The sequence below is a fragment of the Anaerostipes faecis genome, from assembly GCF_910574135.1.
Lineage (GTDB): Bacteria > Bacillota > Clostridia > Lachnospirales > Lachnospiraceae > Anaerostipes > Anaerostipes hominis.
This window is the reverse complement of sequence record NZ_CAJSYK010000010.1, coordinates 1-56,446: the sequence shown is the minus strand read 5'-3', so window position 1 is coordinate 56,446 and position 56,446 is coordinate 1. Positions and strand designations below refer to the sequence as shown.

The window sequence follows — 56,446 nt, the reverse complement described above, 5'->3', positions numbered from 1 at the left end:
GTCAATGATATTCGTGATGTTTTCCTTCGTCAGCGGTTTAAACAGGATCATCTCATCCAGGCGGTTTAAGAATTCCGGCCTGAAATGGTTCTTTAAGTCTGCCATAACCATATCTTCTGCCTCTTTTGTAATATTACCGGATTGATCGATGCCTTCCAGCAAATAGGTGGAACCGATATTGGAAGTCATGATAAGGATCGTATTTTTAAAGTCTACGGTCCTTCCCTTAGAATCTGTAATCCTTCCGTCATCCAGCACTTGCAGCAGGATATTAAACACATCAGGATGAGCTTTCTCCACCTCATCAAACAATACAACAGAATAAGGTTTTCTTCTGACTGCTTCCGTCAGCTGTCCACCCTCCTCATATCCTACATATCCCGGAGGCGCCCCGATGAGACGGGCTACGGAGTGTTTCTCCATATATTCACTCATATCGATGCGGACAATATTCTGTTCATTGTCAAATAAACTCTCTGCCAGTGCCTTGGCAAGCTCCGTCTTTCCTACACCTGTAGGTCCAAGAAACAGGAAAGAGCCGATCGGTTTGCCCGGGTCTTTGATCCCCGCCTTGGAACGGATGATAGAGTCCGTCACAAGCTGCACTGCATTGTCCTGCCCCACAACTCTTTTGTGTAAGATCTCATCCAGATGAAGTGTCTTATTTCTCTCACTCTCCGTAAGTTTAGCCACAGGGATACCGGTCCAGCGGGAAATGATCTTGGCGATCTCTTCGTCTGTTACACTTTCCCTGACCATGGATCTGTCTTCTTTTCTGACCTTTTCTTCTTCCTCCTCCAACTGTTTTTTCAGCTCAGGGAGGCGTCCATACTGAAGTTCCGCAGCCTTATTTAAATCATAGTTTCTCTGTGCAATCTGTATTTCGTTGTTTACAGATTCAATCTCTTCTCTCAGTTTGGAAACCCTCTCCACGGAAGACTTTTCATTCTCCCATGTGGCTTTCTTGGCATTAAAATCTTCTCTCATCTCTGCCAATTCTCTCTGAAGTTCCAAGAGACGTTCTCTGCTCAGGTTATCATCTTCTTTCTTGAGCGCAGCTTCCTCGATTTCCAGCTGCATGATCTTCCTCTGGACCTCATCCAGCTCTGAAGGCAGGGAGTTCATCTCTGTCTTGATCATGGCACATGCCTCATCCACCAGGTCAATAGCTTTATCTGGAAGGAAACGGTCCGTAATATAGCGGTTTGACAGGGTCGCAGCAGCCACCAAAGATCCATCTGTGATCTTTACCCCGTGGAAAACCTCGTAGCGCTCTTTAATTCCTCTCAAAATAGAAATCGTATCTTCAACGGTAGGCTCATCCACCATGACCGGCTGGAACCTTCTCTCCAGAGCCGCGTCTTTTTCAATATACTGACGGTACTCATCCAGAGTAGTCGCTCCGATACAGTGGAGTTCTCCTCTGGCCAGCATCGGTTTCAGCATATTGCCCGCATCCATGGAGCCCTCTGTCTTTCCTGCTCCCACGATCGTGTGCAGCTCATCGATGAACAGGATGATCTGTCCCTCGCTCTTTTTCACTTCTTCAAGAACCGCTTTCAGACGTTCTTCAAATTCTCCTCTGTACTTGGCACCTGCCACAAGAGATCCCATGTCCAGAGAGAAAATCGTCTTGTCCTTTAACTGTTCCGGTACATCCCCTCGGACGATCCTTTGGGCAAGTCCTTCTACTACCGCAGTCTTACCGACGCCGGGCTCTCCGATGAGCACCGGGTTATTCTTGCTTTTTCTTGACAGGATGCGGACAACATTCCGGATCTCGCTGTCTCTCCCGATCACGGGGTCCAGTTTCTGCTCTCTGGCGCGCTTCACCAAATCGTATCCATATTTCTCCAACGTATCATACGTTGCCTCGGGATTATCAGTGGTTATCTTTTTGTCTCCTCTTACTTTGGACAAAACCTCCAGGAAACGGTCTCTGGTGATTCCATAACCTCTGAACAGTTCTTTCACCGCATTGTTTGGCTTTTTGATCATGGCAAGAAACAGATGCTCCACAGATACATATTCGTCTCCCATGGCTTTCATCTCGTCTTCCCCTGCCAGCAGTACCTGATTCAGCGCCTGGCTCATGTATACCTGTCCGCCGGAAACCTTCGGTTTCTTCTGGAGCAGCTGCTGTACCTGGGCCAAAAAGGAATCTTTATTGACATTCATCTTCTCCAAAAGACTTAAGATTAAACTGTCTTCTATGGTCAGCAGGCTATATAATAAATGTTCCTGGTCAATTTCCTGGTTTTGGCAGTCATAAGCAATCTTTTCACACTGATTTACTGCTTCGACCGACTTTTGAGTAAACTTATTAATATTCATTTTCACTCCTCCAATCTTATTTGTTCTATATTTAGTATAACACCTAGCATATAAAAAGCAAGTATTATTTTTTCATTTCTTGACATTCTTCCATGTATCTGCTATTTTATATACATACCAATAGTATGTATATAAGAAAGGATGTTATTCCATGGCAAGAAATAAATATCCCGAGATTACAGAGCAGAGGATCTTGGACGCATCGCTGAAATTATTTCTGGAAAAAGGCTACGAGCACACAACCATTCAGGATATCATCGACGAACTGGGGGATTTGACGAAAGGCGCCATATATCATCACTTTAAATCCAAAAGTGAGATTATAGAAGCCGTCATGGACCAGCTCTACGGCGGGCAGGAGAAGGACTACGAAGATATTTTGAATGAATCCGGTACAGGACTTGAAAAATTAAAAAAGCTGATGATCGTATCAATAAACAATCCAGGCAATCAGCTGATCATCAAGGCCGCTCCTAATATCATGAAAAATCCGCGCTTCCTCATGAAACAGCTTTTTGACAGTCTGAATGATACGGCACCCCGGCTGATTCTGCCGTTAGTGGAACAAGGAGTCAGGGATGGTTCCATAAAAACAGAATATCCAAAAGAACTTTCAGAAGCCATGCTCATCTTGTTCAATCTCTGGATGAATCCATTTATCATCCAAAATACAGAAGAAGAACTCATTCACAAAATACAGTTTATGAAAGATCTGCTGGAACGGCTCGGAATACCTCTGCTGGATGACGAAGCACTCCTTGTGCTTGAATCTTACCGAAAACAGCTCGAAGAAAAAAGCTGACTCATCCATCCGTCCTCAGACTGGACTCATACAGTCCGGTCTTGGTGACTGGTGAAAACACTAATTTTTTTGTCATTTTACATACCAACCGAATGTATGAAAGGAGTTTTTATGAACGATAAACTATTCACACGGGATTTTTCCCTCGTAGTGATCGGACAGATCATTTCTCTGTTCGGCAATTCCATCCTGAGGTTTGCACTTCCTCTGTACCTTTTGAATGAAACCGGATCTGCATCCCTGTTCGGCGTAGTCACCGCCTGCTCATTTATTCCTATGATCCTTCTGTCACCCGCAGGGGGAATCGTTGCGGACCGGGTCAACAAAAGAAATATCATGGTGATTCTTGATTACGCGACCAGCGCACTGATCCTGCTGTTTACGGCAGCTCTGGGTCATGTTTCCCTGGTACTGCTTCTGATCATCACCCTGATGCTCCTCTACGGCATTCAGGGAGCATACCAGCCGGCAGTCCAGGCAAGCCTTCCTGTTCTTATAAGCCCGGACCGTCTGCTTTCCGGAAATGCAGTCATCAATCAGGTCAATGCTCTGGCCAATCTGATCGGTCCGGTGGCAGGCGGAGCCTTATACGGATTTTACGGAATCTGCCCGATATTATATGTGAGCATCGTCTGCTTTTTATTTTCTGCCACAATGGAACTGTTTATCCATATCCCGTTTAAAAAGCCGAAAAAGGGAACCAGTGTGTTTGCGGTAGTAAAACAGGATCTTTCAGATAGTTTCCGCTTCATCCGTACAGAACAGCCTGTCATAGGGAAAGGAATCCTGATTGTCTGCGCATTTAACTTATTTTTAAGTGCCCTGATCATCGTAGGCCTGCCTGTGATCATCACGCAGTTTCTCCATATGTCCAGCCAGCTTTATGGATATGCTCAGGGAGCCTTAGCCCTCGGAGGCCTTTTGGGCGGCATTCTCACCGGAGTCTTTGCAAAACGGCTGAATATCCAGGGTGTCCATGTTCTGCTTTTGCTCAGCGGAGCAGCCCTCCTCCCGATCGGACTCGTGCTGAATCTGGATATTCTTCCAATGGCAGCCTACATTGTGATCACCCTGTGCAGTTTCTTTATGATGGTCTGCTCCACAATGTTTACCGTACAGATGCTCTCATTTGTACAGATTCTGACACCGCACCATCTGATCGGCAAAGTCATCTCCTGTATTATGGCACTGTCCATGTGTTCCCAGCCTCTGGGGCAGGCCGTATATGGAGTCCTGTTTGACGTTTTAAAGGGCCAGTCTTATTTTGCGGTCTACGGCGCTTGTCTGATCTGCTGTCTGATCTCCTGGAAATCCAGAAAAATATTCCGGACAATTTCCCTGGCAGAACCAGCTGCTGAATAAAAAACTTGATATAATAAGAGGAGGCAGCAACAAAATTGTCTGCTTCCTCTTCCTGATCCGGTGGTCTGTTTACAGAATCACCGGGATTTTTTTATCGATTTCCATTGTGTCTTTTGTTACAAGGCAGTCCAATGCAAGTACCTGTACTCCAGAATCCGCTGCTCTCCTCAGAGTATCCCCAAATGCCCTGTGGGTGCGGTCGTTGGGCCTGAAACAATGCACTCCTTTCATCTGAATGACAAAGATGATATATGCCTCATACCCCTCCTTTGCACAGTGTATGAGCTCCTCTATATGCTTGACTCCCCGTTCCGTAGGGGCATCCGGAAACCATGCTGTTCCATCCTCTTCCAGGGTCACTCCTTTTACTTCGGCAAAGACCTCTCTGGTTTCCGTCATGAGTTCTCCTCCTCTGATAAAGAAATCAAATCTGGAATTTCCATACTTCCTTTCCGCCTTGATCTCTTTTATATAAGGAAAGATTCCTCCCTTTCTCAGCCATTCTTCCACAGCTTTATTAGGAGCCTGTGAATCCATATTGATCATCAGACTTCCTTTGTTCACACCGATCAGTGAATATTTTGTTTTTCGCTTCGGGTCGTTATGCCGCTGAAGATAAACCCTGGCTCCTGGTATCAGCAGTTCCCTGCATCTTCCCGTATTCTTTACGTGTGCCTCTTCCTCCTGTCCTCCGATGAGGACAATGGCTATAAACCGGTTGGGGCGTTTTAAGAATGTACCTGAAATGATATGATCATAATGCATGTTGTTATCTCCTTATCCGCCCATAATGATAACTTTTGGAAGATTTGATGTCAAGGACACAGTGGGCAAGCCCACTTCAACTCCCCAAACCCTCAATCTTTGAGAGCCTTGGCTTTGTGTCACTGCCTTTCGACAGTTTTACCGATGAATATGAAATTGTCCGAGACAAACCACTTTCGTCTACACTTTAATTATTGTCTGCTGTTCTCTCTTATATCAAGGATTAATATCACCTTTTTTCTTTCCAGCATAATCTATACTATAATCCCCCAAGAAAGGAGATATAAGAATGACCACTGCCCTTTCCTTAGAGCAGGTTTCCTACTCTTACCATAATCTGAAGCAAGAAACTACGGCTCTTTCCTCAGTCACTTTTGATGTATTAAGCGGTGAATTCGTTGCGGTAGTAGGCCCGAGCGGATGCGGAAAATCTACTATGCTGCATTTAATTGCAAAGCTTCTTCCCCTGTCCGGCGGCACCATCAAGATCAACGGCACGCCGATCGAGGAGTCCACCGACCATATCGGATATATGCTCCAGAAGGATCAGCTTCTCCCCTGGCGCACTATTTATGAAAATGTTACTCTGGGACTCAAGATACAAAATATCAAAGATCCGGAGGCATTTGATAAAGTTGACCGGCTGTTGGAACTTTACGGACTCAAAGACTTTAAGAATTCTTATCCCAGCCAGCTTTCCGGAGGTATGCGCCAGAGGGCTGCTCTGATCCGTACTCTCGCCCTGTCCCCGGATATACTTCTCCTGGATGAACCATTTTCTGCATTGGACTACCAGACAAGACTCCAGGTATCCGATGATATAGGCACCATCATAAAAGAAAAGAAAAAAACAGCTCTCCTCGTTACCCATGATCTTTCTGAGGCGATCAGTATGGCCGACCGTGTCATTGTGCTGTCCAAACGTCCGGGAACTGTCAAGACCATTGTGCCTATTCACCTTACCTGTGGAAAAAAAACACCGCAGGCTGCAAGAAATGCAGTGGAGTTCAAAGATTATTTTAATCAATTATGGAGGGAAATCAATGACTGATCCAATTTCTAAAGAACAGTCCGAGTATTTAAACCAAATACAACGGAAAAAATATTGGATCCGGGTTGCCCAGGTCCTTCTGCTTCTCCTTCTTTTATTTGCCTGGGAAACTGCGGTTTCAAAGAATATACTGAACGGATTTATTTTCAGCAGTCCAAGCAGGATCATCCGGTGTTTTTACGGCATGGTAATAGACCATTCCATCTTTCTTCATATCGGGGTGACTCTGGCCGAAACGCTCGTAAGCTTTGCGCTGATCACTTTATTTTCAGTGCTGATCGCAACCATATTATGGTGGTTCCCCACGGCTGCCAGGATCATTGACCCATACCTTGTAGTCTTAAACAGTCTCCCGAAATCAGCTCTTGCTCCGATCCTGATCGTCTGGCTCGGAAACAATATGAAAACCATCATTATCACCGCGATCTCCATTGCGGTTTTCGGAAGCATCCTGAATTTATACAGTGGATTTCTCCACGTAGATAAGGAGCGTCTGACTCTCATCCGGACTCTCGGAGGAACCAAAAAAGACTGCCTGACCATGGCAGTCATACCAAGCTGTATTCCGCTGCTTTTGAGCATTATGAACGTAAATATCGGACTTTCTCTTGTAGGTGTGATCATCGGAGAATTTTTGGCCGCGCGCTCCGGCCTTGGATACCTGATCATCTACGGAAGCCAGGTATTTAAAATGGATTGGGTACTAATGTCTATCGTTATCTTATGCATCATCGCTATGCTTCTGTACGCCCTGACCGGATTTATAAAGAAAATGTATCAGAGAAAAATCTGATCCTAAAACAAATGAGACCAAAGGAAATCAAACGATCTTTGCCCGTTGATTTCCGATGATCTCATATCATTATTGTTCATACTCAGTCCTTCCAGATTGTTCACCAATACCTGCTTGTCATAGTCATAGATGATATCTGTTCTTCCGATCTTTTGGCTCACTTCCTTGATCACAGTATGTCGTCCGAATACCTCAAAATATTTTCTGAAAATGAAAGCGTATCTCGCTTCGCAAAGCCGTCCATAGGTTGGATCATCCGCAAAATTCTTGACAAACTTTTTTAAAAGATTCTCATTTCCCATAAATCTTCCGATGATTACCGGATAATCTTCGTCTCTTCCTCTATAAAAATCTTCTAAATTCATATCGATAGCCCCCTTTTTCTGCCTGATCAGTCTTTTATTTTATAAGTATTTCTGTTAAATCTGCTTATCTTCATGATATAATATAATCAGCCAAATTACTAGGAGGAATTTAAAAATGAAAGCAGATCTTCATTCACATACTGTGCTGTCCGACGGCGCTTTAAACGTCGACCAGCTGATCTCCCAGGCGAAACGCGTCGGCCTGGATTATATCGCCGTAACAGACCACAATTCCACCCACTCTATTCCCGCTGTGCTTGCTCTCGGAGAAGAACTTGGGATCAATGTCATCCCCGGAGTCGAGATCAACTCTGTCCACGAGGCTTCAGATACAAAACCTCACCTTCTCTGCTACTATCCCGCCGATGTAAAGAAACTTCAGAGAAAACTTGACCGGTATCTGGAATATCAGCGGCAGACGAAGCTTGCCATGTACGAAAAAATCATGGAAGATTATCCGATCACAAAAGAACAGCTCTTTGAGGCCGCCCGTGAAAGTACCACCCTGTACGAAGTACATATGATGCAGGTCCTGGCTTCTTTGGGATATACAGGAACCCCTATTGGAGAACTCCACAGAGAGCTTTTTTCATCCGGTTCTAAATACAAGCTGCCCCAGAAAGATATGACAACCCATGAAGCAGTAAGTCTGATCCGTTCCTGCGGCGGCATTGTCGTTCTGGCTCATCCGGGAGAATACAAAAATCCCATGCTCATGGAAATGCTCATTGAAGAAAAACTCATTGACGGTATCGAACTGAATCATCCGAGAAATGATGAGCGGACCATGGATCATATCAGATCCCTGGCCAAAGAACATGACTTATTTATGACCGGCGGCACGGATTTCCACGGCATATATACAAAGACACCTTATCCGATCGGTTCTTTCCTTTGCTCGGAAGAAGGACTGGAACGTCTGACAGCAGCGGGCAAGGCTGCCAATGAAGCATACCTTCATTCTTCCTGCCGGAAAGAAACCGAAGAATCTGAAGAAGCAGAAGCAGGTACCCCACAATAGAGGGACCTGCTTTTTTTGTTTTCAAAATATCATTCTTCATTGTCTAATAATTTTTGCAGATCTTCTGCTGAAGCATCCATCTTCACTGAAATCTCTTCCATAGTCAGCCCCGAATTCAGGAATCGGGTGATCACCATCTTCATTGACTCTCCCACCTCGATGAGATGCCCGTCCAGATCATAAAACCTGACGACACGCTGTCCCCAGCCATGCTCAATCACATCCCCCAAACACTCAATATCCGTGAAAGTTTTCAGCCTTTTCAAGAATCCATCAAAATCCTCTTCTTCAAAACAGATTTCAATGTTATTTGTTTTTTTCTGAACTCTCTCTTTTGGAATGTTCACCAGCCAGTCAAAGTTCTGCTGCAGTGAAAGACCGCAGGTGAAGGATATATTGATACCGTAATCCTGATAAAGCTCCAATCCGAATAAATCCTCATAAAACTTTCTGGATTTATTAATATCTGATACGGATAAGACTGTACATATATATTTCATATAAAAACTCCCTTCGTCTTTAAAATACTCCTGGCAACGCTGAGTCCGTTAGCCGATGCCTGCTGAAGGCCTCTTGTAACGGAGGCTCCATCACCGATCGCCCGAAGGCCTTTGATGTTGGTTTCAAACGACTGGTCTGTGACGACTTTATTGGAATAAAATTTTACTTCCACTCCATAGAGCAGCGTTTCATCGCTGGCCATCCCCGGCGTCACCTGATCCAGTGCATAGATCATCTCTTCAATCGCTTTCATGATTCTGTAAGGAAATACCAATGACAGATCCCCGGGCACCGCGTCTTTTAAAGTCGGCGTAATGTTATTTCTGAGAAGGCGTTCCTCCGTCGTCCTGCGTCCTCTGACAAAATCCCCGAACCTCTGGACAAGAATCTTTCCGTCACAGAGCATATTGCTCAGCTGTGCGATGTGTTTCCCGTACTGGATAGGCTCTTTAAACGGCTTCGTGAAATTTTTCGATACAAGAATTGCAAAATTTGTATTCTTCGTCTTATATTTTTCTGCCTTATATGCATGGCCATTTACCACAGCGAGTCCGTCCTCATAATATTCTGTAGCCACTTCCCCTGAAGGATTGGTACAGAACACACGAACCTTGTCGTCAAAGGTCGGCGTATAATATACCAGCTTTGCCTCGTACAGGCTCTTGTTCAGTTCTTCCATGATTTCATCCCGGACTTCCACTCTGACGCCTACATCTACCGTTCCCACCTCAGTCTCAATCTCGTGTTCCCTGCACAGGTTGCTGAGCCATTCAGATCCTTCCCTGCCCACGGCGGCTACAATTTCCTCTGCATAGAAAGTATCTCCTTTATCGGTGACAACACCCTGCACCCGTCCTTCTGCAGTCATGATATTTTCAACCATGGTGTTAAATTCTATCCTGACTCCGGCACCAAGCAGGTGTTCCTGAAGCCTTTGGTATATCTTATACCCCTCTTCCGTGCCCAGATGCCGGATCGGACACTCGATTAATTTCAGATTGGCTTTAATTGCCTTTTTTCTGATCCTGGCAATTTCTTTTTCTTCATTCAGTCCGTACACTTTTGTGTCCGCCCCAAATTTCAAATAGATCTGATCAGATTCTTTCAACAGCTGTTCTGTCTTTTCGTAGCCAAGGATCTGCGGCAGATTTCCGCCCACATCAGGAGACAGGGAAAGCTTTCCGTCAGAAAACGCGCCTGCACCTGCAAATCCGGTAGTAATGGAACATGGCTTACAGCCCACACACACTTTTGTTTTTCTTTTGGGACAGGACCGGTCTTCAATCCTTCTTCCCTTCTCTATCATTAATATCCTTAAATCCGGTTTCTTTTGTGAAAGCTCATACGCGCAGAAAATCCCGGAAGGTCCTGCTCCTATGATAATGACATCAAATGTATAATCCACAATATACACACCCTTTCCTGTATTTTTTCCACTGCTGCTAAACATAAAATACAGACTTATTGTAACATAAGATCAGGATAAATAACAAACAAAGCTGTGTCCCGGATGAAGGGAAACACAGCTTTTCTGCTAAAAATGTCTTTATTATTTTATCAGTCGTCTGGCTTTCAGAGCTTCATAAGGAAGACCATGTTCCAGGCACCTCTGCGCTGTCCCAGTAAGCCTGTCTCCGCTGAAAAGTTTTCTTATCGGATCAAATGCTGCTCTGTAAATAGAATCCGGAATCTCTCCCGTCAGCGTCGGAAGGTTTTCCAGATTATCCAGCTCTTCTTTTGTACTATCATATTCTTCTCAGGCAACCCCAGAAAGCGGTGATGCATGAGGGCCATTGATTGCAAACACTTTTAAATCCTTTAAAGTTTCTATAATTTCCGGGATCATAATCACATCCGTATTGTCATATTTGTTATTACTCCATATTTGCATGTCTTGCAAACAGATCGTCATCTGACTGATTTGTGAGCCTCATCAGATCCATAACCATACAGTCATATGTAATCCAGCTTAACTGCTCGAATCCGGAACCGGCAGCCTGAACAGTTCCCGCTCCTTCATGATTGTCACACTTCTTTGTGACTCCTGGAAGTGTGATCACCGCATCCGCCATAGATCCGATTGTGTTCTCAGGGAACATTGTAATTGTCGCCACCTTTGCACCCTGGCTCTTTGCCTTCTTGGCATTAGACACAAGGCTTGCGGTATTTCCGGAACCGGAGCCGACAATCAGCAGATCTCCTGCCTGAATAGACGGTGTGGTCGGCTCACCGACAAAGAATACGGTATACCCAAGATGCATCAGGCGGTTGGAAAATCCTCTGGCAGCAAATCCGGAGCGTCCCGCACCGCTTACAAAAATTCTTTTTGCCTCTGTGATCAGTTTTTCCACTTCCTCTATCTGTTCATTATCTACTTCTTTTGCGTTGTCGGTTAATTCTCCGAGAATCGCCATCATATTTTTACATTCTGTCATAATCTTTACCTCCAGTCTCAAAGTGTGATTTAAAGCATCGCGTCTTTGATCGCCTTTGCTTCCGCAACCGGATCTTCTGCGTGTCCGATCGCAGATCCTACAATAATAATCTCCGGTTTTAAGGCAACATATTTATCGATGGTCTTGCTGTTGATACCTCCGGCAACAGCGATCTGAGCCTTCTTTGCATGTTCTGTCATGACCTGAAGATCCTGGATCGGCTCTCTGCCTGCTGCCTGCTGGTCAGCCCCTGTATGAACTGCCAGGATGTCAACTCCGATTTCTTCCATCTTCGTGATTCTGGCCGGAAGATCTTCCACACAGATCATATCCACAACGAGTTTTCTGTCATAATCTCTTGCAGCCTTTAAAGCACCTTCAATGGTCAGATTATCAGAAACACCAAGGATTGTCGCATAAGCGGCACCCGCCTCATAGGCATAGCTTGCTTCCAGATATCCGCCGTCCATGATCTTTAAATCGGCCAGGATCTCTTTGTCCGGGAAGAAACGGTGAAATTCACGCACACCCCTCATTCCTTCGTCCATAACAAAAGGAGTTCCCACTTCGATGATGTCAACGTGCTCCGCAACCTTGTCAGCGAAACGAAGTGCATCTACAAGGTTCATCTCATCTAATGCTAACTGTAATTTCATTTTATTTTCCTTCCTTTAATTCGTTGTAATCTTTGACAATCTCATCAAACATTCTGGTTCCCGCTTTAATGCCTGTAAAATGAGTCACTGCATCTTCAATGCCGTTATCAGCCACATACTGAAGCAGTTCAACTGACTGCTCATCTTCTTTGACATCAAACAGGAATGTTGCTGCGATACCTCTCAAGAGAAGTGTATTTTTAAGGTTTCTTTCCTCACATTGTACAGCTGGTCCCACCAGACGGTCATTCGGTGCAAGCTTTCTGATCGGTGCTCTGGAAATACGTGTGATCGTGTCTTTGATGCCAGGAGTACAGAAACGGTTTAATGCGAATGTAATGTAGTCTTCCATTTCCTTCTCGGTAAATCCATGTTTTGCAACCATCAGGGCCGCAACTTCTCTCATGACTTCTCTTGTCATTTCTATATTTTCCGGCACCGCGAAGTAATCCTGGATAATCTCATATCCCATCAGTTTTCCGATATAACCGGACCATGCGTGTCCGCAGTTGATCGTATAAAGTTTTCTCTCCAGGAATTTCTGAAGATTATCGGTATATTCTGCTCCGGTAATCGGAAGTTTCTCAGGGTCTACCAGCTTGTTCACTTCCACTGCCAGCTCGTGATCTTTTCCGATGTCAATTCCGTCTCTGCCGTCTTTGTCGGTACCGAATACCATACGGTCTACTGCCGTATTCGGGAATGCCGCTGCTTTTAAGAAGTCATCCTCAGAAGCAATTCCAGTTCTGACAAGTTCCTTTAAAAGCAGATCTCCGTTGAACAATGCGTTCTCACAGGGGATCACATTGACTCTTTCTTTGCCTGCTCCTAATCTGGCCTTCAGCCCTTTTGCAAGAGTGCCTGCAATTTTAGGGAAATTGTCTGCCAGCACTGCCGTAGTGACTACGTCTGCTTCCACGATCGCTTCCACGACTTTATCTTCTTCTGTAATCGGTGAAAGTGCAGAAACCTTGTCGATTTCTTTTCTCCTGTAATCCTCCTCGATCACATACAAGTAGTAGTTATGGTATTTGTTCAGTTCCGCGTTGACTTTCTCGTTTACGTCCACGAATACGATTTCATATCCTGTATCATGCAATAAATCTGCAATGAATCCGCGGCCGATCTTGCCAGCCCCAAAGTGTACTGCTTTCATTTTCTTCCCTCCGTCAATTCTAGCGGACCACATCTTTAAATACGTTCAGTATTTCTTCTTTGGTCTTTGCATTTCTAAGTTTTTCTACGTTGTCAAGATCTGAGCATGCCACTGCGATATCTCCTAAAATCTCAATATGCTCATTGTTCTTACCTGCAATTCCGATGATGACATTTGCAGTTTTTCCTTCATAGTTTACGCCCTCAGGAACCTGGATAAAAGAAATTCCTGAAGCCATAATCCTTTCTTCGGATTTTACGATGCCGTGCGGAATCGCAATGTGATTGCCGATGTAGGTAGAGACCACTTCTTCCCTCTTCAGCATGTCATCTATATATTCTTCTTTTACATAACCATTGTCTGCAAGGATCTGCCCCGCAGCCCGGATAGCTTCTTCCTTCGTAGCAAAAGCTGCGTTCAATCTGATGTTGTCTTCGTTAAAAATACTCTTCCTATCTGCCATAATGAAACCTCCTAAATTGATTCTCCTATATAATGTCTGAACCTGTGTCCAAAGCATTGCCTGATTTCTTCTTCGTCGCCCTTCTCTATTAACTTCATGACATCCCGGTCTTCGATGATCAATTCAGTAATATAGCGCAGAAACATCTGCTGTACTTCATCCATTTCCGTTGGATAGAAGAAAAATATAATGTTACTGATCGCATCCCCCTCCTGAGGATCTACCATTCGTTTTTCTTTTAAATGGTAAACGAAAAAAAGCGGTTTTTTTATTTTCTCTAAATAACATTCAAAGTAACTGATTTCCGTCGTTGGTATTGTAAAACGGCATTCATTTGCATGCCGGATCACATAATTTTTAATCTCCTGTTCACCGATGAAGATCCCGGCTTCCCAGATCGTATGTTCCAGATTTGAGAATAAGTGGTTTTCATCCTTCAGGTTATTAATTTCATACACATGGAATTCAGTCAATAAGTCTACTGCCCACGTAGTTAATTGTTTTAACTGTTTTAAAGATACGATGCTGTTGCTGCTTTCTAACTCCGCCGCCTTTCTTTCCTGTTCCTCAATCTTCCTTAAAGTCTGATGCTTGTGCCTTCTTATTTTTTCTTTTACAATCTCCAGCTCATTGTCATTCAGGAGCGGAGAAACTTTCAGATACTCCCTGTCTTTTAAATACAGCGGGATGGTTGACAGGATCAAGTCATAATCGTTTAAGTCTTCTTCTCCCAATCCTACCAAAGATACAATCTTTCTTACATAAATCTCGGGTATCTCCCTCTCCAGACGGCTGGCCAGCATCTTGGAAGATCCCATGCCGCTGGAACATACCACCAGCACCCGGAATGTCTTCTTTGTAATGTTGTCCAATGATACCGCAAAATATAATACCAGATACCCTATCTCATCATCCGGAAAATAATCATCCGGGAAGACTTTTCTGACCGTATCTTTTATAATGGAAAACAGCTGCGAATAATCTTTTTCAATGTCGCGGATGATCGGATTCGAGATACTCATTCCGCTCCTTGTCCGCACCAGGGCTTTATCGATATGTGTCAACAGTCCGTCCATAAGCTTTGTATCCTGGCTCAGGTTAATGCCCATACGCCTTTCTACCAGCTCCACAAACTCTTCAATCTTTGGCCTGAGCACAAAATTTTTGACAAACACATTTTCATTGTTCCGTTTTCCGACACTGATATCCATAACCCACAGAAGATATTCTTTCTCTGCCTCGCCCAGGGAAATAGAATATTTCTTTTCCAACATCCGGATCAATGCGGCAACAAGTTTTTTCAGATTCTTGTCCACATGTTCCACGGTAAAATCTGTACTGTATTTCCGATTACCGATTTTGTGTCTGCGAATCAGCAGCGACACCAACATGACTAATTCAGCATAATTCTGATCAAGTATCTGATAGTTTTTCTGAATCAGTTTATGGCTGATATCTTTTAATATTTTTTCACAGGTCTGAAACAGATCCATGTATCCGTATTCATCCAACTTCTGCATAAATGGATGAAACTGTCTGACATTCCCCGCAAGCCAGTGTACGATCACATCCATATCTGTGTTTTTCATTATGATATTGACCATCAGATGATCTCTCGCCACCTGCTCACCGCCCAGGCAGATTCCGTCTCCCTTTTTTGAGATTAATTTAATATTGTACTCCGGAAGAATCTTTTCAATCTTTTTCAGATCATTCCTGATTGTCGGAAGAGATGTGCCCATATCGATTGCCAATGCTTCTGTCTTCATGAAGTCATCCTGATGAAGCAGCTCTAAGAGAACAAAATACATTCGTTCCTTAGGGTCCACTACCTGGAGTTTTTTATGTTCTCCTAATTCTGTCTGGAGTTTCTGAATGTGTTCAGGCAGACCGACAGCCCGGATTCCTTTTTTGCTCACCGTTTTCAATGTAATCTGATACTGCCTTAACACTTCAGTCACCTCGGGGATTTCCCGGTACACGGTCCTCTCTGAGACATTCATTTTATTGGCAATAGCTTTCATGGTTACGAAACCACGGCTGCTTAAGACAATCTGTATGATATCTTTTACACGATTAGACATCAGCATAATTTTGCAGCTCCTTTACTTATAAGGCGCCATAATCATTCAATTATGGCGCCGCAGCCTGACTATTCAGACATGTCTTTAATCTTCTTTGCGATTGCTGCCTGTTCTGCCGCATCCAGGAAGTTTTCGATCGCTATGACCGGAACTCCTGCAGGAGCTGAATTTTTTGCAGCTTCATATAAGTTTTCGTTCGTTACGATAACATCTATGTCTGCTGGAATTTGATGAATGGATACATGGCTGACATCAATGAACATTCCAATCTTGTTCAGCTGTGTCTTCAGCATAGAAGCACCCATTGCGCTGGACCCCATTCCAGCATCACATGCAAATGCAACTTTTTTAACTTCTTTTTTCGGAAGAGTTGTATCTGTTGCTGCTGCTTTTTTCTCTTCTCCAGGAGCGCTGTGGCTTTCCACAAACTGGCTCATGTCGATTCCAGCAACTTCCTGTTCATCCTCTGGTGTTTTATCCCTCATTAAGAAGAATGCTGTCACCGCAAAGGATACCACGGTTGCTATCAAGTAAGCCATCAAGTTGACAAATAGTTTGCCCTTTGGTGACATAACGATTAACATGATCAAAGAACCAGGAGATACGGCTGCTACAGCACCACCGTCCATGATCTGAAGCCAGAATACTGCTGCGATACCACCGAGCATAGGCCCTAAGAGTGTGATCGGTTTGATCAGTGCATATGGGAAAGAAACTTCTCCAATACCACCGATGATTTGAATGATTGCCGCACCTGGTGCAGATTTTTTAGCCATTCCTTTACCGAATACACAGAATGCTAATACAAGACCTGCCCACATACCACCATTTGCTTCGATTAAGTACAAAATAGATTTCCCTGTTTCTGCTGCCTGCTCGATCGCCAACGGTGTAAAGATACCATGGTTGATCGCGTTGTTCAGGAACAGTACCTGTCCAGGAACTACAAAGATTTCTGTCAATGGGATTAAGCTGTGGCTTACAAGGAAATCAACGGCAACTGTTAACACACCTGTGATTGCTGAGAAGATCGGTGTTACGATCATGTAGCCAAGTATCATCATGATTGCTCCCACGATACCAAGTGAAAAGTTATCTACTAACATTTCCAGACCTGGTTTTATGTGACCGTCAAAGATTTTATCAACCTGTTTGATGATCCACGCACCGAGAGGTCCCATTACCATACCACCGATCATCATCGTTACGTCAGATCCAACGATAACACCGATTGTTGCTACGGTACCTGCTACAGCACCACGTCTTCCGTAAACAGTATGCCCCCCAGTGTAAGCAAATAACAATGGAATTAAGAACTTAAGTGTAGGCTCAATTACTTCGGCCAGTTTTGCATTTGGAAAATATCCAGTCTTCAGGAACAAAGATGTGAAAATACCCCAGGCAATCAATGCTCCAATGTTCGGCATGACCATTCCTGACAGGAAGCCGCCCATTTTTTGGACTTTAGCTTTGAAACCATTTGCCATAACAATCCTCCTTTTTTGTCCTCTTTTTTGGTATAATTTATTTCTGCGGTTAATGGTATTAACTTGATAAACGTTTATCTATAATTCCATTATATTGATTGTATTTTTATACGTCCACTATTGCCAGTGGTAAATTTTGCAGAAGAATTTTTGACAAAGTTTTCTTACATATTTTCCCTTATTTATCCCTTACAAACTGCATAAAAACGTGGTTTTACTGATCCTCCTAACACAAAAAAGGGAGAATAATTTTCATCATTTTTCTCCCCTTTTTTCGAAAATAAAATTTTAACTCATTATCGGTGGCCAGATAAAGACCAAGTCAGTCCCCGGTCTTCATCCTGCACACCTTTACCTTCATTCCCTGTTTTTCAAGTTCCTTTTTGTCAGCACTTCCAATCCCATCATCTGTGATCAGATACTGAAAATCACAGAGCCTCGCAAACCGGCAAAAGGTTTTGCGTCCAATCTTCGTACTGTCGCACAGCATGTATGCTTCCGTAGCGGTTCTCATCATCGCACGCTTCATCGCTGCCGTCTCCTCATTTGGCGTGGTCAGCCCTTTGGACACAGATAAAGCATTCGGTGATAAAAACAGTTTATCCACAGAAATCCTCTCAAGGAATTCGATCCCCAGAGAACCAAAGGTGCATTCAAACTGGTTCCTTACAGTTCCTCCGATCAGTATCACCTGGATCGAAGGCTTTTTTTGCAGTTCAAGAGCGATGTTCAGATCGTTTGTCACAACCTTCAAGTCGTTGAAGTCCGTCAGAACCTTTGCAAACTCCAGCATGGTGGAACCGCTGTCGATCAAGATGATATCACCCTCACTGACATATTCCTTTGCCCCCTCGGCGATGATCCTTTTTTTATCCGGGTTTAAATTCCACCGGGAGGCAAGAAATGCCTCCTTAGTAACTTCATCTTCCTTTAACAGTGCACCGCCGTGGGTCCGAATCAAGTGTCCCTCTTTCTCCAATTCACTCAAGTCGGACCTTATGGTGGCGCCGGTCACATGGAATTCTTCCGATAATTCATGGATGCCAGCCTTTTTATGTATTCTCATGTAGGCGAGCAATTCTTCTTTCCGCTCTCTTGCAAACATATATTATACTCCGAAATGATCTAATAAAATCTCTTCTGCTTCTTTATTCCATAATCCCTGATTCTTATCGCAGGCATCCGCGAGTTTCGCAAACAGAGGATCCGTCTCACCCAGTTTTCTGAAATCATCAATGGCAGTTAACGGCATTTCAAACTGTGTATAAGTAAGCTTCTTTCCTCCCGGTATCTCAGGTAAATGAAGGGTTGTGTCAACGATTGCATCGATGCCTCCGACATGAGTGATCATAACGGCCGGATTTACCTCTTTCTTCGCGATCAGATCGAGCGCTTCCAGAAGGTCTGCTTTAATGCCCCCTGAAGATCCCAGAAGCTTAGTATTTCTGTAATGGCAGTCATACAGGTTCATGTCTGCGGAAAATCCACTGTCGGCAGGTCCTGCAAAAAGGTTCATGCATCCGTCAAACGCAAGGATCTTGTTTCCTGTCTCCGCGATGGCTTTTACCGGAGCGTATACAAACACATCATGATATCCCTCTCCTCCGGTGAGATCCATCAGTTCTTTGACTTCATCGTCCATCTTTGCTGTATTTACATAATGAAGCTCAACGCCCCTCGCCTTGGCATCCTCTTCTGAGATTACTTCTCTTGCCCTGTTAATTCGGTCGTCATTAATCTCTGTGACTACAACCATTTTAGGTTTATTTTCCATAGCGAGCGCATAGCTGATAGCGCCCAGCCCCATCGGTCCGCATCCTCCAAGAATTGCGATATTTCCGCCCTCTTTTGCCCCGATAAAATGTTCATGGGTCTCCGGTTTGGTGTGGTAGTTGGCCATATAACCGCCGATGATGCAGTACATAGGCTCTGACACAGAAACCTCATAGAAAGCATCACCGTCATAGTGGAGCAGGCAGCCTTTTTCAATGACATCGTTTGGAACGATGCAGTAAGTTACCGCGCCTCCGAAGTGCTCATAGGAATAACCCGGTGCCCCCATCTGATCCGGGATACCCGGCAGCACAACAAACCGTTCTCCAGCTTTGTACTCATCTGCCCATTTAGATCCCACCTTTTCGATCACTCCGGAAAACTCATGTCCGATGATGACTGGATGGTCTGCGATATCGTCAGGTACGCGGATATGACCGCTTCCCAGTTTTACTTCCTTCCATGTAGACATACAGATGCTGTCGCTCATGACCTTCAAAAGCACCTCATCTTTTTTGATCTCCGGCAGTTCAAACTCTTCCAGCCGGATATCTTTTGCCCCATACATTCTCACACCTTTAGCCTTCATAATGCCCCTCCTGGCTTTGCAAAAATTTTTAATTATTTTTAAAAATTTATATTTTTTTTCATTTCACAAATATCATACCACGCCTTCTTTTGTTTGGCAACAGTCAATTTGATTGAATCCTCGCTCAGCGGCGTGATATAATAGGCAGATCAATTCAATCGGCAAGGAGGGTAAAATGAATGGAGACATATGAATTCAACGGTGAAAAGTATAAAAAAGCTTCAAGGCATCAAAAGGAATGGGGTACTCGGTTAATTTTAGAATTGAATCTAACGGGAAAGGAATCCATTCTGGACTTAGGCTGCGGGGACGGGGTTCTGACAGAACAGTTATCCCTTCTGGCCCCTGAAGGAAAAGTTGTGGGGATCGATGCCTCTGAAGGAATGATTAAGACGGCAAGACAGCTTGAGAAGTATAATTTACAGTTTTATCATATGGACATGGCTGATATGGCGTTTAAAGAAGAGTTTGACGTGATCTTCTCCAACGCTGCACTGCACTGGGTAAAGGACCACTCCCTTCTTTTAAGGCACTCTCACGCCGCGTTAAAACCTGGCGGAAGGATCTTATGGAATTTTGCCGGACAGGGAAACTGTTCTGATTTCTTTGGATCCATCCGCAGGATTATGGAAACTGACCCATTTAAACCATACTTCACCTTCTTTGAATGGCCATGGTTTATGCCTTCCAAAAACGAATATGAAGCTTTCATGAAGCAGTCTGGATTTACCTCTGCAGAGATCATAGAAGAAAATGCGGACCGGTATTTTTCAAACCCTGATGAAATGATCCGGTGGATCGACCAGCCCAGCATCGTACCTTTTATCAAATGTGTCCCTGAGGCTCAAAAAGAGGCCTTCCGGCATGAAGTCATAGAAGCCTCCCTGCAGACAGCTCTTCAGCCTGACGGAACATGTTTTCAGCCATTCCGCAGACTTAGAGTCAGCGCTTACAAATAACAAAGAGGAACCGCTCTTATGAAATGGAACGGTTCCTCTTTGTTGTCTTACAGGCCTGTTTTTTCTTTTATATAGTTTCTGGCTTTCATAGCATATTCCAAAGGATTCGCCACTGCGGGGTCCTGTTCGGCCTCCACGACCACATAACCTTCATACCCCCTTGATCCGATCAAGTCAAAGATAGGTTCAAAGTCTACATCCCCGTCCCCAGGCACTGTGAAGGTTCCGTTCCTGACTCCTTTTAAGAAACTCCACTTCTCTTCTTTTGCCCGTTTTACAACATCGGTGCGCAGATCCTTCAAATGAATATGTTTTGTTCTGCCGATATATTTTTCAAGGATCTTTACGGGTGAGATCCCAGCGAAGGAACAGTGACCGCTGTCAAACAGTAAGAATACCAGCTCCGGATCCACCGAATCCATAAAACGGTCAATCTCTTCCTCTGTCTGTATCACCGTTCCCATATGGTGATGATACGTCAATGTGATACCGATCTCCCTGGCTGCCTTCCCGAGCCTGTTCAGCCCATCCGTCAGTCTCTTCCACTCTTTCTCATTCATCACATATTTTCCTTCAAAGACCGGGACATCCTTCCCCTGGATGCTGTAACTCTGTTCGGAGACACCGATCACCTTCGCACCCATATCTTTCAGAAACCGTGCCTGGTCTATGAACTCTTTTTCAACCTCCCCGTAAGGTTTGGTAAGCAGAAATGCAGAGAACCAGCAGTTACAGATCTCGATGCCTCTGAGGCTTAATGCCTTCTTTAAGATCCCCTGGTCCTTCGGGTATCTGCCGCCGATCTCAGATCCCGTAAAACCAGCCAGTGCCATTTCACTTATACATTGCTCAAATGTATTTTCCTTCCCAAGATCCGGCATGTCATCGTTTGTCCAGCCGATGGGCGCAATGCCCAGCTTCACTTTATTTTTGTCCAACATTTCTTATTCCTTTCTATGCCTCGTTCAGTTCTCTCTCCTCCAGTTCTTTGGAGATGGACGGATACTCCTTGTCAAGCTTATAGATCAGCAGAAGAATGATCGCTGCCACCCATATGATGACCGGACCAAATTTATAGATATTTCCAATCGTATTCACTGCGGAAGCCGGCTGTACCACATTTCCGCTGGTGGAGCTGATATAGCCGCTGGCTGTCATCAGTCCAGTCATCAATGCACTGGCGATACCAGTCCCCACCTTAAATCCAAGGCTTGCTCCTCCGAAGATCAGGCTTTCCTGACGGAAGCCGTTTTTCCAGTAGCCGTATTCCACTACGTCACCCAGCATGCCGAAGATCGTGGCGGAAAGCTGGGATACACCAACAGAACGAATCAGGGTCACAACAAAGAACCACTGGAAACTGAATGGATTTACCAGGATCAGAAGATGGGACACCACGGCTAAGATACTTCCAGCAAGGGTCACATTCCGTTTTCCCCACCTTTTGATCAGGAACGGACAAGCCATAGCCCCCAGTATCATGACCGCTGTCTCAAGAAAATACAGGGCGCTGTACATCCACGAATCATTTTTGAATACATATTTACAGTAATAAGGAAGATCAGTCCCTACGATGGTCTGATGAATGACCTGGATGGACCAGAGCCCCAGCACGCACCAGAAATATTTGTTGGTGAGAAGTGCTTTCAGATTCTTCTTTACAGAGACCTTCTTTTCTTTTTTTACGTCCACTTTCACTGTCTCTTCACACTTAAAAAAGCAGAACAGCAGGAGCGCAACGGCAATGGCAACCCACAGAAACATGGTCTTGACCCATGCTGACTGGTCATCCCCGAACAGCTTTACCAACGGCATGGTAAATGTGACAGATATGATCCTTCCCACCGGAGATAAAATCATGCGGAAAATGGAAAGCAGATCCTGCTGGTATGAATCCCTAGTCATCATGGTTGAGAGCGATCCGTATGGAACATTGATCGCCGTGTAGATAACCGTCGTTGTCAGGTTATAGGTTACAAATATGTAGATGCCTTTTACAAACTCTGTGGAATGAGGCACAGTAAACATTAAGATTGCGGCAATCGCATAAGGGGCCGTCATCCACAGCAGCCACGGCCTGGATTTTCCCCACCTGGATTTTGTCCTGTCCACAAGGAATCCCATGATCAGATCTGAGCTACCGTCAAAAACCCTTGAGATTAACATGACCATACCGATGGTGATGGGAGAGACACCCGCGTAGTCTGTGTAAAACAGGGTGAGCAGGGTGGAGATCATGCCGTAGACGATGTTACATGCCGTATCGCCGCACCCGTAGGCGACTCTCGTTCCAAATGATATTTTCTTCATAATTTATACCCATCCTTTTTCCTGCGCATTAACATTCTTCCATGATTGCCTTAACTGCAGCTTTTGTATCGGTGAGAGGAAACAATTCATATCCCACGTAACCCTCATATCCGCATTCCTCAAGATGTCTGATCACCTTTTTATAATTGATCTCACCAGTACCCGGTTCATGTCTTCCCGGTGCGTCTGCCACATGGATATGTCCGAACTGCCCGCTGTAATTACTAATTGTGTCACAGATGCAGCCTTCATTGATCTGCATATGATAAACATCATACAATAGTTTCAGTCTCGGGGAACCGATGAGACTGCATATTTCTGCACCCATCTGAGTATATTTCAGGAAGTTCCCCTCATGGTCTGTTGTAATGTTCAGCGCTTCCAGATTGACATTGATATCTTCTTTTTCGGCAAGCTTGGCACATTCCAAGAGTGTGTCGTACATCGCGCAGAGCTTTACTGTATCCGACAGGTGATCATAATGGTTTACAACAACTCCGCCGTCCCCCAAAGCGTTGGAATGGATCGTGACACTGAGCGCTCCTACTTTTTTAGCCGCTCCGATGGATTTTTTTAACTCAGTCAGATACTTCTCCTTATGCTCAGGGTCCACCAGGGAATAATCAGCATCACCGTTAAACCCGCTGATCTGGATTCCTGCATTTTTTGCGGCCTTCGCTGTTTCCTCAAGATCCCGGATTCTCCAGTCCCAGAATTCCACAGCTTCAAACCCGTCATCCTTGGCTGCCTGGAAACGTTCGTTCCAGGGCAGCTCTGTGTATAAAGTATCGATACATGCACATTTTCTTAAACCCATTTTATTCTACCTCCGCGATTTTGACCGGTCTTCCTTCTTTCAGGGATTTTGTCGCCGCTGCAGCCATGAGCACCGGATACAGGCCGTCTTCTCCGCCCACTGGTGTCTCGGTATCATTCAACACTGCATCTGCGAATGCCTGGATCTCGGAGACGAAAGCTCCTGTGTAGCGGTCCCACATGATCTTATATGTATTTTCATAGCTCGTCCGGTCTTCATCAGATACCACAACTGTGTTTGGTACGTCATTTTCATTTCTTACACAGCCTTTGGAACCGAATACCTCTACTCTCTGATCATATCCGTACACAGCCTTTCTGCTGTTGTCTATGACTGCGATGGCTCCGTTTTCAAACTTTAAGGTAACCACGGCAGTATCCACATCCCCCGCTTTCCCGATCTCCGGGTCAACAAGCACAGAACCTGCCGCATGGACTTCTGTTACCTCTGAGCCGGCCAGGAATCTTGCCATGTCAAAATCGTGAATCATCATATCGTAAAAAATTCCTCCGGATACTTTTACATAGTCAATGGCCGGCGGCTCCGGATCCCTGGAGCTGATCCTGATCATATGTACATCCCCGATCCTGCCGGATTTCACCACGTCGTACACTCCCCTGTGGTTGTGGTCAAACCTGCGGCAAAATCCGATCTGAAGCTTTACTCCGGCATCACAAGCCGCCTTGACAGCCTCATGAACCTTATCTAAATCGTAGTCAACCGGTTTTTCGCAGAAGATATGTTTCCCTGCCCTGGCGGACTCTATGATGTATTTTGAGTGAGTGTCTGTGGAAGAACATATCAGAACAGCCTCGATTTCCCTGTCATTTAAAATATCCCGGGCTTCTTTTGTCACTTCCCGGACCCCTAAGTTTTTTAGATAGCTTTCTGTTTCTGCGTTCATAAACGGATCCGCAACTGTCTTGATCTCAACCTCCGGCACAAACATAGAGATATTTTTTGCATGTACCTTTCCGATTCTCCCTGCTCCAATGATTCCTACTTTCATTTGATGAACCTCACTTTCTGATGATTTTGATTTAATTGTGTTTTTGTATCATTCATGTGCTTTTGCACTTATAATTATAGGTCCACCCAGCAGCAAAGTCAATGTAATCAATTGGTTTTCTGTATTTTTGTGCATTATACGTTATATGTGCTTTTGCACATTACGTGTTTATCAGGCTTCTGCGCCTGGTCCTTTGTGAAAAATGACCAACCCAAAGCATTGCAGCATGTTTCCTGATATGATAGAATGCAAATGCACACAAGAAAGCAGAGAAAGAAGGCATTCCAATGAAAAAGAAACCTACGATACAGATGGTCGCGGAGCTGGCCGGAGTTTCCAGGGGCACCGTAGACCGGGTATTAAACAACCGTTCCCATGTCAGCCCAGACGTCCATGACAGGGTCATGAAAGCGATCCAGGAAACAGGCTATCTGTCACCGAGACAGGCATACCAGACCAAGCTGTCCGAAGTTTCCTATTCTCATATAAAACTGGGAGTACTCCTGCCCAACTGGACAGGCCATTTTAAAACTGAAATTTTACGGGGCATCGATGCGGCCCGGTCTGAGCTGGAGGATTTTCACGTAGAGATTATTCTGAAAGAATGCAAGACAGATATTCCCGGCGAGGTAATCGAATTGCTGGATGAACTGCTGGATGAAGAAGTCCAGGGCATCGCCCTGTGCGCCCTCAACAATCCTTCCATTGAAACTCACGTCTCTGCGCTGAACGACAACAATATCCCCGTCATCACATTGAATTCGGATCTTCCGGAAAGCCGGCGGCTCTGTTTCATCGGACAGGACTATCATAAGAGCGGGCGCATTGCCGCTGAGCTTCTGAGCAAGTGTATCCCCGTTTCAGGCAGCATCCTGGCTGCTGTGGGAAACTTGGAATTTGACGGTCACCGGACCCGCCTGGAAGGTTTTCTGGACAGGATGGAAGAAATCGGTTTTAGAAAAGACCAGATACAGGTCATTGAGACATACAATGACTATCAGACAACCTTCCGGAAAGTTACGGAGGCTCTTGAACAGACCTCCGGTATCTGCGGTATATATATGGCCAACCGCAGTGTGGCCGGATGTACCGAGGCCGTAAACACACTGGGCATGAAGGATTCTCTTAAGATCATCTGCCATGATATATCAGAGAGCACAAAACGGCTTCTACAAAATGGAAGTATTGATTTTACAATTTCCCAGGATATTTTCAGACAGGGCTATCTGCCTATGATCTACCTGCGGGACTATCTGCAGAAAGGGAAACTCCCGGAATCAGAAGAGACGAATACCAACATCTCCATCATCTGCTCCCAGAACCTGGAGAACTCATAAAACTTAAAAATCCGGTGAAAGGATCATCTCTGATCCCTCTCCGGATTTTTAGCGTACATAAAATGTTTATCTTAACTTTTAAAAGTAAACATAAAAGCAGTCATTAAGGTCAGGCCAGGGAAAAACCGCCCAGGATCTTTTCCCGCGGAGCCGCTGTCACCGTACGGTTTCCTAGTCTTTTTAAGCCGTGCGGCCGTCTTAAAACAGAACCAGCCAAGGGCTGTTCCTAAAACATTTGCGATCAGGTCACTGCTGTCTGTTGCCCTGTACAGTGTAAACATTTGGCTTATCTCAATGGCCAGCGAAAACCACAGCCCAAATAGAACCGTCTTTTTCATCCGTCCATAGCTCTTGCTTATAACCGGGCAAAGCAGCCCCAGGGGGATAAAACAAAGAATGTTCAGGATAAAATCCATTCCGATACCGCCAGCCAGCGGAATCAGACTGATATTCGGATTAAAAACCGCCTCCCCGATCCCAGCTCTCCAGACTAAATCTTTTACTGTCGGGACCCCGACAATACTCTTTAAAACAATACACAGGTAATAGTACATCAGGCAGGAACCGCACAATACCTTTAAGTTAAGCCGTGTCTTATCTGCCCTGGACACCAGGTACAACAGCATAACATCTCCGCTTTAAGAATCCCTTCCAGGGTTCTTACTTTTTTCTGACTTTATAAAAGGAACTTATTTATAAACTCTGAAAGAAACCATTTTTTGTTATTTGTCATATGTTAAGTACTCCTCAAAACAAAAGCTTCTGCAAGACAGTCCTTACTCCGGCCTGCCCTGCAAAAGCTCTCATTTTCATTTTATTTCAGCATATCCAAAACATCCTGGACATTGCCCGCTGTTTGTAATTTGTCAAGATTATCCTGACTGTCGATCACCTGTGTGATCTTTCCAAGCAGTTTCAGATGTTCATTGCCGATTCCTGCGATTCCGAACACTAGGTAAGCTTTTTCGTCACCGAAATCCACACCGTCCGGATACTGGACAAGGACAATACCGGTTTTCTTGACTTTATTTTTCGCGTCTCCGGTTCCGTGAGGGATCGCAACTCCCATACCAAGATAGGTGGTGACTGTGCGTTCTCTCTCCTGCATGGCTTCAATATATTCTTTTTCTACATAACCCAGCTCATAAAGTAAGTTTCCTGCTGCCGCTATGGCTTCTTCTTTGGAAACACTCTTTTGTCCGAGCTTAATCCCTTCCTTCACCATGACCATCGGTTTTGCCTCTGTCTCAGAAGACGCCTGTTCTACCTGCTCTTCTACAGGAACAGCTCCTTCTTTCTGGCCCTGAGCCAGCTTATTGTACAAACCGTCAATGGCCTCATCCTGGAGAAAGTTCTTGATCGTTACCAGCTGTGCATTTGGCGCACTTTTGGCCGCACGGTCTGCTAAAACCTCCTGACATACAACCACATCCGTATCGGCAGGCACCGTATCAACAGAGGAATTGATCACTGTAATGCCAAGCCCCAAAGGCTTAATCCTGTTTCTGAATTTGGTTGCTCCCATGGCGCTGGAGCCCATACCTGCGTCACAGGCGAATACGATCTTCTTGATCTCTCCTGCCTTTTTTGCAATACCTTTGCTGGCGGCCTTCATATTCTGAACACTGTCTGAGGCCTCTTCCAGACTCTTTCCGTTGGACATCTTGATGATCGGTGCCGCTACGAGGAAAGATACAACCGCAGCGATCACAACTCCGAGCAGTACGGCAAGCGTTGATCCTTTCGGCGCCATTGTTAAAAAGGCGATGATGGATCCAGGCGATGCCGGTCCGGTAAGTCCGATGTTAAACAAAGAGTAATAGAATACTGCACAGGCAGAACCTGCGATGGATGCAATGATAACAACAGGATTCATCAGTACATAAGGGAAATAGATCTCATGGATTCCACCAAAAAAGTGGATGATGATCGCACCCGGTGCGGAATCCTTTGTTCTTTTGTCTTTGGAAAATGCCCAGTATGCGGACAGAACTCCAAGGCCTGCGCCTGGGTTCGCCTCGATCATGTACATGATTGATTTCCCGGCTGCCTGTACCTGCTCTCCTCCGATCGGAGTAAAGATACCATGGTTGATAGCATTGTTAAGGAACAGTACCTTTGCAGGTTCCACGAATACAGATACCAGCGGCAGCAGGCTGTGTCCGATCAGGAAATCAACTCCTGCCGTGAGCACGGTGAGGATTGCTGTCATAACCGGTCCGATCAGATAGTATCCGATGATCGCCAGGATCATTCCGATGATACCGACAGAGAAATTGTTGACCAGCATTTCAAATCCGGCCGGAATACGCCCCTCTGCCGCTTTGTCAAACTTCTTGATGACCCATCCGGCAAAAGGACCCATAGCCATTGCTCCCATGAACATGACCTCATCACTTCCGCAGATCACACCCAGGATGGCGATGACTGCGATGACCCCGCCCCGGTCTCCGGCTACGAGTTTACCTCCCTGATAACCGATCAGGACCGGAAGTATGTACTTCAGCATCGGATCGACCATAGTTGCAAGTTTTGCGTTCGGGAACCAGCCCTTTTCAATAAACAGGGCCGTGATTAATCCCCATGCAATAAATGCGCCGATATTCGGCATGACCATTGCGCTCAAAAACTTTCCAAATCTTTGTACTGCGTTTTTCATATATTCATCTCCTTCATTCCCATGCAAACGTTCCCCCCTCATTTGCATATCTTTACTTCAAGTCCCTGTTCTTCTATTGCGTTTTTGTCTAATTTGGAAATTCCGGAATCTGTGAGCATCAGTTTAAATTCGCTCAGTCTGGCAAACCTGCAGAAAGCTCTCTGTCCTATCTTTGAGCTGTCACAGAGCATGTAAATCTCGCCTGCCGCTTCCATCATGGCCCGCTTGATCACTTTCATCTCTTCATTGCTCGTGGTCGCTCCGCCGAAAACCGACAGGGCATTGGGAGACAGAAATACTTTATTGACTGCAATACTTTTAATAAAGTCAGTGCCGATAGCTCCCTGAGTCAGGCGAAAATTATTTCTCACTTTCCCCCCGACAATATAGAGTTCAATCCACGGATTTTCCTGTAGTTCCAACGCAATCTGAAGATCGTTGGTAATAACTTTGATGTTTTTCGCGTCTTTTAACAGCAGTGCAAGCTCCAGTGTGGTGCTTCCGCTGTCCAAGATAACCGCGTCTCCCTCCTGCACATAAGCTCTGGCGATTCTGGCAATGGCTTTCTTTTCTTCTTCGTGCCCTCTTCTGAGTGATAAGAATTCTTCTTTCTGCAAAACATCTTCTTTGAGCAGCGCGCCCCCATGGGTTCGGACAATGGAACCCTCTTCTTCCATCGCCCGCAGATCAGCCCGCAGGGTCGCCCCGGTGACCTGAAACTCTTCGATAAGCTCTTTCACCTCAGCCCGCTTATGCTTCTTAAGATATAATAGAATCTGTTCTCTTCTTTCCTCTGCAAACATTGGCACCCCTCTTTATCTTATGCCCCAAAGTGCTCAAATAAAATCTTTTCTGCTTCTGCATTCCACAGGCCGTTGTGTTTGTCACATGCATCTGCAAGTTTTGCAAACAGAGGATCTTTCTCCCCTAATTTTCTGAAATCATCGATGGCAGTGAGCGGCATATCGAACTGCATGTAAGTAAGTTTCTTTCCTCCCGGAATATCCGGAAGATTTTTGGTTGTCTCTGCAACTGCGTCAATTCCTCCGATATGTGTGATCATAACAGCCGGTTTAATTTCTTTGGATGCCGCCTTGTTGATCGCTTCTTTCATATCATCAATGGTTCCCCCGGTGCTTCCCAGAATTTTGGTCCTGGAGTAATGGCAGTCATACAGGTTCATATTTGCTGAGAACTTTGGATCTGTCGGTCCTGCAAACAGGTTCATGCAGCCGTCGTAAGCGAGCAGCTTATTTCCAAGTTCTGCAACGCCAGTGATCGGAACATATACGAATACATCATCATATCCATGTCCTTCTGTGATGTCCATAAGTTCTTTTTCCTGGTCTTTCATAGCCGCAGTATTCACATAGTGAAGTTCTACGCCTGCCGCTTTTGCATCTTCAATGGAGATCACCTGTTTTGCCCGTTCTACACGGTCATCGCTGATATCTGTGACTACAACACGTTTTGGTTTATTCTCGAAAGCCAGCGCATAACTTACAGCACCCAGTCCCATAGGTCCGCATCCGCCCAGGATCAGGATATTTCCGCCTTCTTTTGTCCCCATGACATGCTCATAGCTTCCCGGAACCGTATGGTAATTTGTATGATAACCGCTGATGACACAGCACATCGGTTCTGCCACAGAGGCATCAAAGTAGCTGTCGCCTTCAAAAGTCCATACACATCCCTTTTCAATAATGTCATTCGGGAAGATACAGTAGGTTGCTGCACCACCGCAGTACTGATAAGAATATCCCGGAGATTCCATCTGTCCCGGAATTGCCGGCTGCTGGGCAAACTTTTGTCCAGGTTTGAACTTATCCTGCCACTTCTTTCCTACTTTCACGATGTCTCCGGCAAATTCATGTCCAACTAATACCGGGTTCTCTGCCACGTCATTGGGCACTCTTTTGTGACCAGCGCCCTGTTTCACAGTTTTCCATGTTGACATACAGATACTGTCGCTTACAACTTTTACCAATATCTCATCATCTTTGATCTCCGGCAGTTCAAATTCTTCTAATCTGATGTCATCCACTCCGTACAATCTTACACCTTTTACCTGCATAATGCCCTCCTTGAGATTTTCATGTGTTTTCATGTATTTTCATTTATTTTTATTATGAAAATATCATACCACTTTTATTTTCATTTGGCAATATGAATATTAAATATTCTTAAATTTTTCCATTTGTGAGTATCCTGCCCGGTGGGCTTTTTTTGTTGCCTGGCACGCTATTACATAACAAAAAAAGAACCGCCCTGGTAGGTTGTTTCGGGCAGTTCTTTTGTCTTATATGTGCTGTAATCAGCTGCCGGAAGGTATCAGCGATGCAATCCTTCCAGCAAAATCATTGAAATTCTGTGTCTGTAATATGATCTTTCCCGGTCCGGTAAGCTTAGTGAGAAATAATCCCTCTCCCCCGAAAAAAATATTTTTAACACCTTTGATCCGCTCGATCTCATAACTTATGCCGTCTTCAAAGGCCACCACATTTCCGGTATCTACGAGTATGGTCTCTCCCGGAGCCAGTTCCTTAGTCACCGCATCCCCGTCGACCTCCAAAAATGCCATGCCGTCTCCGGAAAGTCTCTGCAGTATGAAGCCCTCTCCTCCGAAAGCTCCTGCTGACAGCTTCTTCGTAAATATAGTCTCCAGAGAAACGCTCCTCTGAGCGCACAGAAAAGCCTTTTTCTGACAGATCATTCCTCCGGTCCCCTGGAACTGAAGTGGAAGGATCGTCCCGGGAACAGTTGATGCAAAAGCAATCTTCGCCCCATCTTTTACAGAAGAATAAGTCACCATGAAGAGTGACTCTCCGGCAATCTTCCTTCCGATCCCTTTTAAAAATCCGCCCTCCATCTTGGACTCCCCTTTGATCGAAGAGTCCATCCATGCCATAGCTCCTGACTGGGTAAACATTGCTTCTCCCTTGTCAAGTTCCACTTCTACTGCCGGTACTGTCTTTCCGATGATTTCATGCTTCATACTGCCTCACCCCTTTCTCAGATCATTCCTCCGCTTTTTAAAGACGCTTCAATAAATCCCTTAAACAGCGGATGTGCTTTGTTTGGTCTTGATTTAAATTCGGGATGTGCCTGTGTTGCTAAAAAGAACGGATGAGACGGTATCTCAATCATCTCTACGATACGCCCGTCCGGTGAGCATCCTGAGAGCATCATGCCGTTTTCCTGAAGTACATCCCTATACTTGTTATTTACCTCGTAGCGGTGGCGGTGGCGCTCTGAAATCTCTTTAGTTCCGTAAAGTTCTTCGGCTTTGGAACCTTCTGCCAATACGCACGGATAAGATCCGAGTCTCAGTGTACCTCCGATATTGGTCACTCCGTCCTGATCTGCCATGATATGAATCATCGGATGTTCCGTATTTTCATTAAACTCTTTGCTGTGGGCATCTGCGTAGCCAAGGACGTTTCTCGCAAACTCCACAATGGTAAGCTGCATGCCAAGGCACAGTCCCAGATAAGGAATCTTGTGTTCCCTTGCGTACTGGATGGAGCAGATCATGCCCTCAATACCCCTGTCTCCAAATCCTCCGGGAACGATAATACCCTGAACGCCGCCCAGCATCTCGTCCACATTGTAAGAGCTGACACGCTCGGAGTCCACCCATCGGATGCACACGTCTGCCGAGTTGGCCACACCCGCATGCTCCAGAGATTCTACCACACTGATATAGGCATCGTGAAGTGACACATACTTTCCGACCAGAGCCACTTCGACTTTATGCTTTGGATGCTTCCAGTTGCCGATCATCTTGCGCCACTCTGAAAGGTCCGGCTCCGGACACGGAAGATGAAGACAGGCACACGCTTCATGTGCCAGGTGTTCATTTTCCATCATGAGCGGAACTTCATATAAAACTTCTGCATCCAGGTTCTGGATGACACGCTCTTTTTCCACGTTGCAGAACTGTGCAATTTTCCTCTTAATACCGTCATCCAGCGGATAGTCTGATCTGCACACAAGGATATCCGGCTGGATTCCCATACCCTGGAGATCCTTGACGCTGGCCTGGGTCGGTTTCGTCTTTAACTCGCCTGAGCTCTTTAAATACGGGATCAGCGTCACATGGATCAGGATACAGTTTTCATGTCCCACTTCATGCTGGAACTGTCTGAGCGCCTCTAAAAATGGCTGGCTCTCAATATCTCCCACAGTACCGCCGATCTCTATGATCGCCACTTCCTGTTCCGTTGCCTCTTCATTTCTATAAAAACGGCTCTTGATCTCGTTGGTCACATGCGGGATCACCTGAACCGTATTGCCGCCGTAATCTCCGCGCCGTTCCTTCTGTAAAATATTCCAGTAAACCTTTCCTGTCGTCACGTTTGATTTTTTGTTCAGGCCTTCATCGATGAATCGCTCATAGTGTCCCAGGTCAAGATCTGTCTCCGCCCCGTCATCCGTCACAAAAACTTCTCCGTGCTGGATCGGGTTCATGGTTCCCGGGTCAATATTGATATATGGATCAAACTTCTGGCTGGTTACGTGATAACCTCTCGCTTTCAGTAATCGTCCCAGAGACGCTGCAGTGATTCCTTTTCCAAGGCCTGAAACAACACCGCCGGTGACAAATACGTATTTTACTGGCATGATTTTTCCTCCTAAGTTCTAATAATTACAAAATGTTATAATATCATATTTAAACAAAGTGGGCAAGCCCACCTCAGCTCCCCTAACAAACAAAATTTTGAAAATGGATTTTTACTCAGATATAAATATTATACCACAAAAAGAAAGCACCAGGTACAGTATTCCTCTTCTCTTGATGAAAAATAAATAAGGAATCGTTGCTTTCTTAACTGACTGTTGGTTCTTAAGTTCTATCACTGGGGTATGATTGGCGAACGCCAAAGGAAATATGAAATAGATCTTACTGAATGAGGTTCAGAAAAGAGGCACTGTGTGGTGCTTTCTACGGTAATAATATAACATACATAATTTTACATGTCAACTTTAAAATTACAAAAAGCTGTGATAAATTTCCTCACAGCTTTTTACTCACTTTGTTTCCTTTTTTTGTTTGGATGGACAGGCCTTGGAACAGCCCTCACATCCGCAGCCACACCCTGTCTCTCCCCGCCGGACGCGTGAGATGAATCTCCATATCACAAAGAGAACGATCCCCGCCGCCAAAATCAGGATAATGCCGTCTGTCAGACTCATTGGCTTCCTCCATTATTGATAATTAATCTCATTCTACTAACCATAGCATGAAGATATCCTCAAGTCAATTCTTCTTATCATAAGTTTTAACTATCATTTAAAAACATATAAAAACTTCCATTTTTCTTTTTTCTTGGCGAATACAACTAAATCTGCTACAGATGAATCTTTTTCATATCCCTCTAAGATTACTATGTTATCCAAAGAATATTTTTCTACATCTCCATCTGCCGTATGTTTCTCTATAAATTCCTGCCATGAATCATCTCCTATTTTTTTATAATATTCAGGTTCAAATTCTACCTTTTGAAAATTATAATTATAATCATGTAGTTTTAGCTCTCTTTTTGCCTTTTTTTTCATGGCCGACAATTCCTTCTTTGAAATCTTTGGAATTTTATCTTTTTTACTGATTTCCGTTGTAGACTCTGGTTTATTTATTTCCTTTTTCTTGCATCCTGTATTAGCAATCAACAACACACTGATTAATAAAAGAATCGTAATTTTTTGTTTCATATTAATCTCCAGTCGTTTAAAGCATGATAGAATTTAGTTCTGAACCGGAATTTACTCATTCAATTCAGCATCTCGTTTTAACTCTTATTTAAAAACGTATAAAAACTTCCATTTTCCTTCTTCCTTAGCAAAAACAACTAAGACTCCTGCTGATGAATTCTTTTGATATGCCTCTAAGATTACAATTTTATCTAAGGAATATTTTTTAACGTCTCCGTCTGCCGTATTCTTTTTTATGAATTCATTCCATGAATCATACCCTATTTTTTTATAATATTCAGGTTCAAATTCTATCTTTTGCACATCATAGTCTAGTTTCTTCAGCTCTTTTTCCGCCTTTTGTCTCATAACGGATAACTCCTTTTTTGAAATCTTTGGAATTTTATCTTCTTTGCTGATTTCTGTTGTAGTCTCTGATTTTTTTATTTCTTTTTTCTGACATCCTGTGTTAACAATCAACAACATACTAATCAAGAAAAAAACAGGAATCATTCGTTTCATATTAATCTCCATTCTGGCCGCCCTGAATGACAGCATAATTAATGATAAAAGTGTTTGCAGTCTCATTTTCCAAACCTTTTATATTATTTCACAAACTTTGCATTGGAAAAACGTATCCCCCGAATATAACAATGATTCACTCCACCATTAGCCCTGATCCAGTCGGTAACTGCTCTTGATTTTAGATTATGTTGTGTGACAAATGTCTGCCTGTCCTTAATCTGTGTGACATATGTGCTGTGCTTATAAACATTTTTCTTCCCATCTTCTCTACTCTGCAGTACATCTCCTACCTGTATATTAGTTAAAGATTTTACAAGTTTGTTGTTATTATAGCCTTTTCCTTTGGGACCATAAGTTTTAGCCTTATTTACATAGGTGTAAAAAGGATTTACACTCTCCCATGCAGATGAACCTCCTCCTGTACCTCCATACCAAACACCCTTTACCATTCGGAATTTACTGCTTATATTCTTTTTCGTTTTAGCATCACTGCTTTTATTATATCCACCATAGGCAGCCCAGACGCATTGTGAAATAAAATTGGTGCAGTCATTTTGATTTGGAACAATATAAAAAAATCGCTTAGCTTTAGCAAATCTCTTGGCATATGCAATGCCATTCGCCCATGAATATCCCTTACTCACTGACAATGTTGAAATTCCGCTTGAATTTAAATTTTTCAACTCTTTATTTTGTGTTTTTGACTCTTCAACTAACTGATTACAAATATCTGTGACTTTGTCTCGGTAATTTTTCATTGAGTAAGCTGCCCGAGTAACCTTAAAGTCACTTACTTCACTCTTAAAATAGTTATAATTCTCGTTTGTCGTATTAATATTGTCAATCTTCCAATTCCCATTCATCTTTTTTAAAGTAAACTGGTACTGTGTATCATATAGCCCTGAATCAATATCACTGAATCCTTTATAATGATAATCAATATTTCTCATTACTGATACTTTCGCTGTACTTCCATTGATATCCATTCCAGAATATTTTAAATCTAGTTTATAATCTTCATACCCTGTCCCTATATTTTTACTGCTTAAAATATCATATTCGTATAACTTTTTTCACCATTATTTTATCTGACTTATCTAAAGTTTTCCCTTTTACCTTTGCCGTCCCAAGTATTCCTATGCAAAACATCAGAATGAGTACAATAGAAAAGATTTGTTTTATGTGCCAGCATTTATGTTTCATAGCTTCACCCGCATAATATCATTATGCTATTCCCTTCTCTGTCTTTTACACTTTGCTTCACTATACAGTATCTTTCTTCATTTCCTGGTTCTATAAAATAAAATTGTAATCATATTAACTAGCCCTATACCACCCCTCATTCTAATCTCCTAATTTATCTACTAAATCTTTAAGTTCTTCCGCTTCCTCCTGTGAAATGGTTTCCGTAAAAGCACATATCATATCCGATAAAGAATCATCAAACCAAAATTCCTTCATATTTTCCAATTGTTTTTTCTGATATGCCTTTTCTTTTACAAGAGAACTTATGTAACTGTAACGGCCTTCCCATTTCAAACGTATAAAACCTTTTTTTTCGAGTTTCGTCAAATATGTTCTGATCGTTGCCCGGCTGTACTTTTTTTCATAATTTTCCTTCAGACTTTGGATTATGTCATAAACTGTTATCCTTTTTTCCGTTTTTTCTAATCTCCAAATAGATTTCATAATTATATTTTCCATGCCGCTGAGCATATCTTTGTGTTCCAATCTTCTTTTCCTCATTTCTGTTTATCACTATAAACAATATTTTAGCACATATCGTGTTTATTTTCAAGTAACTATATAAAACATTATAAAATATCTTTCTGAACAAAGTGGGCAAGCCCACTTCAACGCCCAACCCCTCACTCTGAGGGGCTTGACAACTTTGCGTGCCAGATGCAATTTGCCGCAGGCAAATAATTTCCTTACGCATCTGTGCACAACCCGCGGAGCGTTTTTATTTCATAGGGAAGGTCGTAGAACTTTCCTATGAAAGAACAAAAAAATGAACCGCCCCCAGCCATTAGATTTTTGATCTAACTTTGGGGGACAGTTCATAATTCGGTGCATTTTTCTTTTTATGACTTTCACAAAAACAAGTCACATTATTCCTGAATTCTGATTTAGTTCAGCAGTTCTTTTGCTCCATTCCCAATCGCCGTGATAATAAAATAACAGCTTGTAGCTCCCGCATCCAGAACACCTCTGGAACGCTCTCCAAGACGGCTTGCACGTCCGATCTTTGCAACCAGGTCTTTGGTGGATTCCCATCCTTTTTTTGCAGCCTCGTTCATGGCATCCAGACATTCTGCAAAATCCTTGCCTGCATCCTTGGCTTCCATAAAAGCTTCCTTTGCCGGGATCAAAGTATCCAAAAGGGTCTTGTCACCAACCTTGGCCGGACTGATCTCCTGAATCCCCTCCACGGCTCCGCTGATCATCTCTCCAAATACTTCAGCATCGATCACTTCTTTATTTTCACTGGCAGCAGAAAATTCATCAAATAACAGTCCATACAATGGCCCCATAGAACCTCCGATGTCCTCCAAAAGAGTCTCTCCAAGGGTACACAGGCCTTCACTCATATTGTAGGTTTGTCCCTTGAGTTTTTCCTCACACATGGTAAACCCTTTATTCATGTTGATGCCGTGGTCACCGTCACCGATCTTTCCGTCGATCTCGCTCAGATAATCCCTCTGCTCCTGAATCGTCTTGATCAGCTTATCAACAATGACTCCTGCTTCCGCATTTTTAAAACTTGACATAATTCTTCTCCTCACTTTAAACTCAGACTGCTTCTTCTGTTATTTATTGTAACATAAGGATCACACTTTTCAATTTGTTTTGGGTCCAGTGATGCTCCAAATTTATGGAAAACGCCGGACTTACAGCTGTTTTAAACCGACAGAGTCGCTGGGCATGTCGATGCATTCTTTCAGTTCATCGTCAAGCTTCATGACAGTTAGCGTCACACCCATCATCTCAAGGGAAGTAAAGTAATTACCCACATATGCCTTGTGAACACTGATTCCTTTTTCTGCGAGAACTTCTTCCACTCGGTCATACACGATATACTGTTCCATTACCGGAGTTGCCCCCAGGCCTGACAAAAGCACTACCACTTCGTCTCCCTCTGCAAACGGCAGGTCCGGAAGGATGATATTCAGCATCTCATCTGCGACCTCACTGGCGGTCTTTAACGGCTGCACATTGATCCCCGGCTCCCCGTGATGTCCGATTCCAATTTCCATCGTACCGTCTTTGATCTCAAAGTTCGGATGTCCCACAGCAGGGATGGTACACGGTGCGGTTCCAATTCCTACGGATCTCGTGTTGTCGATCGCTTTCTGTGCCGCTGCAATGACTCCGTCCAGATCGGCACCCATGGAAGCCTTTGCTCCTCCGACCTTCCACATGAGCACTTCGCCCGCAACGCCGCGGCGTTTTTCCAGCTCATCTTTTGGTGCAGACGCACAGTCATCATTTGCCACAACGGTCTTTACTTCAATTCCGAGCTTCTTTGCTTTTCTCATGGCCATCTTGACATTCATGTTGTCTCCGGCATAGTTTCCATAAAGACAGGCAACGCCTTTACCGGAATCAGCCTCCTTCATGGCATCCAGGAATGCTTTGGCAGTCGGTGAAGAAAAGATCTCCCCGACAGCTACCGCGTCACACATATTCTTTCCGATGTAACCGATAAATGCCGGTTTATGTCCGGATCCCCCTCCGGTGACAATTCCTACTTTGCCTTCCACCGGTGCATCCTTATATTTCAGGACACGCGGATCTTCTGTAGGTGCCACAATATCCTTGTGCGTCTTAACAAATCCTTTCAGCATATCCTCAACAGCGTAATCGGGATTGTTTACAATTCGATTCATCTGTTCTCCCTCCTATATCTCAGCCGCGATGGCTTTCAGATTCTTAAGTCCTTCAATGGCAAGTTCTTCTCCTGTATCAGCAAACTTTCTCCAGATCGCACAGTTGCCGGACAGTTCTTCAAAGCTTGGGTCAAAGGATTCAATGACTAACGGTCCATCATAACCAATTTCCTTTAATGCAGTAAAAAATTCCTTAAACGGCACCAATCCGGTTCCCGGGATTCCCCTGTCATTTTCATTGACATGCACATATCCGAGATATTCCTTTCCGCAGGTCTTTACAGCTCCGGCAAAGCTCTTCTCCTCGCGGATCATATGGAAGCAGTCAAGATGAACTTTGACATTTCCTGTCCCCACATCCTTGCAGAACTGAACAGCGTCCTCCGCAATGTTGAGGAAATGTGTCTCGAAACGGTTGACACACTCTACACAGATGGTCACATCGCCTGTTTCTTTAGCATATTCAGCCACTTCACGCATACATGCCACACCGTAGTCCCATTCTTCCTGTGTTCTTGGTTTCTTTGTGAGATAACCCCAGCCTGCATAGTTTACTCCGCCCAGGATCGGCGCTCCCAGTTCGTTGCAGATATCCACGCATTTTTTCATGGCCTTGACGCCCGCTGCCCTAATCTCTGGATCCGGGGAGATCGGGTTCGTCTCCGGTGTCAGTGTTGTCGTGCAGACACAGTCAATACCCACCCGTTCCAGTTCAGCCTTTACCTGTTTTACTGGAAATGTAAATGGATTGGAAATCGCAAAGTCAATGACTTCAAATCCCAGTTCTTTTGCCTTTGGGATGATCCAGAGATGTTCCTCCCCATAAGCCTCTGCCCAGATAAATGTATCCACTCCAAATTTAAAATCCATAGAAAACCCTCCTTAAAAATGTTTGGTCCTATTTGCTGAACTGCTTTTCGTAATATGTGATCCGTTCTACCTTTTCTGTGGACGGTCCGTCTTTGAAGGTCAGTCCCATCCAGATGTCCAGTAAATATAATGCCAGCTGAGGTGCAATGACTCTTGCTCCCATACACATAACATTTCCGTCGTTGCTCAGGATAGAGCGCTCTGTTGAGAACGGATCATGGCAGACTGCCGCACGGATTCCCGGTACCTTGTTGGCTGTCATCGCCATTCCGATTCCTGTTCCGCATACAAGAATGCCTCTGTCGCATTCGTTGCTTGTTACTTTTTCACAGGTACGCACTGCCACATCCGGGTAAAGTTCCACTTCTCCCGGTCCCACACCGTTGTCTACCACTTCATGTCCCGCATCCTCCAGATGCTTTTTAATCGCCTCTTTCAAGTCAAAGGCTGCCTCGTCACATCCTAAAGAAATTTTCATTGCTCGCTCCTTTCCAACAGACCTAATATCTCCTCCGGCCTGTCTACCACAAAAGTTCCCCCATATGCTTCCAGTTCTTCTCTTCCCCTGAACCCCCAGGAAACGCCGACCGTATCCAGGCCTGCGTTCTTTCCTGTCAGCATATCTGTATCAGAATCCCCGATATAAAGCACTTCATCCTTTTTAAGCCCCATGAGTTTTAAAAGCTCGAGCGCCCCTGCCGGATCCGGCTTCTTCGGTATTCCCTCTCTCTCTCCGAACACATCCACAAATGGGATGTGTGCAAAAAATTTTTCAATCAGTGCATTGGTATAGTCCGATCTCTTGTTGGAATTGACTCCCAGGGCGATCCCCTTCTCACAAAGCTTCGCCAACAGTTCCAAAATCCCTTCATAGGGAGCAGTCTTATCCAGATACCTCCGGTCATAAGCTTCTACAAAGACAGCCACCGCATCATCGATGGTCTTCTCATCCCTGGCATCCTCAGGAAGGCTTCTCTCCACAAGCTTTTTAAATCCGTTTCCTACTTTTTTCTTGTAGTCTTCCGGACCGTGGAGAGGAAATCCAAACTTCTCCATCACCTCATTGACGGAATCCGTAAGATCTCCGATCGTATCAAGAAGTGTCCCGTCCAAGTCAAAAATTATGCCTTTGTATTGTCCCATCGTTTATCCCCTTTCCTGCCAAAAAGATTCTTCACGGCATGCCGCAAAGAATCTTTTCAAGGCAAATCACCATGTGTTCTTCTTAATTATACACCAATCACTGCGGCGGTTCTATTCCTGCGTTGATTTATGTATATCTTATCGTGATTTCATGGATGGGATTATAATTCAGTTACTGCAAATACAACCTTCACCGGTTTAGCTTCAAAGTTCACTAACTGATATTTCGTTCCTGCCGGAAGGAAGAAAGTATCTTCGGGTTCCATAACAAAGCTTTCCTGTGCGTCAACCAAGTTTACGGTCACCGGTCCGTCAACACAGTAGAGTGCTCCGTCTCCTGCATGTGTGTCAGGATCTGAACATCTCGGTCCGTATCCACCTGCCGGAAGGATCATTTCACCGAAGTGTCCGTAATCGTTGCTTGTGATAAATCTCATAAGCATTGGATGAGTTGTTCCGTGTACATTGTTTAATTTTTCAAAATCACGCACTGCGTAAACAGCTCCGGTCTTTCTTGCTTCTGTCGGGTCTACCGGCCAGCATCCGATATCATCGGTGCATCCCTGACGGGAGATATCCTGGATCTTGTCTCTCATATCCGGAAGGTTGTCATTGTTCGGTCCTTTGTAGAACTTTGTCTCTTCCTCTGTCGGGATAACAGCCGGAGGAATGGACTCGCTCCATGCTTTTGGAGTGATGAAGTAAAGGATTCTTGCCTTCTGGTCTGAGAAGTTATGGCAGCAGTGCCAAGCACCTTCCGGCATAAACAGTCCCTCTCCTGTCTCTAAGTAAGCAAACTGTCCGTTTCCGCTCCTCTGTACAACCGGTCCGTTTAAGATGTAGTAAGACTCATCTCCAGGATGGATGTCAAGCGGTGCAAATACTCCTCCCGGTCCCAACTCATAAATACCGAGCATAAAGGTATCTGTTGTGATCATTGTGAATGTATTGTCGGATGTAAATGCATTGTCCGGCGGATATAACGCTGTAGAATAATCCTGTTTGCGGATCAGCATCGGTTTCTTTTTGTCCGGATCAAATGGGAAATGTCCCATGATATCAAATAACTTTGCCATTTTATTTCTCCTGTCTTGTTGAAATTATTATTTAATCTTCTGCCAATTCCTGCTCTGTTTTTGTTTTAGATACAAGTACGATCAATGCAGCTGAGACAGCTCCTGCAACGATCAAACAGATAAAGAATGGAATCACTTTATTCATTGCAAATACTACGAATACTCCACCGTGAGGTGCACGGATTGTAATACCCCATAAGTAAGACATTACAGATCCTACAGCTGAACCAACCATAAAGCATGGGATGTATTTTAAGTTCTTTGCAGCATACGGGATTGCAAACTCCGTGATCATACATAACGCCCCTGCAAAACATCCGGCGATTCCTGTTCTGTCTTCTTTTGTAAATTTCTTTGGTGCAACTAACATTGCAAATGCCATTGCAAGAGGCGGTGCACAGCAAGCTACAAAGTTAGCAGCCATCGGTGCGTAGTTTCCTGTTTCCATACATGCCAGGGCAAATGCGTAGGCAACTTTGTTACACGGACCACCCATGTCAAATGCCAGCATACATCCCTGCACAATACCTAAGAGTACCAGGTTTCCAGTTCCCAGGTTGTTTAACATTGTTGTCAATGCTGTTGTTAATGCCCCTAAAGGTCCTCCGATCACATAGTGCATCAGCAAACAAATACCCGCACATCCGATTACCGGAATGAACAAGGTTGGAAGCAGTGATCTCACAGCGTTAGGAAGCGGGATCTTCTTTAACCAGTTTACAAGATATCCTGCGATAATACCTGCGATCAGTGCTCCGATAAATCCTGAAGAATATCCCATTCCCCAAGGGTCAGTTGCCAGCCATCCTCCGAACATTCCAACACAGATTCCCGGTTTGTCGGCGATTGAGAAAGCTACATATGCACCTAAAATTGGTACCATGAAAGTTCCCAGACCAATTTTACCGATCCAGAAAATGGTTGAGGCAAAATTTCTTCCCGGCTCTACTGTATTGGGGATATCGTATCCTCCCAGCAAGAACCCTAAAGCTACTAAAATACCTCCTGCCACTACAAATGGCAGCATATATGAAACACCGGTTAAAAACGCTTCCTTAATATCATCTACTACGTCTCTCATTTTTCATCCATCCCTTCATATTTTAATTCTCTCTTCTACTCTTCTACTTCACTAAAAATAATACCTGGGTCTTTGATCACTGCATGTGGTTTTGTCTGAAAAATCTTGTCTTTGTAAGGTGTAAAACGTTCTTCCTTTGTAATTCCTACATCGTTGGCAAATACGATCAAGTCAGCCTCCTTGATGTCACGGTCTCTTAACTTGTCTTCAATTCCAAGTGCTCCCTGTTTTTCAACCTTGCACTTGTAACCCTTCTGCTTGCAGATTTTCTGAATCGCCTCTGCCGCCATGTAGGTGTGCGCAATCCCTGTCGCGCACGATGTCACTGCAACAACTTTCATGATACATCCCTCCTTTTCTAAAGTTCTTTGATCCCTTTGATCAACTCATCATAACTTTCAGCCTTTTCTAATAATGCCAAAAACTCGTCGTGAGCCAGAAATCCTGCCAAAGTTGCCAGCACTCTCAAATGGTAATCATTCTCTTGATTTTCAGAAATCGCCAGAACAAAGATGTACTTTACTTCGCCTGACTCCCCGCCAGACTCATAAATGAACGGCTCCCTGCATCTGCAGAATCCGATTCCGGGTGTCAGGACCTCTTTACATTTCCCATGAGGGATGGCAATCATATTGCCCATGTAAGTCGGCCCCAAAGTCTCCCGAAATTCCAAAGCCTTTTTGAATGCCCCGGCGTCTGAAACGAGTCCTGCCGTTTCAAACTGCCTGGTCATCACATTAAACATGTCATCTTTGTCCTTAAACGGTTCCCGGTCAAGGATCACCATTTCATCGAGCAGCACTTCGGATAAGTCCACACTGTTCATGAAATGTTTTCCCTCCCTTTACGAATCTTATTTCCCGTTTTTAAACGCCTTGATTACGTCTTTTGCATATCCTTTCATGAATTCATAGGCTTCTTCCTGTAATTCATGGTATGCAATCTTTCCATCTGTCTCAGCAACACGGTCTGCTACAAATTTTGTGGCTGCCTTTGCCATGTAAGAGTAGTAATTTACTTTAGAGCATCCTGCTGTGATCGCTTCCTGTACCTGAGAGAATTCTACTCCTGAAGCTCCATGCATAACGACACGGCATGTATCCGGAATCGCTGCGCGGAGTGCTTTCACTCTGTCAATGTCCAATACCGGCGGCTCTGCGTAAATTCCGTGCATAGTTCCAAAGCATACAGCCAGTGCATCACATCCTGTCTCTTCAGCGAATGCTTTTGCTTCTTCCGGCTCTGTGAAGAATTCTTTTATATCTTCGTTTGTCAGAACACGGCTCTCTGCGTCCTCTTCTCCATGAGTATCCTCTGCAGTAGATGCCATAACTCCCAGTTCAGCCTCTACTGTGATTCCTGCAGGATGAGCGATCTTTACGAATTCTTTTACTCTCTTTAAGTTTTCTTCGTAAGGAAGTGCGCTGCAGTCATACATGATAGACGGGAATCCGACCTTTAAAGCTCTAAGTACGAAATCATAGTCACTGCCGTGGTCTAAGTGTACACAAACCGGTACAGATGCTGCCTTCGCATATTTTAACATTTCCGGCCCGATTCTCTCGATCGGGATGAGCGGATCATGTACCTGTGCATGGTCAATGATGATCGGTGTGTTTAATTCTTCTGCCGCACCGATGACTGCACGGATGGTTTCCACGTTCGGAGTGTTGATACATGGAATTGCATACTGCTCCTTCTCTGCGATCTCTAAAATTTCTTTCATGTTTACTAACATAGTGCTTCCTCCTTTAAATTAGCAGCCTTTCGGCCATTGTTACCCTGCTTCACTCATTAGAATCTCATAAAACTCTTTGGGCCCTTCCGCATCCAGAAGATGTCCGATCAGTTCTTTATTGCCGATCATCCCATAGAAATACTGGAAAAATCTAAGAATCTCCTCCGAGGTTTCAAAATCAATCGCAATCAGGAACATCAGCCGTACCTTTTCGTTGGGCGTCCATGAGATCGGATATTTTAGCCTTACAACCGCAACTCCGCTCTGCTTCACATAATCTTTGTAAATATGCGGCATAACGATGTTTCTTCCGACGGTGGACGGTCTTTTTAATTCCCGTTTCCACACTTCCTGGCTGAATCCTTTCTCTATGAATCCCTGTTCATACAAAAGGTCACTTGCGAGCTGTATCACATCCTGTTTTTCCATGACATTGACGTCGGTTAAGATCAAAGATTCTCTGAAAGTCTTCTTTGTCGTCTCCAGCGCATCTGTCATTTTTTTGTCATGATCGAGTTCATCCAGACTTACGGCGATTTTGTTGATGTCCGCCTGATCGATATGTTTTGTCACTTCAATTGTATTTTCCCTCGGCTCCTTTAGAGGAACCGTAGAAATCAATAATTGTCCTTTCATTGTTTCCGGATGAAAGTCCCGTATATGAATGCTGTCTATAATCTCAAGTCCTTCAACTGCATTCTCAATCTTAATCTTCTGGTACCTTGCGGTATGAGGATCAGTTGCAGTCATTAAAACTGCCTGGCGTCCCTCCCTGATGTCCATCATCGCATTGTGAATCAACAATGCGATCCATGCAATCTCATCCTGGGTCAATATCACAGATAGCTTACCTTCAATGTCAAAAATATAAGTCATACATGCCGCATATACATCCTGCAGCTGATGCTGCACATCTCTGTGCAGGTCGTCCCATTCCACTAATTTGTAATCACGTTTGATCGTGATCTTTTCTAAAAATGAACTGACGTCATTGATAAGAACCTCATTTTTTAATACGTTTTCTTTCTTCATCACGGCCAGGACAATGGATAGATAGTCCAGTGCGATATTCTCATATCTTTCATCCTTAGGGCGGTTTCCGTGTCCGCAGGTCTTTGCAACCATCAGCTTAGCGGCCAGAAACTGGTATTCTAATGACATATCTCCGTTTTGAGAAATAATCTCATCTAATATCAACCGAGCCGCATCGAGGAAAGAAGTATCTAACTTGGTCATCTTTCGGCTTCCCGCGTTTTGGAGGATTTTCCCTTCCCCGATACGGTTGATTGTCAGTAGTAAGTATTCCGTCAGCCGGCAAAAAGAGATATCCACAAAGATCTGATTTAAAAACTCTTCTGCCTTCCGGAGGCTGTCCTGCACCTTCATAATGTTTTCTTTAGGATAATGGTCGGTAAAAAAGGTGTAGGCCCGTTTGCTGATTCGGTAGTCTAAGTTTTCAGGCAGCTTTTCAATATAGGCGTGTTTCCAATACTTTTTGTTTTCAGAATCCACGATTGCCTGTCTTAGATCAAATTCATCTCCCTTGATCTGAATCCCCTGATTTCTTACTTTTGTAAGTGTCAGGTTAAACTCACTTAAATAGTCTTCAATATGCTTCAGATCTTTCTGAATGATATTCCTACTCACACACAGCTCTTCGGCGAAAAGCTGAATGGTATATTTGGCCGGATAGTAAAATAACGTATCTAATATGTAATTCTTTCGATAGTAGAACGATTCCGGGTCTTTGTTGGCATATTCATTGAGGTCATCCAGGATCATTTCCCTCTGTTCTTCCGTTGCAACCAAACACAGTCCTTTTCGCGGCGCCGTCAATAGTTTTGCTTCATACTTCTCTATCTCACGGCTGATATCACTTAAAGAGTGTTTGATGCTGCTGACAGAAACTCCTGTCATTTCAGAAAGTTCATCAGTGGTGAAAAAACCATACGTATCAATCATTCTACGTATTACTTTTTCCTGTAAATTATTCATCTCGTAGGCCTCCTTCAATGAATAAAACCGATGAAGTTAAGCAAGCATCTTGCTTATGTATTAATCTTAATATCCTTCATCGGTTTTGTATATATCTCATAAAATCAGTTTTTGCACTTATTTCGGTACAATTAGTATAATTTTTAAAATTACCGAATGCTTTCTCTATTTTACTACGCCTAACCTTTTCTGAACATGGAAAAAAAGCCCTGGAATCATAAGTTTAGGATAGGGGGTAATGATTCCATGGGCTTTTTCTCTTTAGCCGGTATGATATTTATCTTCCGGTATTTATCTTACAATCCGCCGTACAGATACGACTTTCCTGTAATTCGCTTTTGGTGAGATCTTGATGCCTGTTTTTCTGGAACTTGCATGTACGATCTTTCCGCCTCCGATATAGATGGCTACGTGTCCGCTGTAGCAGATCAGATCTCCCGGCTGTTTCTTCTTATAAGAAACCTTTTTTCCTGCTCTTCTCTGAGAGGAGGAAGTTCTCGGGATATTATATCCAAAAGAACGGTAGACGGCTTTTGTGAAGCCGGAGCAGTCAGCTCCAGTATTTAAATTTGTTCCGCCCCAGCGGTAAGGGTTTCCTACAAACCTCTTAGCGAAACTTGTCACTGTCTTTCCTTTTGTTTTTTTACTTCCTTTGAGCTTTGGTGCTTTTGTGCTTATCTTTACACGTTTTTTCGGGACAAATCCTGTCTTTCCCTTATAGGAAATCTTTCTCCAGCTGCCGCTTGTATAGTAAACGGTAACCTTCTTTCCCTTTTTGATTCTGACTAATGTCTTTGACTTTTTTGATTTACTCCGTTTTAAACTTGTAGTTGCACTTTTAATATATCCGGTATAACCCGAGGCTGCCTGCACTTCTTTTTCTGGAAGCGATGTTGCCGCCGTACCTGTTATCATTAAACATGCAACTGCAAAAATTGCTGTTCTCTTTGCGATTGCTTTCATTGTATCCTCACTCAACTTCTTTCTATATATTACGTAATTATTACATTTTGTTTACATTTATGAATTATAGCACGCCGTAATAATATTGTAAAGTCTTTTGTAATAATATCGTAATATTTATTCATATTTTATTAACAAGTCCGATTCTTCTCTGCTGTCAGGCTCATATTTGATAATTCCTGGAATTTCTTATATAATAGAAGCTAACAGACAATCGACCCAAAGAAAGAGAAAAGGGAGTACTATGGAACCATTTGTTTTGACCTGCTGTTCCACGGCAGATATGGAAAAAGAATACTTTGAACGCCGTAACATTCCTTATGTATGTTTTCATGTAACGTTAGACGGAAAGGATTATATGGATGATCTTGGGCAGAGTATTCCATTTCCAGAGTTTTATAAGAAAATACAGGAAGGTGCTCTGGCAAGCACTTCCCAGATAAATGTAGAAGAATACATTGAATTTTTTGAACCTTTTTTGAAAAATGGCCGGGACATTCTGCATATCAGTTTGTCCTCAGGTATCTCCGGAACATTTAATTCCGCAAGCATCGCCAGGGATGAATTGTTAGAAAAATACCCGGACCGGCAGATCTTTCTCGTAGATTCTCTGGGCGCATCTTCCGGCTATGGACTGCTCGTAGATATGGCCGCAGACCTGAGAGACCGCGGGGACAGCATCCGGGATGTCTATGAGTGGGCAGCCACCAACAGACTGAAGATCCACCACTGGTTTTTCTCCACAGATCTCACTTCCTACATCCGCGGAGGGAGGATTTCCAAGACCTCAGGTTTTATCGGCACGATGCTCGGCATCTGTCCTCTGCTGAATATGGACTCTGAGGGGCATCTGATCCCCCGTGCTAAGATCCGAACAAAAAAACGGGCCGTCAAAGAAATCGTTAAGAAAATGGAAGAACACGCAAAAGACGGCACAGACTACAGCGGTAAATGTTTCATCTCCAACTCCGCCTGCTATGAAGATGCCAGACAGGTTGCGGACCTGGTAGAAGCCACATTTCCTAATCTAAACGGCCATGTAGTGATCAATAGTGTGGGAACCGTCATCGGCGCCCATACGGGACCGGGAACGGTCGCCCTGTTCTTTGAAGGAGATAAACGGACGGATTAAGTATGAGTTTGTTATCACTATTTCCGTCGCGCTTTGAAATGCGCTCCTCCAATAGTGATAACAAACTACATTAAACTGAGAAATTTTTGTAATATCTGGAACCTTGTCAGCCTATTGTGCTTTTCCTGCACTATCCTGAAGTACACCGTTTCCCAGACCCGGAATCCGCTGCTTAGTCGCAAGAAAAGCCTTGGCACTCAAGTTTGGTTTGGCAGAGTCCAGAAGTCCGAAAAAACAGGTATGGTCATTGTCATAATTTCCGGGTATTTTATCTCCTTGCCTGAAGCTCCTTACATTCACACCGTCATTGAAACAAACCCTTAAATCTCCTTCAAAAATAATCTCAGCAAAGATCCCGAATCCCAGTGTATCGGCGACCTTTCTTCCCCTCAGCATATCGTCATAAGATAATGTTTCCCCGTTATTTCTTCTGCGGCACATATTTCCTTTTCATTTATGCTGTTCCTTATGGGATAATATTTCTGTTACATTTTGTAGAAGGAGGGAGAGAAATGGATTATGGATATGTCAGGGTATCGTCCAAAGATCAGAATGTGGAACGGCAGCTGGCAGTGATGAAGGACCTGAAAATACCCAAACATAATATTTTTATTGACCGGTAGTCGGGAAAGGATTTTAACCGGCCTCTTTATAAGAAACTGCTTGGAAAGCTGCGGCCGGGAGACACTCTTTTCGTAAAGTCCATTGACCGCCTGGGCAGGAACTATGAAGAGATTATCGAAGAGTGGCGTACTATCACCAAACGCAAGAAGGCCGACATCGTTGTCACTGACCTTCCGCTTCTGGATACCCGCGGTAAAAATGCTCTGGACCTGACGGGTGTCTTTATATCTGATCTGGTGCTGCAGATTCTTTCTTACGTTGCACAGACAGAACGGGAGCAGATCAGAAAACGGCAGGCTGAGGGAATTGCTGTAGCCAAGGCCAGAGGCGTCAGTTTTGGGCGTCCGCCTAAAGAAATACCAAAGGAGTTTGACCGCATTTATACACTCTGGAAGGCAGAAAAAATAAGCGGCCGGGAATCTGCTAAAAAACTTGGAACCACTCACAACACATTTTTCAAATGGGTCCGGCAGGCAGAAGAAGGACGCTCATGAAAATAAATGGGTAAAAAAGTAGACTTATTTGCCCATTTATTTTTTATGGCATCCGGATCATCCCATCAAAAAATAATCTCGGAACAATCTTTGAATCCGGTACATTTGCTGTCTCGGATTTATCCTATAAAAATAATATCATTAACGACGAAAAAAGTATTGAGGGATTTTTAGACTGCCATATGACAGAAATCGGGACGGGTCCCGGGGAGTTTTGTCAGAGTTCCCTTGAATTTCTCAAAAGCTTTGGAACTCCCTGCGCTGAAAATACTTTTTCAATTGATAAAGAATGGTATGAAGCTTCCTGCCTGCGCGAGAGTCTTTTTCTCATAACCGGCGAAATCAAACTCAGCAGACGGAACAGCGGTACAAATCTGCCGGCTCTCCATCTTCGTTTCAGCATGATTACGGAGCATACGGACAATGGATGGAAACTTCTTCATCTTCACCGCTCTGTACCGGATTTCAGTCGGGTGGACAAAAAGACTATTTATTATTCCCAATTTGACTATCTGACTATATGTCTCTGTGGGCATCGGTTTTTATCCTGATCACGGAAAAGATTTTCAAACCCTATGGTCCAATGCTGACAAGGCACTGTACTCCGCGAAAAATAATGAAAATAATCACATCTGTTATTGTTCCGAACTTTCTGATTTACATAATTAAAAGAAAAAGGCCTGGGATCTTCTCCTATGAGAAAATCCCGGGCCCATATAATTCTTAGAGGTTTGCGCCGTAATCCAGCACAATACACTGTCCTGTGATAGGAGCAGACTCGTCACTGGCCAAAAATAAAATGGAATTTGCCACGTCTTCTGCTGAACATGCAGGAAGCCGCAAATCGGAATGTACAGCCATGGCCCCCATCATATCTGGGTCCATAGAGTCCATCGTCTGTCCCGCTGTCATCGGAGTCTTGATCATGCCCGGACAAATGGCATTGCACCGAACACCGTCTTTTGCACATCGCATAGCCGTGTGCTTGGTAATACCCAGGCCTGCTGCCTTGGAAGCCACGTAGGCAGCTCCCCCGCCCCCATTTACTCCTGCAATACTATCCACATTGATAATTGATCCGCTCTTATTTTTCAGCATGACTTCCAGCGCTGCACGGATAAAATACATAGTTCCCTTTGTGTTGATGTCAATGATCCTGTCGATCTCGCTGTCCGCTACTTTATCGATGGGAAGCAGGCCTTCGTCCAGCACCCCGGCATTATTCACCAGAATATCCAACGTACCGAAATGCTCTACGGCTGCTTCTACGATTCTTTTGCCGTCTCCGGGAACAGAAATATCGCCCTGCAGTGCCAGCACTGTGCATCCGGCGGCCTCTATATCCGCCGCCACAGACTCAAGCTTTTCCTTTCTCCTGGCAGTGATAACGACTTTGGCGCCTTCCTTTGCAAACCGCTTTGCCGCCTGTTCACCTACCCCGGAATTCCCACCGGTAATGACTGCAACTTTTCCTTCAAGTCTTCCCATATTGCTACCTCCTTGCACAGCTGTTTGCCTTATCTCTCTCTTATTATATACCCTCTCTTCTTCTTATTCCATTTTCATTTAAAAACATTTTGATCCCCTGAAAGGTCTGGGCGCTCAGCACATGTTCACACCGGCATGCATCTTCCTCGGCCACATGTTCCGGCACTCCTGCAATCTGCATAAAAAGCGAAGTCAGCGTCCTGTGTCTCTCGTAGATAGACTCGGCCTTTTTAAGCCCTTCAGATGTAAGGGATATATATCCTTTTGCATCCACGAGAATATAACCCCCTTTTTTCAAAATCCCGACCGCACGACTGACGCTTGGTTTGCTGTAATTTAATTTTCTGGCTATATCGATAGAGCGCACCTGCCCTAATTCCTGTTTTAACATTAAGATAGCTTCCAGATAATTTTCCCTTGATTCGAGCATCCTGATACTCCCCCTTATTCTCCTCCTGTTGTTTTAAATATTATTTTAAAAAGTCCTCTATGATCACTGCTTCTGCCTCTTCCCCGGTCATTCCAAAAGTACGCAGCTTTATGAGCTGATCATTATTAATACGCCCGATGGCTGCCTCGTGAATAATCTGAGCATCCACATGATTTGCGTTGATCTCAGGAATAGAACTGATCTTTGCATCATCCATGATAATAGAATCACACTGCACATGTGCATGGCACAGTGCATTTCCGATGGCTTTCGGATGAAAGACCTGGGTGGATGTGTCCTTGGCGACAGATCGGGATATGATCTGTGCAGAACTCTCCTCCCCGTTTAACTGTACGTCCATGTTTGATATGGCCTGCTGGTTCCCATGTGTCATGAGTTTTTCCATTACATAGAGTTTGGACCCTGCCCCCATCTCCACGTGTGTCTCCCGTATCGTCGAATCTACCCCTTTGATCTGAGTCGTATCCAGTGTAAAAACAGAATCTTCCTCCACATCGATTTTCGTGACAGGATTTAAAACCCTGCCGCCGGTTCCTTTTCCTTCCCCGTAATGGCGCTCCTCATACCGTACATTGGCATGGCTGCCCACATGGAATGCATGAATGCCGTCATGCCTGCTCTCCTGGTCCCCGTCGTTGTGAATGCCGCATCCTGCCACGATCAGGACATCTGCACCGTCCTCGATATAAAAGTCATTATAGACCACATCTGTGATACCGGAAGCAGAAACAACCACCGGTATATGCACTGCCTCACCTTTTGTCTTCCCGCTGATAAAGATATCAATCCCGGGCTTGTCCTGCTTCTTTACGATGCGGACATTCTCACTGTCGCCGTGACATACTGCCTGTCCGTTCTGACGCAAGTTATAAGCGCCTTTCTGTACAAACCCCTGACCGTCGATAGCCTCCAGCACTCCCGCCGTTATTTGATCTAATTTCATGTCCTTATCCCCCTATTCCTGCATGAAGGCACATTGCTCTTCAGATTCTTCTGCCATGAGGTGCGGATAAACCTCTTCCTTCGACCCGATCTCTTCTATCTGCCCGTCTCTGATGATCATGATGCGGTCTGCCATCCGGATGATCCTCTCCTGATGGGAGATCAGGATCAGACTTGCCTTGTTTTCCCTGTGGATTTTTTCAAATTCTTTGATCAGCATGGCAAAACTCCAAAGATCGATGCCTGCCTCCGGTTCATCAAAGATACATATTTTATGGTCTTTTGCAAATACGGTGGCAATCTCGATCCTTTTCATCTCGCCCCCCGACAGAGTGGCATCCACTTCCCGGTCTTTATATTCCATTCCGCAGAGCCCGACACTGCTCAGCAATTCACAGCACCGCTCATCCTTCAGTGTCTCCCCTGCCGCAAGAGACAGCAGCCTGGAAGCCGTCAGCCCTTTAAATCTTGGAGGCTGCTGGAATGCAAATCCTATGCCTGCATTCGCCCTCTGGTCTATGGTATAATCTGTGATGTCTTCTCCGTCCAGAGAGATTTTACCCCCGCTTGCTTTTTCTATCCCCATTAAAATCTTTGCGATGGTTGATTTTCCTCCGCCGTTGGGTCCTGTGACAACAAGCATTTCCCCGTCATCGACAGAGAAGCTCACATCATCCAATATTTGCACATCTGCACCATTTTCATTGATCCGGTACGATAAATGTTCTACGTTTAACATAACTGCAGCCTCTTTTCTTGTCTTTTGAATTCTATCATATTTATATAACCGTATTTTATATTGTTTTTCAAGTAATTCTGTCCATGTTTTGGAAAAGATTCATTCTCATTTCCCTAAAAAGTCCCTGCCAGTAGTTCTGCCTCTCTCAGTGCCTGATTCATGATGAGTCTCACATCATTTCCAATGATGTCAAGTCCCTCTGCGGTCACCGTATCTGTCTTCGGGATTCCTAGCATACGAAAAACGGAAGCAAGAAATTTTTCGGCGTGGTCGTCCTTCTTATTTGGCCCCTCAGAATAAATTCCTCCCCTTGTGGAAAAGAATACGCCTCTCTTTGCCCTTCCGTAGCCTTCTGCGGTTCCGTCCTCCCTGTATCCAAAGGTCATGCCTGTAACACAAATCTGTTCGATATAAGCGTGTACGGCAGCCGGAAATGTTCCTTCCCAGAACGGAGCCGCAAGCACGACCGCATCCGCCTGCATAAATCTCCTGGCCTCATCAAACACCGGATCATCCCAATTCCCCTGAACTGCCAGACGTTCCCTCTTTTCAAGGGCCTCACGGTCCAACGGCAGACAGAGACCACTCACCTCTGTGATCTCATATTTCCCTCTCAGACAGTCAAGAAACCGCCTGGCCAGCAGTAACGTTCTGGATTCTTCTCCCCTGATACATCCATTGACAAATAAGATTGATTTCATACGCTCCTCCTTATATCAAAACATTATGGAAACAGAACAAAGTGGTCAAGCCCACACTTCAGCTCCCCAACCCTTCAATCTTTGAGGGGCTTGACAACTTTGTGTGCCAGATGCGATTTGCCAAAGGCAAATGATTTCCTTACGCATCTGTGCACAACCCGGGGAGCGTTTTTATTTCATAGGGAAGGTCGTAGAACTTTCCTATGAAATGAAAAAAAATGTGCAGGATCTCTCTTGCACATTTTGTTTGATCTATTCTCTTACGATTCTCCTCACGGCAACTACTTTTCTGTAATCGGCCCTCGGAGAAATCTTAATCCCTGTTTTTCTTGTACTGGCATGGACGATTTTGCCGTTGCCTATGTACATGGCTACATGGCCGCTGTAACAAATCAGATCTCCAGGCTGCTTGTTTTTATAAGATACCTTTCTGCCCGCTTTCCTGAGGTCGGAAGACGTTCTCGGAAGCTTATATCCGAAGGAACGGTATACTCCCCCGACAAAACCGGAGCAGTCGGCACCGCTGTTTAGATTTGTTCCTCCCCATACATATGGGTTGCCAACAAAACGCTGGGCAAAGGCTGCCACTGCCTGTCCTTTTTCTTCTTCAGTTCCTGCCAGTTCAGGAGCATTTGTGTTAATGTACACATATTTTTTCAGGACAAATCCTGTCTTGCCTTTGTATGTAACCTTTCTCCATTTCCCGCTCGTGTAATGAACCTGCACAGGTTCTCCCTTTGAAATTTTACGGATCACTTTAGATTTTTTAGATTTGGACTTTCTCAGTTTTACCCATGATTTCCATATCCGTCCGTCGTATGTACTCTGTGCTGCATGAACTTCCTTTTTCGGGACTGCCAATCCTGATGTAATGATCATAGAAAAGACGAGCAGACATATTGCTGTCTTTTTTAATATTGACTTCATAAAGATGTTACCTTCCTACTTCGATATTTTATATTAATTTTATGTTTATTACAGTATTGTTACATTTGATCTACAGTTATGAATTATACCACAACACTTCTGTAAAGTAAACCTTCTAACATACAAAATAGGAAATTTTCCGTCATTTTTTCCATAAACTCCTGACATTTATCATGAATCGTATGGTGCATAAATAAAAAACCCTATAAATCATTGATTTATAAGGGTTTTTACGTGGGCGAGAAGATTCGAACTCCCGACCTTCTGGTCCGTAGCCAGACGCTCTATCCAGCTGAGCTACGCCCACATATGAAATTAAACAGCACCTGTAACAAGTGCTCAATGCCGTTGACCGGAATCGAACCGGTACGGGAGTATAAGTCCCGCAGGATTTTAAGTCCTGTGCGTCTGCCAGTTCCGCCACAACGGCATCCTGAGAGAAATTCTCTCAAAATGGGACCAATAGGGCTCGAACCTATGACCCTCTGCTTGTAAGGCAGATGCTCTCCCAGCTGAGCTATGATCCCAAATATAAATTACTCTTTTTAAGCAAAAGAGACGACCCGGATGGGGTTCGAACCCACGACCTCCGCCGTGACAGGGCGGCGCTCTAACCAGCTGAGCCACCGGGCCAGAAATAACTGTATACAAATGGACCCTCGGGGACTCGAACCCCGGACCGATCGGTTATGAGCCGATTGCTCTAACCAACTGAGCTAAAGGTCCTTATCTTCTCACCACTTAATGTCCAAGTGTATGAAGCCGTTGACCGGACTTGAACCGGTAACCTGCTGATTACAAATCAGCTGCTCTGCCAATTGAGCCACAACGGCGAAGTATGAAGCTGAATGACTCCAACGGGATTTGAACCCGTGTTACCGCCGTGAAAGGGCGGTGTCTTAACCACTTGACCATGGAGCCTTGTTTCTTTGACCGCTTCACGGTCTTTTTGACCTCCCCGAGCTGGGCTCGAACCAGCGACAACACGGTTAACAGCCGTGCGCTCTACCAACTGAGCTATCGAGGATCATTTCTTTTTATTCTTTCTCTTTTTTCCTTCGATTATTCCTCTGATGTACCTTCAAAACTACATACAGAACCTTTCATCAAACATCTCCCTTACCTTCTCTTGGTTAAAGCCTCGACCGATTAGTAACAGTCAGCTCCATACGTTGCCGTACTTCCACCTCTGCCCTATCTACCTCGTCGTCTTCAAGGGGTCTTACTAGATTACTCTATGGGAAATCT

The 56,446-nt window shown here is 44.3% G+C and carries 58 protein-coding genes, 8 tRNA genes, 1 rRNA gene, 1 pseudogene and 1 riboswitch (1 of these 69 cut by a window edge); of the genes and pseudogenes, 11 read left to right on the top strand and 57 right to left on the bottom strand.

The genetic code is table 11. The annotated features are described in order from the left end of the window. Positions 1 to 2,334 carry the 5' portion of an ATP-dependent chaperone ClpB gene (gene clpB, locus QGT46_RS08540; RefSeq protein WP_148459483.1) on the bottom strand. 249 nt of this gene lie to the left of the window's left edge, so the window shows 2,334 of its 2,583 coding nt (coding positions 1-2,334); the start codon lies at positions 2,332 to 2,334; the stop codon falls past the left edge of the window. A gap of 151 nt (positions 2,335 to 2,485) precedes the next feature. On the opposite strand from clpB, the gene QGT46_RS08535 reads away from it, so the two are divergent. Next, on the top strand, positions 2,486 to 3,136 hold the full coding sequence (locus QGT46_RS08535) for a TetR/AcrR family transcriptional regulator (RefSeq protein ID WP_024726427.1): 651 nt from the start codon (positions 2,486 to 2,488) through the stop codon (positions 3,134 to 3,136). Positions 3,137 to 3,247: 111 nt separating this feature from the next. Then, the gene (locus tag QGT46_RS08530) at positions 3,248 to 4,498 is read left to right on the top strand and encodes an MFS transporter (RefSeq protein WP_024726426.1); all 1,251 of its coding nucleotides are present in this window, start codon (positions 3,248 to 3,250) and stop codon (positions 4,496 to 4,498) included. Positions 4,499 to 4,567: 69 nt separating this feature from the next. Here the strand turns inward: QGT46_RS08530 and sfsA are convergent, their stop codons facing one another. After that, positions 4,568 to 5,263, bottom strand: coding sequence for a DNA/RNA nuclease SfsA (sfsA, locus tag QGT46_RS08525; RefSeq protein WP_148459484.1), 696 nt, complete (start codon positions 5,261 to 5,263; stop codon positions 4,568 to 4,570). 98 nt (positions 5,264 to 5,361) lie between these two features. Beyond that, positions 5,362 to 5,416, bottom strand: a riboswitch (cyclic di-GMP riboswitch). A 136-nt stretch (positions 5,417 to 5,552) separates the two neighbouring features. On the opposite strand from sfsA, the gene QGT46_RS08520 reads away from it, so the two are divergent. Beyond that, positions 5,553 to 6,314: an ABC transporter ATP-binding protein gene (locus QGT46_RS08520; protein ID WP_148459485.1), complete on the top strand. Its 762-nt coding sequence runs from the start codon at positions 5,553 to 5,555 to the stop codon at positions 6,312 to 6,314. Then, on the top strand, positions 6,307 to 7,107 hold the full coding sequence (locus QGT46_RS08515; protein WP_024726423.1) for an ABC transporter permease: 801 nt from the start codon (positions 6,307 to 6,309) through the stop codon (positions 7,105 to 7,107). Before QGT46_RS08520 ends, QGT46_RS08515 begins: the two co-directional genes overlap by 8 nt. Before the next feature lie 2 nt (positions 7,108 to 7,109). Here QGT46_RS08515 and QGT46_RS08510 read toward each other — a convergent pair whose 3' ends face one another. Beyond that, positions 7,110 to 7,472, bottom strand: a complete 363-nt coding sequence (locus QGT46_RS08510; protein ID WP_301590374.1) for a hypothetical protein — start codon at positions 7,470 to 7,472, stop codon at positions 7,110 to 7,112. Positions 7,473 to 7,587: 115 nt separating this feature from the next. On the opposite strand from QGT46_RS08510, the gene QGT46_RS08505 reads away from it, so the two are divergent. Then, positions 7,588 to 8,493, top strand: a complete 906-nt coding sequence (locus QGT46_RS08505; RefSeq protein WP_148459486.1) for a PHP domain-containing protein — start codon at positions 7,588 to 7,590, stop codon at positions 8,491 to 8,493. A 29-nt stretch (positions 8,494 to 8,522) separates the two neighbouring features. Here QGT46_RS08505 and QGT46_RS08500 read toward each other — a convergent pair whose 3' ends face one another. The 10 genes from QGT46_RS08500 to QGT46_RS08455 all read right to left on the bottom strand — a co-directional run bounded on the left by QGT46_RS08500 (position 8,523) and on the right by QGT46_RS08455 (position 19,637). Beyond that, positions 8,523 to 8,993: a VOC family protein gene (locus QGT46_RS08500; protein WP_148459487.1), complete on the bottom strand. Its 471-nt coding sequence runs from the start codon at positions 8,991 to 8,993 to the stop codon at positions 8,523 to 8,525. Beyond that, complete coding sequence (locus QGT46_RS08495) at positions 8,990 to 10,444, bottom strand: NAD(P)/FAD-dependent oxidoreductase (protein ID WP_081723774.1); 1,455 nt, start codon at positions 10,442 to 10,444, stop codon at positions 8,990 to 8,992. Before QGT46_RS08495 ends, QGT46_RS08500 begins: the two co-directional genes overlap by 4 nt. Positions 10,445 to 10,868: 424 nt before the next feature. After that, entirely contained in the window at positions 10,869 to 11,429 is a 561-nt protein-coding gene (hxlB, locus tag QGT46_RS08490; RefSeq protein WP_148459488.1) for a 6-phospho-3-hexuloisomerase, read from the bottom strand. 29 nt (positions 11,430 to 11,458) lie between these two features. Beyond that, complete coding sequence (gene hxlA, locus QGT46_RS08485; protein ID WP_024726417.1) at positions 11,459 to 12,085, bottom strand: 3-hexulose-6-phosphate synthase; 627 nt, start codon at positions 12,083 to 12,085, stop codon at positions 11,459 to 11,461. Position 12,086: 1 nt separating this feature from the next. Next, the gene (locus tag QGT46_RS08480; protein ID WP_024726416.1) at positions 12,087 to 13,241 is read right to left on the bottom strand and encodes a 3-hydroxyacyl-CoA dehydrogenase NAD-binding domain-containing protein; all 1,155 of its coding nucleotides are present in this window, start codon (positions 13,239 to 13,241) and stop codon (positions 12,087 to 12,089) included. A gap of 19 nt (positions 13,242 to 13,260) precedes the next feature. Further along, positions 13,261 to 13,704, bottom strand: coding sequence for a PTS sugar transporter subunit IIA (locus QGT46_RS08475; RefSeq protein ID WP_034548780.1), 444 nt, complete (start codon positions 13,702 to 13,704; stop codon positions 13,261 to 13,263). 11 nt (positions 13,705 to 13,715) lie between these two features. Next, positions 13,716 to 15,794: a BglG family transcription antiterminator gene (locus tag QGT46_RS08470; protein WP_148459489.1), complete on the bottom strand. Its 2,079-nt coding sequence runs from the start codon at positions 15,792 to 15,794 to the stop codon at positions 13,716 to 13,718. Between the two features lie 62 nt (positions 15,795 to 15,856). Further along, on the bottom strand, positions 15,857 to 17,275 hold the full coding sequence (locus tag QGT46_RS08465) for a PTS mannitol transporter subunit IICB (RefSeq protein WP_095143014.1): 1,419 nt from the start codon (positions 17,273 to 17,275) through the stop codon (positions 15,857 to 15,859). Positions 17,276 to 17,597: 322 nt separating this feature from the next. Continuing rightward, positions 17,598 to 18,380 carry a DeoR/GlpR family DNA-binding transcription regulator gene (locus QGT46_RS08460; RefSeq protein ID WP_148459490.1) on the bottom strand — a complete coding sequence of 261 codons (783 nt, stop codon included), beginning with the start codon at positions 18,378 to 18,380 and terminating at the stop codon, positions 17,598 to 17,600. A gap of 3 nt (positions 18,381 to 18,383) precedes the next feature. Further along, positions 18,384 to 19,637 (bottom strand): zinc-binding dehydrogenase, encoded by a 1,254-nt coding sequence (locus tag QGT46_RS08455; RefSeq protein ID WP_148459491.1) that lies wholly within the window; start codon positions 19,635 to 19,637, stop codon positions 18,384 to 18,386. A 179-nt stretch (positions 19,638 to 19,816) separates the two neighbouring features. Between QGT46_RS08455 and QGT46_RS08450 the strand changes: the two genes are divergently transcribed. Continuing rightward, complete coding sequence (locus QGT46_RS08450) at positions 19,817 to 20,596, top strand: class I SAM-dependent methyltransferase (RefSeq protein ID WP_148459492.1); 780 nt, start codon at positions 19,817 to 19,819, stop codon at positions 20,594 to 20,596. A gap of 47 nt (positions 20,597 to 20,643) precedes the next feature. On the opposite strand, the gene iolE is transcribed toward QGT46_RS08450, so the two are convergent. Genes iolE through iolG form a run of 4 tightly spaced genes read right to left on the bottom strand, consistent with a single transcriptional unit; the run spans position 20,644 to position 24,732 of the window. Then, a complete protein-coding gene (gene iolE, locus QGT46_RS08445; RefSeq protein ID WP_148459493.1) occupies positions 20,644 to 21,537 on the bottom strand; it encodes a myo-inosose-2 dehydratase in 894 nt (297 codons plus the stop codon). 13 nt (positions 21,538 to 21,550) lie between these two features. Then, the gene (locus QGT46_RS08440; protein ID WP_148459494.1) at positions 21,551 to 22,906 is read right to left on the bottom strand and encodes an MFS transporter; all 1,356 of its coding nucleotides are present in this window, start codon (positions 22,904 to 22,906) and stop codon (positions 21,551 to 21,553) included. Positions 22,907 to 22,934: 28 nt separating this feature from the next. Further along, positions 22,935 to 23,723: a hydroxypyruvate isomerase family protein gene (locus QGT46_RS08435; protein WP_024726408.1), complete on the bottom strand. Its 789-nt coding sequence runs from the start codon at positions 23,721 to 23,723 to the stop codon at positions 22,935 to 22,937. A gap of 1 nt (position 23,724) precedes the next feature. Next, positions 23,725 to 24,732: an inositol 2-dehydrogenase gene (iolG, locus tag QGT46_RS08430; protein ID WP_148459495.1), complete on the bottom strand. Its 1,008-nt coding sequence runs from the start codon at positions 24,730 to 24,732 to the stop codon at positions 23,725 to 23,727. A gap of 287 nt (positions 24,733 to 25,019) precedes the next feature. On the opposite strand from iolG, the gene QGT46_RS08425 reads away from it, so the two are divergent. Then, entirely contained in the window at positions 25,020 to 26,069 is a 1,050-nt protein-coding gene (locus QGT46_RS08425; RefSeq protein ID WP_148459496.1) for a LacI family DNA-binding transcriptional regulator, read from the top strand. A 71-nt stretch (positions 26,070 to 26,140) separates the two neighbouring features. On the opposite strand, the gene QGT46_RS08420 is transcribed toward QGT46_RS08425, so the two are convergent. The 23 genes from QGT46_RS08420 to QGT46_RS08310 form a co-directional block, all read right to left on the bottom strand. Beyond that, a complete protein-coding gene (locus QGT46_RS08420) occupies positions 26,141 to 26,695 on the bottom strand; it encodes a VanZ family protein (protein ID WP_148459497.1) in 555 nt (184 codons plus the stop codon). Positions 26,696 to 26,883: 188 nt separating this feature from the next. Continuing rightward, positions 26,884 to 28,728, bottom strand: coding sequence for a PTS mannitol transporter subunit IICBA (locus QGT46_RS08415; RefSeq protein ID WP_148459498.1), 1,845 nt, complete (start codon positions 28,726 to 28,728; stop codon positions 26,884 to 26,886). A 38-nt stretch (positions 28,729 to 28,766) separates the two neighbouring features. Next, positions 28,767 to 29,531: a DeoR/GlpR family DNA-binding transcription regulator gene (locus tag QGT46_RS08410; RefSeq protein WP_024726403.1), complete on the bottom strand. Its 765-nt coding sequence runs from the start codon at positions 29,529 to 29,531 to the stop codon at positions 28,767 to 28,769. Positions 29,532 to 29,548: 17 nt separating this feature from the next. Beyond that, positions 29,549 to 30,802 carry a zinc-binding dehydrogenase gene (locus QGT46_RS08405; protein ID WP_024726402.1) on the bottom strand — a complete coding sequence of 418 codons (1,254 nt, stop codon included), beginning with the start codon at positions 30,800 to 30,802 and terminating at the stop codon, positions 29,549 to 29,551. Between the two features lie 240 nt (positions 30,803 to 31,042). Continuing rightward, positions 31,043 to 31,723, bottom strand: coding sequence for a TIGR00266 family protein (locus QGT46_RS08400; RefSeq protein WP_024726401.1), 681 nt, complete (start codon positions 31,721 to 31,723; stop codon positions 31,043 to 31,045). A gap of 17 nt (positions 31,724 to 31,740) precedes the next feature. Continuing rightward, on the bottom strand, positions 31,741 to 33,351 hold the full coding sequence (locus QGT46_RS08395) for a CTP synthase (protein ID WP_148459499.1): 1,611 nt from the start codon (positions 33,349 to 33,351) through the stop codon (positions 31,741 to 31,743). 408 nt (positions 33,352 to 33,759) lie between these two features. Next, positions 33,760 to 33,924, bottom strand: a complete 165-nt coding sequence (locus QGT46_RS08390; RefSeq protein ID WP_081723773.1) for a FeoB-associated Cys-rich membrane protein — start codon at positions 33,922 to 33,924, stop codon at positions 33,760 to 33,762. A gap of 93 nt (positions 33,925 to 34,017) precedes the next feature. Further along, the gene (locus QGT46_RS08385) at positions 34,018 to 34,440 is read right to left on the bottom strand and encodes a hypothetical protein (protein ID WP_148459500.1); all 423 of its coding nucleotides are present in this window, start codon (positions 34,438 to 34,440) and stop codon (positions 34,018 to 34,020) included. 84 nt (positions 34,441 to 34,524) lie between these two features. Further along, positions 34,525 to 34,941 carry a hypothetical protein gene (locus QGT46_RS08380; RefSeq protein ID WP_148459501.1) on the bottom strand — a complete coding sequence of 139 codons (417 nt, stop codon included), beginning with the start codon at positions 34,939 to 34,941 and terminating at the stop codon, positions 34,525 to 34,527. 83 nt (positions 34,942 to 35,024) lie between these two features. Continuing rightward, positions 35,025 to 35,894 (bottom strand): amidase domain-containing protein, encoded by an 870-nt coding sequence (locus QGT46_RS08375; protein ID WP_301590351.1) that lies wholly within the window; start codon positions 35,892 to 35,894, stop codon positions 35,025 to 35,027. A 394-nt stretch (positions 35,895 to 36,288) separates the two neighbouring features. Next, positions 36,289 to 36,648 carry a BlaI/MecI/CopY family transcriptional regulator gene (locus tag QGT46_RS08370; RefSeq protein ID WP_301590349.1) on the bottom strand — a complete coding sequence of 120 codons (360 nt, stop codon included), beginning with the start codon at positions 36,646 to 36,648 and terminating at the stop codon, positions 36,289 to 36,291. 425 nt (positions 36,649 to 37,073) lie between these two features. Continuing rightward, complete coding sequence (gene dhaL, locus QGT46_RS08365) at positions 37,074 to 37,715, bottom strand: dihydroxyacetone kinase subunit DhaL (RefSeq protein ID WP_024726387.1); 642 nt, start codon at positions 37,713 to 37,715, stop codon at positions 37,074 to 37,076. Positions 37,716 to 37,835: 120 nt separating this feature from the next. Further along, positions 37,836 to 38,834: a dihydroxyacetone kinase subunit DhaK gene (locus QGT46_RS08360; protein WP_148459503.1), complete on the bottom strand. Its 999-nt coding sequence runs from the start codon at positions 38,832 to 38,834 to the stop codon at positions 37,836 to 37,838. 12 nt (positions 38,835 to 38,846) lie between these two features. Beyond that, positions 38,847 to 39,704, bottom strand: a complete 858-nt coding sequence (locus QGT46_RS08355; protein ID WP_137329765.1) for a sugar phosphate isomerase/epimerase family protein — start codon at positions 39,702 to 39,704, stop codon at positions 38,847 to 38,849. Positions 39,705 to 39,732: 28 nt separating this feature from the next. Beyond that, a complete protein-coding gene (rpiB, locus tag QGT46_RS08350) occupies positions 39,733 to 40,182 on the bottom strand; it encodes a ribose 5-phosphate isomerase B (RefSeq protein WP_006566381.1) in 450 nt (149 codons plus the stop codon). Next, positions 40,179 to 40,847 carry an HAD family hydrolase gene (locus QGT46_RS08345; RefSeq protein WP_024726383.1) on the bottom strand — a complete coding sequence of 223 codons (669 nt, stop codon included), beginning with the start codon at positions 40,845 to 40,847 and terminating at the stop codon, positions 40,179 to 40,181. Before QGT46_RS08345 ends, rpiB begins: the two co-directional genes overlap by 4 nt. A 161-nt stretch (positions 40,848 to 41,008) precedes the next feature. Beyond that, the gene (locus tag QGT46_RS08340) at positions 41,009 to 41,923 is read right to left on the bottom strand and encodes a cupin domain-containing protein (protein ID WP_024726382.1); all 915 of its coding nucleotides are present in this window, start codon (positions 41,921 to 41,923) and stop codon (positions 41,009 to 41,011) included. Positions 41,924 to 41,954: 31 nt separating this feature from the next. Further along, positions 41,955 to 43,004 carry a PTS fructose transporter subunit IIC gene (locus QGT46_RS08335; RefSeq protein WP_024726381.1) on the bottom strand — a complete coding sequence of 350 codons (1,050 nt, stop codon included), beginning with the start codon at positions 43,002 to 43,004 and terminating at the stop codon, positions 41,955 to 41,957. A 35-nt stretch (positions 43,005 to 43,039) separates the two neighbouring features. Further along, complete coding sequence (locus QGT46_RS08330) at positions 43,040 to 43,345, bottom strand: PTS fructose transporter subunit IIB (RefSeq protein ID WP_148459504.1); 306 nt, start codon at positions 43,343 to 43,345, stop codon at positions 43,040 to 43,042. Positions 43,346 to 43,362: 17 nt separating this feature from the next. Then, positions 43,363 to 43,830 carry a PTS sugar transporter subunit IIA gene (locus QGT46_RS08325; RefSeq protein WP_024726379.1) on the bottom strand — a complete coding sequence of 156 codons (468 nt, stop codon included), beginning with the start codon at positions 43,828 to 43,830 and terminating at the stop codon, positions 43,363 to 43,365. Between the two features lie 27 nt (positions 43,831 to 43,857). After that, positions 43,858 to 44,742, bottom strand: a complete 885-nt coding sequence (locus QGT46_RS08320; RefSeq protein WP_024726378.1) for a class II fructose-bisphosphate aldolase — start codon at positions 44,740 to 44,742, stop codon at positions 43,858 to 43,860. A gap of 39 nt (positions 44,743 to 44,781) precedes the next feature. Next, complete coding sequence (locus QGT46_RS08315) at positions 44,782 to 46,737, bottom strand: BglG family transcription antiterminator (RefSeq protein ID WP_148459505.1); 1,956 nt, start codon at positions 46,735 to 46,737, stop codon at positions 44,782 to 44,784. 291 nt (positions 46,738 to 47,028) lie between these two features. Further along, the gene (locus QGT46_RS08310) at positions 47,029 to 47,700 is read right to left on the bottom strand and encodes a C40 family peptidase (protein ID WP_024726376.1); all 672 of its coding nucleotides are present in this window, start codon (positions 47,698 to 47,700) and stop codon (positions 47,029 to 47,031) included. A 244-nt stretch (positions 47,701 to 47,944) separates the two neighbouring features. Here QGT46_RS08310 and QGT46_RS08305 point away from each other — a divergent pair, with 244 nt between their 5' ends. Next, on the top strand, positions 47,945 to 48,832 hold the full coding sequence (locus QGT46_RS08305) for a DegV family protein (protein ID WP_148459506.1): 888 nt from the start codon (positions 47,945 to 47,947) through the stop codon (positions 48,830 to 48,832). A 111-nt stretch (positions 48,833 to 48,943) separates the two neighbouring features. Here the strand turns inward: QGT46_RS08305 and QGT46_RS08300 are convergent, their stop codons facing one another. Beyond that, entirely contained in the window at positions 48,944 to 49,273 is a 330-nt protein-coding gene (locus QGT46_RS08300; protein WP_024726374.1) for a hypothetical protein, read from the bottom strand. Between the two features lie 71 nt (positions 49,274 to 49,344). Between QGT46_RS08300 and QGT46_RS08295 the strand changes: the two are divergent. After that, positions 49,345 to 49,950, top strand: a pseudogene (locus QGT46_RS08295) (recombinase family protein). 275 nt (positions 49,951 to 50,225) lie between these two features. Here QGT46_RS08295 and QGT46_RS17515 read toward each other — a convergent pair. Then, positions 50,226 to 50,393, bottom strand: coding sequence for a hypothetical protein (locus tag QGT46_RS17515; RefSeq protein ID WP_235824665.1), 168 nt, complete (start codon positions 50,391 to 50,393; stop codon positions 50,226 to 50,228). On the opposite strand from QGT46_RS17515, the gene QGT46_RS17510 reads away from it, so the two are divergent. Continuing rightward, on the top strand, positions 50,325 to 50,501 hold the full coding sequence (locus tag QGT46_RS17510; RefSeq protein WP_420360578.1) for a nuclear transport factor 2 family protein: 177 nt from the start codon (positions 50,325 to 50,327) through the stop codon (positions 50,499 to 50,501). The genes QGT46_RS17515 and QGT46_RS17510 overlap by 69 nt on opposite strands. Then, positions 50,479 to 50,619 (top strand): diguanylate cyclase domain-containing protein, encoded by a 141-nt coding sequence (locus QGT46_RS17260; RefSeq protein ID WP_235824664.1) that lies wholly within the window; start codon positions 50,479 to 50,481, stop codon positions 50,617 to 50,619. Before QGT46_RS17510 ends, QGT46_RS17260 begins: the two co-directional genes overlap by 23 nt. Before the next feature lie 54 nt (positions 50,620 to 50,673). Here the strand turns inward: QGT46_RS17260 and QGT46_RS08280 are convergent, their stop codons facing one another. From QGT46_RS08280 to QGT46_RS08210, 15 genes are all read right to left on the bottom strand, one after another. Further along, on the bottom strand, positions 50,674 to 51,438 hold the full coding sequence (locus QGT46_RS08280; protein WP_024726372.1) for an SDR family NAD(P)-dependent oxidoreductase: 765 nt from the start codon (positions 51,436 to 51,438) through the stop codon (positions 50,674 to 50,676). A 43-nt stretch (positions 51,439 to 51,481) separates the two neighbouring features. Next, the gene (locus tag QGT46_RS08275) at positions 51,482 to 51,868 is read right to left on the bottom strand and encodes a metal-dependent transcriptional regulator (RefSeq protein WP_148459507.1); all 387 of its coding nucleotides are present in this window, start codon (positions 51,866 to 51,868) and stop codon (positions 51,482 to 51,484) included. Positions 51,869 to 51,908: 40 nt separating this feature from the next. Further along, positions 51,909 to 52,832, bottom strand: coding sequence for a SufB/SufD family protein (locus tag QGT46_RS08270; RefSeq protein WP_148459508.1), 924 nt, complete (start codon positions 52,830 to 52,832; stop codon positions 51,909 to 51,911). Positions 52,833 to 52,844: 12 nt separating this feature from the next. After that, positions 52,845 to 53,570 carry an ABC transporter ATP-binding protein gene (locus QGT46_RS08265; RefSeq protein WP_148459509.1) on the bottom strand — a complete coding sequence of 242 codons (726 nt, stop codon included), beginning with the start codon at positions 53,568 to 53,570 and terminating at the stop codon, positions 52,845 to 52,847. Between the two features lie 113 nt (positions 53,571 to 53,683). Beyond that, positions 53,684 to 54,271: an NAD(P)H-dependent oxidoreductase gene (locus tag QGT46_RS08260; protein ID WP_024726368.1), complete on the bottom strand. Its 588-nt coding sequence runs from the start codon at positions 54,269 to 54,271 to the stop codon at positions 53,684 to 53,686. Between the two features lie 252 nt (positions 54,272 to 54,523). Next, positions 54,524 to 55,198, bottom strand: a complete 675-nt coding sequence (locus tag QGT46_RS08255) for a C40 family peptidase (protein ID WP_148459510.1) — start codon at positions 55,196 to 55,198, stop codon at positions 54,524 to 54,526. 233 nt (positions 55,199 to 55,431) lie between these two features. Next, positions 55,432 to 55,505 (bottom strand) — tRNA-Arg (locus QGT46_RS08250). A gap of 36 nt (positions 55,506 to 55,541) precedes the next feature. Further along, positions 55,542 to 55,628: transfer RNA gene (locus QGT46_RS08245), tRNA-Leu, on the bottom strand. Between the two features lie 24 nt (positions 55,629 to 55,652). Further along, a tRNA-Val gene (locus QGT46_RS08240) sits at positions 55,653 to 55,725 on the bottom strand. A gap of 32 nt (positions 55,726 to 55,757) precedes the next feature. Continuing rightward, positions 55,758 to 55,831: transfer RNA gene (locus tag QGT46_RS08235), tRNA-Asp, on the bottom strand. A gap of 19 nt (positions 55,832 to 55,850) precedes the next feature. Next, positions 55,851 to 55,924 (bottom strand) — tRNA-Ile (locus QGT46_RS08230). A 34-nt stretch (positions 55,925 to 55,958) separates the two neighbouring features. Further along, positions 55,959 to 56,031 (bottom strand) — tRNA-Thr (locus QGT46_RS08225). A 16-nt stretch (positions 56,032 to 56,047) separates the two neighbouring features. Beyond that, a tRNA-Glu gene (locus QGT46_RS08220) sits at positions 56,048 to 56,119 on the bottom strand. A 33-nt stretch (positions 56,120 to 56,152) separates the two neighbouring features. After that, a tRNA-Asn gene (locus QGT46_RS08215) sits at positions 56,153 to 56,225 on the bottom strand. A gap of 102 nt (positions 56,226 to 56,327) precedes the next feature. Beyond that, positions 56,328 to 56,446: ribosomal RNA gene (locus tag QGT46_RS08210) — 23S ribosomal RNA — on the bottom strand; the annotation flags it as partial.

Bases quoted from the DNA above. Each gene is read 5' to 3' on its own strand.
- QGT46_RS08270 (WP_148459508.1), bottom strand. From the start codon at position 52,832: ATGAAATTAGATCAAATAACGGCGGGAGTGCTGGAGGCTATCGACGGT.
- QGT46_RS08330 (WP_148459504.1), bottom strand. From the start codon at position 43,345: ATGAAAGTTGTTGCAGTGACATCGTGCGCGACAGGGATTGCGCACACC.
- QGT46_RS08370 (WP_301590349.1), bottom strand. From the start codon at position 36,648: ATGGAAAATATAATTATGAAATCTATTTGGAGATTAGAAAAAACGGAA.
- iolG (WP_148459495.1), bottom strand. From the start codon at position 24,732: ATGAAAGTAGGAATCATTGGAGCAGGGAGAATCGGAAAGGTACATGCA.
- QGT46_RS08255 (WP_148459510.1), bottom strand. From the start codon at position 55,198: ATGAAGTCAATATTAAAAAAGACAGCAATATGTCTGCTCGTCTTTTCT.
- QGT46_RS08325 (WP_024726379.1), bottom strand. From the start codon at position 43,830: ATGAACAGTGTGGACTTATCCGAAGTGCTGCTCGATGAAATGGTGATC.
- QGT46_RS08405 (WP_024726402.1), bottom strand. From the start codon at position 30,802: ATGCAGGTAAAAGGTGTAAGATTGTACGGAGTGGATGACATCAGATTA.
- QGT46_RS08310 (WP_024726376.1), bottom strand. From the start codon at position 47,700: ATGAAAGCAATCGCAAAGAGAACAGCAATTTTTGCAGTTGCATGTTTA.
- QGT46_RS08455 (WP_148459491.1), bottom strand. From the start codon at position 19,637: ATGAAGGCTAAAGGTGTGAGAATGTATGGGGCAAAAGATATCCGGCTG.
- QGT46_RS08440 (WP_148459494.1), bottom strand. From the start codon at position 22,906: ATGAAGAAAATATCATTTGGAACGAGAGTCGCCTACGGGTGCGGCGAT.
- QGT46_RS08335 (WP_024726381.1), bottom strand. From the start codon at position 43,004: ATGAGAGACGTAGTAGATGATATTAAGGAAGCGTTTTTAACCGGTGTT.
- iolE (WP_148459493.1), bottom strand. From the start codon at position 21,537: ATGTTGGACAAAAATAAAGTGAAGCTGGGCATTGCGCCCATCGGCTGG.
- QGT46_RS08520 (WP_148459485.1), top strand. From the start codon at position 5,553: ATGACCACTGCCCTTTCCTTAGAGCAGGTTTCCTACTCTTACCATAAT.
- QGT46_RS08385 (WP_148459500.1), bottom strand. From the start codon at position 34,440: ATGAAACAAAAAATTACGATTCTTTTATTAATCAGTGTGTTGTTGATT.
- QGT46_RS08300 (WP_024726374.1), bottom strand. From the start codon at position 49,273: ATGTGCCGCAGAAGAAATAACGGGGAAACATTATCTTATGACGATATG.
- QGT46_RS08515 (WP_024726423.1), top strand. From the start codon at position 6,307: ATGACTGATCCAATTTCTAAAGAACAGTCCGAGTATTTAAACCAAATA.
- QGT46_RS08435 (WP_024726408.1), bottom strand. From the start codon at position 23,723: ATGGGTTTAAGAAAATGTGCATGTATCGATACTTTATACACAGAGCTG.
- QGT46_RS08355 (WP_137329765.1), bottom strand. From the start codon at position 39,704: ATGGATTTTAAATTTGGAGTGGATACATTTATCTGGGCAGAGGCTTAT.
- QGT46_RS08505 (WP_148459486.1), top strand. From the start codon at position 7,588: ATGAAAGCAGATCTTCATTCACATACTGTGCTGTCCGACGGCGCTTTA.
- QGT46_RS17515 (WP_235824665.1), bottom strand. From the start codon at position 50,393: ATGAAGAAGTTTCCATCCATTGTCCGTATGCTCCGTAATCATGCTGAA.
- QGT46_RS08340 (WP_024726382.1), bottom strand. From the start codon at position 41,923: ATGGCAAAGTTATTTGATATCATGGGACATTTCCCATTTGATCCGGAC.
- QGT46_RS08475 (WP_034548780.1), bottom strand. From the start codon at position 13,704: ATGGCAGATAGGAAGAGTATTTTTAACGAAGACAACATCAGATTGAAC.
- QGT46_RS08450 (WP_148459492.1), top strand. From the start codon at position 19,817: ATGGAGACATATGAATTCAACGGTGAAAAGTATAAAAAAGCTTCAAGG.
- QGT46_RS08530 (WP_024726426.1), top strand. From the start codon at position 3,248: ATGAACGATAAACTATTCACACGGGATTTTTCCCTCGTAGTGATCGGA.
- hxlB (WP_148459488.1), bottom strand. From the start codon at position 11,429: ATGACAGAATGTAAAAATATGATGGCGATTCTCGGAGAATTAACCGAC.
- QGT46_RS08500 (WP_148459487.1), bottom strand. From the start codon at position 8,993: ATGAAATATATATGTACAGTCTTATCCGTATCAGATATTAATAAATCC.
- QGT46_RS08315 (WP_148459505.1), bottom strand. From the start codon at position 46,737: ATGAATAATTTACAGGAAAAAGTAATACGTAGAATGATTGATACGTAT.
- QGT46_RS08460 (WP_148459490.1), bottom strand. From the start codon at position 18,380: ATGTTTGCAAGAGAGCGGAAAGAAGAATTGCTCGCCTACATGAGAATA.
- QGT46_RS08535 (WP_024726427.1), top strand. From the start codon at position 2,486: ATGGCAAGAAATAAATATCCCGAGATTACAGAGCAGAGGATCTTGGAC.
- QGT46_RS08465 (WP_095143014.1), bottom strand. From the start codon at position 17,275: ATGGCAAATGGTTTCAAAGCTAAAGTCCAAAAAATGGGCGGCTTCCTG.
- QGT46_RS08410 (WP_024726403.1), bottom strand. From the start codon at position 29,531: ATGTTTGCAGAGGAAAGAAGAGAACAGATTCTATTATATCTTAAGAAG.
- QGT46_RS08495 (WP_081723774.1), bottom strand. From the start codon at position 10,444: ATGTTTAGCAGCAGTGGAAAAAATACAGGAAAGGGTGTGTATATTGTG.
- QGT46_RS08420 (WP_148459497.1), bottom strand. From the start codon at position 26,695: ATGCTGTTGTACCTGGTGTCCAGGGCAGATAAGACACGGCTTAACTTA.
- QGT46_RS08375 (WP_301590351.1), bottom strand. From the start codon at position 35,894: ATGAGAAATATTGATTATCATTATAAAGGATTCAGTGATATTGATTCA.
- hxlA (WP_024726417.1), bottom strand. From the start codon at position 12,085: ATGAAATTACAGTTAGCATTAGATGAGATGAACCTTGTAGATGCACTT.
- QGT46_RS08510 (WP_301590374.1), bottom strand. From the start codon at position 7,472: ATGAATTTAGAAGATTTTTATAGAGGAAGAGACGAAGATTATCCGGTA.
- dhaL (WP_024726387.1), bottom strand. From the start codon at position 37,715: ATGTCAAGTTTTAAAAATGCGGAAGCAGGAGTCATTGTTGATAAGCTG.
- QGT46_RS08380 (WP_148459501.1), bottom strand. From the start codon at position 34,941: ATGAAACGAATGATTCCTGTTTTTTTCTTGATTAGTATGTTGTTGATT.
- QGT46_RS08280 (WP_024726372.1), bottom strand. From the start codon at position 51,438: ATGGGAAGACTTGAAGGAAAAGTTGCAGTCATTACCGGTGGGAATTCC.
- QGT46_RS08395 (WP_148459499.1), bottom strand. From the start codon at position 33,351: ATGCCAGTAAAATACGTATTTGTCACCGGCGGTGTTGTTTCAGGCCTT.
- QGT46_RS08400 (WP_024726401.1), bottom strand. From the start codon at position 31,723: ATGAAGCATGAAATCATCGGAAAGACAGTACCGGCAGTAGAAGTGGAA.
- QGT46_RS08415 (WP_148459498.1), bottom strand. From the start codon at position 28,728: ATGAAAAACGCAGTACAAAGATTTGGAAAGTTTTTGAGCGCAATGGTC.
- QGT46_RS08265 (WP_148459509.1), bottom strand. From the start codon at position 53,570: ATGTTAAACGTAGAACATTTATCGTACCGGATCAATGAAAATGGTGCA.
- QGT46_RS08480 (WP_024726416.1), bottom strand. From the start codon at position 13,241: ATGAAAGCAGTACACTTTGGGGCTGGCAAGATCGGCCGCGGATTCATT.
- QGT46_RS08305 (WP_148459506.1), top strand. From the start codon at position 47,945: ATGGAACCATTTGTTTTGACCTGCTGTTCCACGGCAGATATGGAAAAA.
- QGT46_RS08260 (WP_024726368.1), bottom strand. From the start codon at position 54,271: ATGAAATCAATCTTATTTGTCAATGGATGTATCAGGGGAGAAGAATCC.
- QGT46_RS08345 (WP_024726383.1), bottom strand. From the start codon at position 40,847: ATGGGACAATACAAAGGCATAATTTTTGACTTGGACGGGACACTTCTT.
- QGT46_RS08425 (WP_148459496.1), top strand. From the start codon at position 25,020: ATGAAAAAGAAACCTACGATACAGATGGTCGCGGAGCTGGCCGGAGTT.
- QGT46_RS08275 (WP_148459507.1), bottom strand. From the start codon at position 51,868: ATGCTCGAATCAAGGGAAAATTATCTGGAAGCTATCTTAATGTTAAAA.
- rpiB (WP_006566381.1), bottom strand. From the start codon at position 40,182: ATGAAAATTTCTTTAGGATGTGACGAGGCAGCCTTTGACTTGAAAGAG.
- QGT46_RS08470 (WP_148459489.1), bottom strand. From the start codon at position 15,794: ATGCTGATGTCTAATCGTGTAAAAGATATCATACAGATTGTCTTAAGC.
- QGT46_RS08320 (WP_024726378.1), bottom strand. From the start codon at position 44,742: ATGTTAGTAAACATGAAAGAAATTTTAGAGATCGCAGAGAAGGAGCAG.
- QGT46_RS08360 (WP_148459503.1), bottom strand. From the start codon at position 38,834: ATGAATCGAATTGTAAACAATCCCGATTACGCTGTTGAGGATATGCTG.
- QGT46_RS08390 (WP_081723773.1), bottom strand. From the start codon at position 33,924: ATGAGTCTGACAGACGGCATTATCCTGATTTTGGCGGCGGGGATCGTT.
- sfsA (WP_148459484.1), bottom strand. From the start codon at position 5,263: ATGCATTATGATCATATCATTTCAGGTACATTCTTAAAACGCCCCAAC.